Raw genomic sequence first — 57,671 nt, forward strand, 5'->3', positions numbered from 1 at the left:
TTCAATCACTTACAGTTCTTGAAATTGGCGACACATCCTTGTGTCGCGAGAAACTCTAGGTTAATCAGAGTTTCCTAAAGAAAACGTAGATTTAATTAAAGATATGTTGATCACCAATTTGTACACGAAATTGCTTTTGCTATGATTGATGAATTCTATGTTTATTGATCTTACTCTGAGTGGGCTTTATCCCATAAAAAACATTAGGTCGAGTTTAAAGTTAATTGAGTGCTTATTTATATAAAAAAAGCGAAATATAAAAACACTTTGAGTATCGTAAAATTAATTCATACCTAGCAATCTTAGTTTTTTGAATTATCGATTTTACACATCGATCTTTTCCATCAACAAAAAATCAAAAGTTTATCCAGAAACCTCTGATTACATCGCCTACGATATAATCAGAGGACAAAAATTGAAAATGTGAATTCCAATTTATTCACTATTTGAAGTACTTAGCTTTCTTGAAATTGGCAACACATCCCTGCTCCGCGGACAACTTCGGGTTAATTAGATTTAGCTATACAAAGTTGGTTAAGCGTTACAGATCAACGCGGATTTTTATTTCACAAAACGCGAAAAAACCCCAAATTCACCAGTGTCTATTTAAACCAGCACCTATCTACACAAACTCAAACGTGATTGTTTACTCAAATGTGGCTATTAACCTATGAGTGACTATGCTAGTAATTACATAAATTTGTGGTAATTTTCCTACTTTGACTTTTTCGGATTAGGATAATCGGAAATTTTGTGGTTCAATCTTAATCAATGACGATGCACACCCGTGCCTTTATGTTCCAAATTTCGAACTATAATGCATATCAAGACTAATAGTTGCAGTGTTCTCATGGGTGATTTTTCCAAACAACAGCTAGACTCTGAAAATCTTCTAACCGAGCTTTATCGTTTAGAGAAGGAAAATACTCACCTAAAAAACCAGGTTCACGGCTTACAGCTTGAGTTGTCACAGCTCAAAGCTCTGGTTAGAACCGACGCACTTACCGGCCTTTATAACCACCGTTATTTTCGCGAAGCACTGCATAGAGAAATTGAACGCACCGGCAGAACCAGCGCAGACTTTTGTTTGGTATTTATCGATCTAGATCACTTTAAAAGCGTCAACGATAACTGGGGTCATGAAGTTGGTAACCGAGCGCTTAAACACTTCGCTGACATCATTAGAACGGCTATTCGCCCAATGGATCTTCCCTGTCGATACGGTGGTGAAGAGTTTGCGTTACTACTGCCGGCAACGACGTTAAAAATCAGCGAACAAATCGCCGAGCGCATTCGAATTGCTCTTGAACAAACGCCACTGCCAGTAAACGATGGTTCATTGGTAATTACGGCCAGCTTTGGCGTCTCTTGCTACACGGCAGATTGTGGATTAACTCAAGATGAATTAATCGCAGAAGCTGATCAACAATTGTATCGCGCCAAAAATCAAGGACGTAACCAAGTTTGCATCACCGATATAAAAACAAAAGAGCACAGCCAAGTTTCCGCCGACGAGAAAGATCTGCTCAATGCTTTGTTTCAACAGAACTCTTCTGAAAATAAACGCAGGAAATAACGGTTTAAAGACTCAAGCAGTCGCTCGGTTGACACGCCACTTAAACATTAGCGTTTAAAAACTAAGTTTAAGAATCTTCAATCAATACATCCGTGATTTAATCAGAGTTCTCTGTTATACCTCTCGTACCCGAAACCAACCCGTAATACTTTTGCGTAATGTTTGACTGGGTAAAACTTCGTGAGGAAATTCTTCGCTGAAAAAAACCACCAATCGACCCAATTTAGGTTCAACGGTTGCCATAACATGGTCGTTAGGTTTTTCACTATTAATACTGGGATAAATTAATAATTCACCGCCATGCCCAGACTGCCAATCTTCATTTAAATATAAAATTGTGGATAAACGACGGTTCGATTTACCCACAAATGCATCTAAATGTTTTTGATAAAATCGTCCGGTTTTATAACAGGCAAAATGGCATTCGTAATCAAATAATCCTAAATAAAACGCTTCATTAATGGCGATACGTAGCTGTTCCATCCAATTAAAAAACGGAACAATGTCTTTATCTTCGTGGGACAACCAACGAATTTCATCCGAACGAATGGAATGATCAACCATAGACAATTGATTGCGGCCAATGCCAGCCTGTTTAAATTCGGATTCGTTAAGCTCATCGAAAGACAGCATTAATTGTTCGAGAATACCGTCATCAATAACATTATCGAACACACCCCAACCTTGATCTGCCAACGTATTAATAATGGTTTGTTGAGCTGAGATATTCATAATAAATGGAACAATTAATCTGTTTTAGAAAGGGTTTAAAAATATCCGCTGTCGATTTTACCAATCAATTTTTGAGCGCATATTTTTAACTTTCGAGCGTTGATTTTTCGATTCTAAGCGTCTTTTTTTCGACGCAAGAGTGGGTCGCGTTGATAGTCTTTTGGCAACAACTTTTGTGGCTTGGCGAATTAACGATTGCAACCGTAAACACGCCTCGTAACGATTTCGCTCCTGTGTGCGATGTTCTTGAGACTTAAGAACAACAACACCTTCTTTGGTAATTCTCTGATCGTTTAATGCCAACAATCGATCTTTATAAAAATCGGGCAACGACGACTGGGAAATATCAAAGCGCAAATGTATAGCGCTGGAGACTTTATTCACATTTTGGCCACCAGCACCTTGCGCACGAATCGCTTGAAACGACACCTCGTGCAACGGAATAGACACAGCGTTAGAGATAACAATTTTCTCTGAAAAGTCTTCCAAAAAAATTACCCCTAAAAGTGTTCAAAAATAACCGTGGCAACAAACCCATTAATGATGGTCGCGCTCGGCATTTGGCCTAAATTGATAAACATTACTGTCTGTTGATCTTTCCAATGAAATATCAACGGTTTCGGTGTGCTCGTAGGGTGATGACTTGAACCACTGGTGAATCACCAGTGCCAGAGCCGCTAAAAACGTGGCTACGTAAGGGAACAGTATCGGTAAACCCGCACGACGATCAATAAGCACGAGCATTAAGAAAAAGCCCACCAGAGCAATCCAGTGAGCGGGTTTCACACGCTTAATTCGCTCGCCAATACCCACACTGCGTGCTTCTGTGCGCATCAGTGCAACTTCGCAATGTGGACAGATAAAGTTTTTCGTTGGGTCTGTCCAATCTTCGCATTTGGCTTGTTTGTCCGAGAAAATGCTCGCACAGTTGGCGCATCGATACTGCATAGTGGTGAAACTTCTGAAGTTAATTTCGCCAATGCCTTTTACATTAGCGATTCAATATTAGGTTTTAGGTAATGTTACACCGACCTGACCTTGGTACTTACCACCACGATCACGGTACGAGGTCGCGCACACTTCGTCAGATTCAAAAAACAGCATCTGAGCAACACCTTCGTTGGCATATATTTTTGCCGGTAATGGCGTTGTGTTTGAAAACTCTAGGGTAACGTGCCCTTCCCACTCGGGTTCTAACGGTGTCACATTGACGATAATACCGCAGCGAGCGTAGGTCGACTTGCCAAGACAGACAGTCAAGACATTGCGCGGAATGCGGAAGTATTCAACCGTACGCGCAAGCGCGAAAGAGTTGGGCGGAATAATGCAAACGTCGCTGACAATATCAACAAAACTGTTTTCATCAAAGTTCTTAGGATCAACAATGGTTGAATGAACGTTGGTGAAAATTTTAAACTCATTTGCACAGCGTACATCGTAGCCATAACTGGACGTGCCGTAGGAAATTAACCTTCGGCCATCGGAGCTGGTGCGCACCTGACCGGGCTCGAATGGCTCAATCATGCCATGCTCTTGAGCCATGCGGCACATCCACTTGTCTGACTTGATACTCATAATTCTCTCATTATTTTATTCGGGTATTGGGTTGCGGCATTGAGTAGCAGTTTTGCACCGCAGAACCCGTCATGATAACGACTTACCTCACAGAAAAAAACACCGTGAGGCGCGACTTAACCTGATTAAATTTAAGGTTTTACCAACGCACAGACGATCAAGACGCTGCTGTGGCTCACATCAATCGTTATCGATCTCAATTATTGGAGCAGAAGCTTTTGCCTTGCCATTAAGCCAGATCTGAGCGGAGACTTTTCGAGCAATTTCTCGATAACGCAAACTAATGTCAGATTCTGCATCTGCAATTAACGAAGGCCTACCACTGTCGGCATCTTTGCGAATAGACAGGCTTAACGGCAAACTGCCCAACAGCTGAGTTGAGTACTGCTGGCTGATCAACGCGCCGCCGCCTTCACCAAAAATCGGTTCTTCGTGACCGCAGTTGGAACAGACATGGGTGGACATATTCTCAATTACGCCCAGTATGTCAACATGAACCTTCCGGAACATTTCGATGCCTTTTTTCGCATCGAGTAATGCCAAATCTTGCGGGGTGGTCACAATAACCGCGCCACTGAGTGGAATTTTTTGCGACAGCGTTAATTGAATGTCGCCGGTACCGGGCGGCATATCGACGATTAAATAATCAAGCTCACCCCATTGGGTTTGGCCGATAATCTGTTGAAACGCACCACTGGCCATTGGTCCACGCCAAACCATGGGCGTGTTTTCGGTCACGAGAAAACCCATCGACATGCAAGTAATGCCATGAGCGACAATGGGCATAATAGTCTGGTTTTGCGCCTCTGGTCGTTGTCCGCCAACACCTAACAATTGCGGTTGGCTTGGGCCATAGATGTCGGCATCTAAAATACCGACCTTGGCACCTTCGGCCTGTAACGCTAGTGCCAAGTTGACACTGGTGGTGGATTTACCGACACCACCCTTACCAGAACTCACCGCGATAACGTGTTTTACACCGTGTAAAAGCGGTAATTCAGCAACGTAGCGTCCGTCAGGAATAACGCAGTCGATATTCACATTAACGGACTCAACACCATCAATGGTTTGACAAGATTGCCAAATCTGCTGCGATAGTGCCTGCTGTAAACCCTCGCAAACGAATCCAAATGTCAAAGTGATATCCACATTACCCTTGGCAAATTTAAGATCACTGATTGCTCCAATCTCCAGTAACGACTTACCGGTAACTGGCTCGATAAGAGCGCCAACTCGTTGTGCAATTGACTCTAAATCTATTGGTAAATTACTCATAAACAATCTGTCATTATCCAAATTGAGTAAACATTACGCTTACTGTGAAAAAACCTTCCGTCTATTCATCTGTTCATCGAATTCTATGCCAAGACCAATGCGTCAATGGCATTGAAATTACGCTTGAGTTTGAAATCTACAAGACCTGCCATACCGAACCTAATGCCCAGACATTGGCGAAAATCAGCCGACAAGTGTGGTATATTACGCGCCCAATGAATCACAGATAACCGCGCGGTAAATAAGCTTAATGTTATAAGCCAGCTAACGTTGATTTAGCTAATCTTTATTCAAAGGTTGTAACATTTAGGGGCTGTAACGATTGTGTGCCAATGCATACAACTATTATTTTTCTCGCCCGGTAGTAATAAACGCATCCGTAATTAGAACAGAGCAACCATGTCTAATCGAAGAATTCTTGTCACCAGTGCACTTCCCTACGCCAATGGCCCATTGCATTTAGGCCACATTGTGGAAGCAATACAAACCGATATTTGGGTCCGATTCCAAAAGCTTCGCGGTAACGAAGCTTACTACGTTTGCGCAGATGACGCCCATGGCACTGCCATTATGCTAAAAGCCGAGCAGCTCGGCATCACAGCGGAAGAACAAATCGCAAACATCAAAGCCGATCACGAAAAGTGTTACCAAGGCTTTAATATTGGTTTTGATAATTTTCACAGCACCCATTCTGAAGAAAACAAAGTTTACTCTGGACTCATCTACGAGCGCCTAAAAGCCAACGGACATATTGCCAGTCGCAATGTAACCCAAGCATTTGATCCCGAGAAAAATTTATTTTTGGCCGATCGATACATCAAAGGCACCTGCCCTAAATGTAAGAGCGACGACCAATACGGCGACAACTGTGAAAAATGCGGCGCAACCTATAGCCCAAGTGATTTGATCAATCCAAAATCGGCAATCAGCGGCGCGACTCCTATTCAAAAAGATTCGGAACACTTTTTCTTTAAGTTACCCGAATTCGAATCCTTCTTAAAAGAATGGACACGCGCAGGACATTTACAAGACGAAGTCGCCAACAAGCTGGCCGAGTGGTTAGATTCCGGCTTAAAAGAATGGGACATCTCTCGTGATGCGCCTTATTTTGGCTTTGAGATTCCCGGTGAACCCGGCAAATATTTCTACGTTTGGCTCGATGCGCCCATCGGTTACATGGCGAGTTTCAAAAACCTCTGTGATCGCACCGACGGTTTAGAATTTGACGACTTTTGGAACGTAAAAAGTTCGGCAGAGTTGTATCACTTTATTGGCAAAGACATTGTGAATTTCCACGCGTTGTTTTGGCCTGCCATGTTGTCGTCTGCGCAATTTAGAACCCCAACCGGTGTTAACGTACACGGCTTTTTAATGGTCAATGGCGAGAAGATGTCTAAATCTCGCGGAACCTTTATTAATGCCGAAAGTTATCTTGAGCATTTAGACGCCGATTATTTGCGTTACTACTTTGCCAGTAAATTATCTAACAGTGTTGATGATATCGATTTAAATTTTGAAGATTTTATTCAAAAAGTAAATTCCGATTTGGTTGGCAAATTAGTAAATCTCGCCAGTCGCACCGCTAAATTTATTGAAAAATCCGGCGGTACACTTTCACAATCACCCGAAAACCCTGAGCTTTGGCAGCAATTCTTAAACGGTCAAGACAGTATCGCGTCTGCTTTTGAAAATCGTGAATACGCAAAAGCAACCCGCGAAATTATGGCTTTAGCCGATGCCGCCAACGAATATTTGGCCGCGAAGGCACCTTGGTCGTTAGCAAAAGAGGAAGGCAAAGAACAAGAAGTTGTCGCCATCTGTTCTCTGGGCATCAATATGTTCCGAGCCTTAATGACCTTTTTAAAACCAGTGGTTCCGAGCTTGGCGGAACGTGCAGAAACCTTCTTAAATGAAACACTTAATTGGAGCCAACCACTGGCCTTTGTGGGAGGAACTCAAATTAACGGTTTTAAAGCATTGCTCAAACGCGTTGAAAAAACGCAAATTGACGCCGTGATGGAAACTAACGCTAAGTTATTACCCACTCCTGTTGAGCAAAAAAATTCAGAACCAACAACGACTGTCGATGAGCAAGAACCTATTGCTGAAACCATTAATTTTGATGATTTCGCCAAAGTCGATTTACGTATTGCCCTAATTAAAAAAGCCGAACACGTTAAAGGCGCCAACAAGCTGCTTCAATTGACGTTAGATTTAGGCAACGAGACTCGCAACGTATTTTCAGGTATTAAAAGCGCTTACGCTCCTGAAGAACTAGAGGGCAAGCTCACCGTAATGGTCGCCAACCTAGCACCTCGCCAAATGAAATTCGGTGTATCGGAAGGCATGGTTTTAGCGGCAGGTCCCGGTGGTAAAGAAATCTATTTACTCGAACCACATTCCGGTGCCAAACCCGGCCAACGAGTTATGTAATATCAGGTTATTAGCAATGATTACGTCCGTTTCAGAAACATTAAAAGACGATATTAAACGCTCTGTTAAAGAAGCTTTGGAAGAAGATATCAAAAGCGGGGATATCACTGCGGCTTTAATCGATAGCGATACCCAAGCCACAGCAACGGTAATTACTCGCGAAAATTGTGTACTCTGCGGTAAAGCTTGGGTAGAAGAAGTCTTCCAACAATTAGACCCAAGCGTTGTAATAAGTTGGCGCGGCGATGACGGTGATTACTTCGAAGAAGACAGTGTTCTTTTTGAATTGTCTGGTTCTGCGCGCAGTTTACTTACCGGCGAAAGAAGCGCTCTTAATTTTTTACAGTTACTTTCGGGTGTAGCAACTAAAGCTCGTTATTATCGTGAACTGGTTGCCGGTACGCACATTAAAATCTTAGATACTCGCAAAACCATTCCCGGCCTTAGAACAGCCCAAAAATACGCGGTAGCAACCGGCGGCTGTTTTAATCATCGTATAGGTTTGTTCGATGCGTTCTTAATTAAAGAAAATCACATTGCCGCTTGCGGAGGTATTACTCAGGCGGTTTCAAAAGCCAAGCAAAACGAGCCAGAAAAACCTGTAGAAGTAGAAGTAGAAAATCTGGAAGAGCTAAAAGAGGCACTGATCGCACAGGCCGATATCGTTATGCTCGATAACTTTACACTGACCGATTTACGTCACGCTGTAGAGCTCAATAAAAACGAATACTCGGGCCTTGCCAAACTAGAAGCCTCTGGCGGCGTTAATGAAAAAACTCTGCGCCATATTGCCGAAACCGGCGTAGATTTTGTTTCTATTGGTACACTCACCAAAGACTGCCGCGCCATTGATTTATCAATGCGCATTGTTTGGTAGGTCTAGTTTTTAAGCCATTAAAATAAAAAGGAAGCTTAATGCTTCCTTTTTATTCGCTATTTATGAACACTTTATTGCCACGGCTCTATAGGAAAATAGAGAAAACTTTCATCAGACTTGTTGGGATACACTCTTACCCAAGCACCAAAACGATGTTTTACCGGTAACCAAACAAAATCCTCTTTGGGTAACTGAGTAAAATCAAAATCGGGATTATTGGCTCTTACAGTTTCAGACAAGAGAAGATCTTTACTAAAAGACCTTGCTATAAGTTCACCATCCGTGCATTCCCGATAATATTTGGGAAACATCTGAATATCTTTTCCATCTACCGCTGAAAATAATAAATCTGATCGTTCTTGTGGGTCTGATGGGAATTGAGAACAAATTTCGACAGGCCCAAACCAACTTTTTTTAGAAAACCGCTTGTCGTTCGCTGCCAACAAATCAGCACCGTCCATTTCAAGACTGCTAACCACCTCAATGCGATCTTTTACAAACACTAAAAATACCGGGCGCGACTGAGAAACCACAGACAGCCCGTAAATCAATGCCGAAAGTTGGATAACGCCAACAATTGCGTAGTCGCGAATTAATTCCGAACGCGGTTTACTCGGATTAAAAATAACCAATGACATTAACGGCCCAAGTGTGACCTCAACACTTAGCACCAAGATATACAGATCGATACCACCTAACATTTCGGACAAGCGACCGGGAAACCAAACCTGAAAAACCAAAATACCGGAACATAGTGCAACAATTAACGTTACTAATAAATGAAATCCAGAGGCTTTTAATTTAGAAATTAATAAAGATTTACTAACCAAGTTCATATAAAACTATACAAATTTGCGGTGTTAACGAAATGGAATTTATAAAAAAAGCCCCTCTTGAGGAGCTTTTTTTGAAGCTATAATTTATGTCAGCGTATAAATTAAGCGCGGCACTCACCTGGAGCGACATTTTGGGGTAAAGTGCCAGTTGCAGCACCAGCTAAAATCCCAGCTTTGCTTGCAGCATAACAAGTCCAAATAATTGCTCCATTCGGACGAGAGCCAGCTTGAAGAACAGCACCACCAGCGCTAGGCTGAAGAACAAGAGTAAAGTTGTCTGTGCCACCTGAAACTCGGTTGCTATATGTGATAGTGATTAAACCGTTTGCGGTGGTAATGTCAATTGAATTTACGTTCGGAGAAGATCCAGCAGTAGCGCCTTCATCACCAACTTCTTGAGTACAGTTCGCGCCCATGTTACATGGGGTAAGAGAACCTAAGCTACCCTGAGGATAACCAGAACCAAGACCACCCCTTGCTGGTGGAATTGTATTCGCAGCATTATCCATCACAATAACTTTAGCTTCAGCAGCCAACGCCAAACCTTCAGTTACACGTGAACGTGTGGTGTAGTCTTGGTAAGCAGGCAATGCAACCGCTGCCAAAATACCGATGATCGCAACAACGATCATCAATTCAATCAAGGTAAAACCTTTTTGCACTTGTTTCATTTCGAAATTCTCCGAGGAAGTTATGTGGGACCGGAAAGGCGAGAAGTCCTTTTCGCAGTTGCTTGGCTTAAAGCAACCCCTAGGCCAACATCGAGATCTGTACTAAAACAGGATTATTTGTGGTTGTAAATTCACATTACGGCAAGCCATTAATACTTTGCGCGTCATACAAGTAAGATCTTTACATCACCCAAGTGACTTTTTTTGTCAATATATGACTGGAATCCTCAAATTTATACGCAAGAATACCTTTTTAGGCTAGCCAAGTGAGGATCGGTAAGAATGTGACCTTATAAATATAAATTCATTGGCAACTGTCTTTGAATCTCTTTGGCGATAGTATCGGCATTAAAACACGGAAAATTTACGAGTATTCTTAATAATGCACATTAACTATCGTGTGTAACTGGTAAATAATCTAAACTTAAAAAAAATTCCAACGTACAAGTGGACAGTGGATGAACCAACAGATTCAGCAATTGAGTGGATTGGCCAAACGTCTAGTCAGTGATGGCATTCTCTCAGAAGAAGATGCTCGCAATGCCGTTAAAAATGCGAAAGCAGAGAAAATCCCTCTCGCTTGGTATATTGCTAATGCCCAGCTCGCCTCGGCAAAAGCCGTTGCGCAAATTTCTTCTGATGAGTTTGGCACACCAATCTTTGATATTGATGCAATTCGCCCCGACGCCATACCTCGGGGATTAATCGACAATAAGTTGGTTCAAAAGCACCATACACTACCGCTATTTAAGCGCGGTAATCGGCTTTTTATCGGCCTGTCGGACCCAACTAATTTAAGCGCCATCGATGAAATTAAGTTTAATACCGGCCTAAGCACTGAAGCTGTACTTATTGAAGGCGACAAACTGCAAAAAGCCATTGAGGCTTACCTCCAAGAAGATGAAAATATTAGTAGCATCTCAGGATTGGAAGATGAGTCGTTAGAAAATCTTGACGTTCAAGCCGTTGAAGATGGAAACGGTGAAGAAGACACCTCAGAGGTAGACGAGGCTCCAATTGTTCGATTTGTGAATAAAGTTCTACTTGATGCCATTAAAGGTGGAGCGTCCGATATTCACTTTGAGCCCTACGAAAAAACCTTTCGCGTAAGATACCGACGCGACGGTATTTTGATCGAAGTGGCTCGTCCGCCAGTCAATCTTGCTACGCGAATTTCAGCCCGTTTAAAAGTCATGTCACAAATGGACATCAGTGAACGGCGAGTTCCACAAGATGGCCGGATTAAAATGAAGATTTCGAAAACTCGTGCCATCGATTTTCGTGTGAACTCCTTGCCCACGCTTTTTGGTGAAAAAATCGTATTGCGTATTCTCGACCCGAGCAGTGCTAAATTGGGTATCGACGCGCTTGGTTACGAAGAATTCCAAAAGAAAATTTATCTCGATGCTCTTGCTCAGCCTCAGGGTATGATCTTAGTAACTGGCCCTACGGGTTCGGGGAAAACGGTATCGTTGTATACGGGTTTAAACATTCTTAATACCGAAGAGCGTAATATTTCTACCGCAGAAGATCCTGTAGAAATTAACCTAGAAGGCATTAACCAAGTTAACATGAATGCTCGCGTGGGATTAACCTTCGCGGAGGCACTGAGATCGTTCCTACGACAAGACCCCGATATTGTGATGGTGGGGGAAATTCGAGATCTAGAAACCGCTGAAATTGCGATTAAAGCTGCACAAACCGGACACTTGGTATTATCTACCTTGCACACCAACAGCGCCCCAGAAACCCTAACGCGTTTATTAAATATGGGCGTACCTGCGTTTAACGTTGCAACCTCAGTGAGTGTCATCATTGCACAACGTTTGGCAAGACGACTCTGCACCCACTGTAAAAGACCTGCGGATGACATTCCCGACGAAATACTGTCGGAAGAAGGTTTTGACGATATCGGCATGGAGAGGTCGGAGATAGAACTGTATCACCCTGTAGGATGCGCTCAGTGCAATAATGGTTATAAAGGCCGTGTTGGCGTATATGAAGTTGTTCGCATCACAGATTCGATTTCAAGAATTATAATGGAGGGCGGCAACTCCATTCAGATTGCCGACCAAGCAAGAAAAGAAGGCTTCAATAACTTAAGAATCTCTGCTCTTCGCAAAGCCGCTATAGGCTTAACCAGTCTCGAAGAAGCAAACCGAGTGACGAAGGATTAACGTATGGCAACGGCAACCAATGATTCCGTTTTCGTCTATAAAGGCGTCGACCGAAAAGGCAATAAAATCCAAGGAGAGGTGAAAGGTAGCAGCTCTGCGTTGGTAAAGGCTCAGTTACGAAAAAAAGGGATTACACCGGGCCAAGTTAAGAAAAAGGCTAAGCCATTATTTGGGGGCGGTAAAAAATCCGTCAAACCGCAAGACATTGCTATTTTCACGCGCCAAATGGCAACCATGATGAAAGCGGGTGTGCCTTTGGTACAGAGCTTCGATATTGTTGCAGACGGTCTTGAAAATCCGACGCTGAAATCTTTGGTGCTAGAAATTAAAGAAGATGTGGCTTCCGGTAATGGCTTTGCTGCAGCGTTATCAAAGCATCCCAAATATTTTGATGAATTATTTTGCAACCTCGTTGATTCAGGCGAACAATCCGGCGCCTTAGAAACCATGTTGGACAGGATTGCGACCTATAAAGAAAAAACAGAGGCCATGAAAGCCAAAATTAAAAAGGCGTTGACCTACCCTATTGCGGTTGTCGTTGTAGCCTTAGTTGTTACGGGTATTTTGCTGGTCAAGGTAGTACCTCAATTCGCGGAAACCTTCGCAAGCTTTGGCGCAGACCTACCCGCATTTACGTTGTTCGTGTTAAATCTGTCGGAAAGCGTTCAAAAATGGTGGCTTATTATCTTAATTGGTACCGCTATCGGGGTATTTGCGTTCAACCAAGCCGTCCAAAAATCTAGCGCTGTTCGACGCGTTGTTCATCAATACACCATCAAGCTTCCTATCGTCGGTAATATTGTTTTCGAGTCCATTATTGCGCGTTTTGCTCGAACCCTGTCTACAACATTTTCGGCGGGTGTTCCATTAATCGATGCATTAACTTCTGTAGCTGGCGCGACCGGTAATATGATTTATGAAGAGACCACGTTGCGCGTTAGGGACGAAGTTGCAACCGGTATTCAGCTCAACACATCCATGCGAGCTACCAATAAATTTCCATCCATGTTGTTACAGATGACGGCTATTGGTGAAGAGTCGGGTGCTCTTGATGATATGCTTGATAAGGTTGCATCTTTTTACGAAGAATCTGTTGATAACCAAGTCGATAACCTAACAACTCTACTCGAACCACTGATTATGGCTGTGTTGGGTATTCTGGTCGGTGGACTTATGATTGCGATGTACATGCCAATCTTCCAAATTGGTAATGCTATCTAAAATTAACAACGAACAAAATTCATGGAAGTATTATTTTCTCAACCGCTGGTGTTACTACCGGCGGTTGTTATTTTAGGGCTAACGGTTGGCAGTTTTTTAAACGTCGTTATTTATCGCCTGCCGATAATGCTTGAAAGACAATGGAAACGCGATTGCTGCGACTTCTTGGACGTCCAACCGGAGTCTGACACTGCCACTCAAACGCCTTTCAACCTAGCTGTTCCTCACTCCACCTGTCCCAACTGCGGTCACGCTATCAAACCCTGGGAAAACATACCTGTAATCAGTTATGTGTTTTTAAGAGGAAAATGCTCTAGCTGTAAAACACCGATCTCTGTTCGCTACCCTCTGGTCGAAACTGCAACCGGTGTTTTATCTGGATTAGTCGCCTGGCAGCTGGGCTTTGGAATTGAGCTTTTATTAGGGCTTATATTCACCTGGAGCTTGATTTGCTTAACGCTTATTGATGCTGACCACAAATTATTACCCGACAATATTACCCTGCCACTGCTTTGGCTTGGCCTTTTAGCCAATACTCAAAATCTATTCACCGATCTTCACAGTGCAGTTATTGGCGCCGCCGCCGGATACTTATCTTTATGGAGTGTTTTCTGGATTTTTAAAATCCTACGCGGTAAAGAAGGTATGGGCTACGGTGATTTTAAATTACTGGCGGCTTTAGGTGCTTGGTGTGGATGGCAACAACTAACACTGATTATTATTATATCTGCCGGACTGGGTGCAATTATTGGCACGCTGATCCTTCAACTTAGCGGCAAAAATAAAAGTGAGCCTATTCCATTTGGACCTTATTTAGCTGGCGCAGGCTGGGTCGCTTTTTTCTGGGGCGATGAACTCACCCAACTGTATCTGAGTTACTTGTAGATATTGCCGTGGCTGAGCAAAAATCCAGAAAATTTGTCGTTGGTGTAACTGGTGGAATTGGCAGCGGTAAATCCGCAGCCTGCTCTAGGTTTGAGCAATTAGGAATTGTATGTGTTGACGCCGATATTGTCGCAAGACAAGTGGTTGAACCGAATTCTCCGGCACTATCCCAAATACAACAACACTTTGGCGACGACATTATTTTATTCGACGGAACGTTAAATAGAGCCAGACTTAGGGCCATCATTTTCGAGTACCCTGACGAAAAAGTTTGGCTAGAGTCACTTTTACATCCCTTAATTAAAACGGAAACTCAGGCTCAGATTGATCGCGCTAACAGCCAGTATGTGATCTACACATCGCCATTATTATTTGAAACGCAACAACACAATATCGTTGATCGAGTTTTGGTTATTGATGTACCCGAAGAGGTTCAACTTGAAAGAACTCAATCTCGCGATAATATAAGCTTAGCTTTAGCAAGATCTATATTGGCGAACCAAGCAAGCAGAGCACAACGACTGAGCATTGCCGACGATGTTATTATAAATGAGCAAGGATTAGATTATCTGTACCATCAAGTGGATGACTTGCATCAACGCTATCTTAAACTGAGCGAATAAATTTTTATCGGTGTTAATGCTGTCCACACTATCAACGAATCTACGTTTTTTTAAAGAATCATCATGACCAAACAGAATTCCAATAAACCTATCAAATTACCCTGCTCAACCTGTAAAAAAGAAATTGAGTGGAGTGATAAATTCCCACATCGACCCTTTTGCAGTGAGCGGTGCAAGTTAATTGATCTGGGAGAATGGGCATCAGAAAATCAGCGGATTCCTGGCAGCTCTGTTTATGATGACCTCCTGTCTGACGATTTGATAGCAGATTTCACGAACCGTAAAAATGTTCATTAAGTTCTTGGAACCTCTGATTAACTTATCCATGATTTAATCAGAGGACAGAAATTGAAAATGCGATTTCCAATTTCTTCACAATTTCAATCACTTACAGTTCTTGAAATTGGCGACACATCCTTGTGTCACGAGAAACTCTAGGTTAATCAGAGGTTCCTCTTATTTAAGTAACGAGTGTTAAGTAACAGGTATTTAAGCAATAGGGCATGACGCTTGTTTTAAGCTCGCTTAAAGTGACGCTTGTTAATCTCACTTAAAATAGGCTCGTTAGCTTTTGGAAATTGCAACGAAGATAATTCTTCGACGGCTACCCAACGAAGCGGCTGACCTTCTTTGCCTTCAGGTATGCCGCTAAACGCCAAAACCCAATACACATCAAGATGTACACATTTGTCGCTGTAATCATGATTTATCTGTATTAAAGGCTGGCATTGTGTTGGAACAATACCAAGTTCTTCAGAAAGCTCGCGGATCAACGCCGACTCCGTAGATTCACCCTCTTCGATTTTTCCGCCTGGAAATTCCCACAAACCACCCTGATGCTGATGGTCTGCACGCTTTGCAACTAGGATTTGAGAACCGTTGGTAATAACACCAACGGCTACGTTTACTCGTTTCATAAAAACAGAGGGTATAGTTATGAGCGATATTCAGCGTTAATTTTTACGTAATCGTAACTTAAATCGGAAGTCCACACCGTTTCGTTACTGTCACCACGCTTTAAATCAACCGTAATATCAATGCGATCTTGAGAAAATACACTTTGACCCAGTGCTTCGGAATAACTTGGCGCTCTTTGGCCAGCTTCGACAATCAAGACAGAGCCAATATGCACATCAATTTTAGAAACGTCCAAGCCCTGAACACCTGCGTAACCGATAGCCACAACAATACGGCCCCAGTTAGGATCACTAGCAAATAATGCGGTTTTTACCAAAGGTGAATGTGCAATTGAGTAAGCTACACGCAAAGCTTCTTTGTTAGATTCAGCATGCTCTACCTTTACCGCAACCAGCTTGGTAGCGCCCTCACCATCGGCAACAATCGCCTGCGCCAACATCAGCATCACAGAGTTTAAGGCCTCGACAAATGCTGAGTAAGCTTCGGAGTTTTCTGTTTTTATCTCGGGGGCATCACTTTGTGATGTTGCAACCAATATGCACGAATCGTTGGTAGAAGTATCACCATCAACCGTAATGCGGTTAAAACTTTGATCAACCGCATCTACCAATAATTGTTGAAGTAATTGCTTTTCAACTTTTGCATCGGTCGCAACATAAGCCAACATGGTTGCCATGTTCGGCTTGATCATGCCAGAACCTTTACTGATGCCAGTAATGGTAATAGTTTCACCGCCTACGTCGATGGTGACACTCGCACCTTTTGGACGTGTATCGGTTGTCATAATACCTCGTGCTGCACGCGTCCAATTGGCTTCCTTCAGGTCGTCGGCTGCGGCTTGAATAGTCGAGGTAATTCGCTCAACCGGTAAATGCTCACCAACCACGCCAGTAGAAAACGGTAAAACTTGTTTTTCTTGTATCGATAGGACCTCTGCCACCTTTTGATCGATGGCTCGTGCGTCGGTTAAGCCCCTATCGCCAGTGCAGGCGTTGGCATTACCAGAATTAATGACTAGAGCTCGTATGTTTTCGCTCAAATTTTCTTTACAAACAATCACCGGTGCAGCACAAAATGCGTTTTTGGTAAAAACGCCTGCTACCGTGGACTCCTCTGGGAAAGTCATTAAGACTAAGTCGTCCTTTTCAATTACAGCAGGTTTGCGCCCCTTTACATCGGCAAAAGCACAACCCATTTTAAAACCTGCAACGGTATGCATTTCAGGAAATTCGAATCCATCAACGGCCATAATTTCTTACCTATTTATCTAACACTTCGGCTGAATAATTTCGATGGTCACAAACAAAAATAGGGAAGCTATCAAGCTTCCCTACTGAGTTTGCTGTGATCAATAGCTAGTAATTTTAGCTTAATCGACCATGACATTGTTTGTATTTTTTGCCGGAACCACAAGGACAAGGATCATTACGGCCAACTTTGGGTTCCATTCTTCGCATCGTCTCTATTCCTGAAGCATCATCACCTGAGGATTCTTCGGCTAAAGCGTTAGCTTCAGCATGCTCCATGGACATCGCCATATTTTCTTGCATTTCTCGCTGGCGACGCTCCATCTCCTCAACTTGCTCACGAGAGATAGGCTCAATTCTAAAAAGCATCTTAGTGACTTCAAGCTTCACATTATCCAACAAAGATTGGAACAGCTCGAAAGACTCACGCTTGTATTCTTGTTTTGGATTACGTTGAGCGTAGGCTCTTAAGTTGATGCCTTGACGAAGATGGTCCATATTCGCCAAATGCTCTTTCCAAAGAGTATCTAGTACTTGCAACATAACTCGTCGTTCAATATCCACCACAATCTCGCCAAAGAGCTCAGCTTTTTCTTTCCAGGCTTGTTCTGCGGTTGCTTGAATACGCTCTAGCAAAGACTCTTCATGCAAAGACTTATCTTCGTCAAGCCATTGCTGAACAGGTAACTTAATGCCGAGCTCTACTTCGAGATTGCGCTCCAACTCGGGAATATCCCACTGCTCTTCAACGCTTTGCGGCGGCACGGACGTACGGAATAAATCGGCAACTACATCATCACGAATCGCATTAACAGTGTCAGAGATAGAGTCTGCTGACAGGATTTCATCACGTTGACGATAAATAACCTGACGCTGATCGTTAGCAACATCATCGTATTCCAGAAGGGCTTTACGAATATCAAAGTTTCGACCTTCCACTTTACGCTGAGCTTTTTCAATGGCGTTGTTAACCATTTTTGCTTCAATGGCTTCGCCTTTTTCCATCCCCATCGCTTTCATAATGCTGCGTACACGATCGGACGCAAAAATACGCATTAGGTTATCTTCAAGAGATAGATAAAAACGGGTTACGCCGGGATCACCTTGACGACCAGAGCGACCACGCAACTGATTGTCGATACGACGCGATTCGTGACGCTCTGTACCAATAATATGAAGGCCACCAGAATCTAAAACCTGTTGGTGACGCTCTCTCCAATCTGCCCGAATCGCATCAATCTGCTCCTGGGTTGGATTCTCTAAATGAGCAACTTCTGCTTCCCAGTTACCACCAAGCATAATATCGGTACCGCGGCCGGCCATGTTAGTAGCGATGGTAACGGCTCCCGGACGACCCGCCTGCGCGATAATCTCCGCTTCTTTTTCGTGGAATTTCGCGTTTAAAACCTGATGTTGAATGCCTGCCTTTTTCAAACGAGCCGACATAATTTCAGAGGTTTCAATAGATGCTGTACCCACTAAAACAGGTGCTTTCTTCTCGATACAACTTTTAATATCTTCAACAATTGCGTCGTACTTTTCTTCCAACGATAAAAAGACTAAGTCGTTCAAATCTTGACGAGCAATAGGTTTATTGGTTGGAATTACAACCACATCCAAGCCGTAAATTTGGTGAAACTCAACCGCTTCCGTATCCGCCGTACCGGTCATGCCCGACAATTTGTTGTATAAACGGAAATAATTTTGGAAGGTTGTCGAAGCAAGAGTTTGGCTCTCTGCCTGAATTTGCAGACCCTCTTTCGCTTCTAGTGCTTGATGCAATCCTTCCGATAAGCGACGCCCAGGCATGGTTCGACCTGTGTGCTCATCGATTAGCATCACCTGACCATTTTGAACGATGTAATGAACGTTTTTCTGGAAAATAGAATGTGCACGTAACGCAGCGTGTACATGATGCAACAGGCCAAGATTGGTCGGTGAATAAAGACTATCGCCTTCTTGAAGCAAACCATTGCTAACCAAAAGGTTTTCAACTTCCTGATGACCAACTTCAGTCAGTTCAACACTGCGACTTTTTTCATCAACAAAGTAATGACCAATGTTTGCGAGCGCTTGTGCGTCCATTTCTTCAGTGATTTCTTCCTCTTGACGTGTGAGCAGAGGAATCAAAAGATTAATAGCGCGATACATTGCCGAACTGTCTTGAGCGGCGCCGGAGATGATTAGTGGTGTTCGCGCTTCATCGATCAAAATAGAGTCAACTTCGTCAACAATTGCGAAGTTAAGAGGACGCTGAGCCTTATCGGAAAGCGTCAATGCCATATTGTCGCGCAAATAATCGAAACCAAACTCATTGTTAGTTCCGTAGGTAATATCAGCCGCGTAGGCTAATTTTTTCTCGGTTGGGTCTTGCATTGAATAGATTGTGCCGACTTCCATACCTAACGCGTTGTAAAGAGGAGTCATCCATTCCGCGTCGCGGCGAGCAAGGTAATCATTCACGGTAACGACGTGAACACCTTTGCCAGACAATGCATTCAAATACACCGGCAGAGTAGCCATCAGGGTTTTACCTTCACCGGTACGCATTTCTGCAATACGCCCTTCGTGCAAGGTAATTCCACCAATCATCTGAACATCAAAGTGACGCATCTCTAGGGTTCGCTTACCCGCTTCTCGCACTAAAGCGAAAGCTTCAGGAAGCAAGCTATCGAGAGTAGTACCGTTTTGAAAACGCTGCTTAAATTCTGCCGTTTTTTCTTTGATCTGCTCATCTGAGAGCTTTATATATTCGTCTTCAAACGCATTAATGTTTGTGACTATGCGCCTCATGCGCTTAATTTCACGATCGTTTTTCGTGCCAAATACGGCTTTAAAGACATTACCTATCATTACAGTTTCCGTAAAAAATCCATTAGGGCGACATGGGCCAGCAAAGGGCGCCAGTAAACAGGAAGGTGCTTACGTTAGCAAGCGAAAGGGAGGGTTACTTCCGATGAGTTCGGTGAATATAAGAAGAAGGGTCAACAGCGCGGCCATTTTTGTACACTTCAAAATGCACATGAGGACCTGTTGATCTACCACTGCTTCCCATTAAGGCAACTGTCTGTCCTTTTTTGACGACGTCGCCAACTTTTACGAGATTTTCGCTATTGTGTGCATATCGGGTAGAAAAACCCGAGCCGTGATTAATTTCGACCAATTGACCATAGCCGCTACGCTCGCTTGACCAGGTCACAACACCAGAGGCGACCGCCACAACCTCAGAATTTAACTGACCGGCGAAATCAACACCACTGTGCCAAGAAATGCCGCCATTGAAGGGATCTGTTCGTCTGCCAAAGCGGGAAGACATCCAACCTTTTTTAATAGGTCGGCCAGCAATAAAGACATCGTTTTGAATTTTTCGATTTGCGATAAGAGCTTCCAATGTTTCTAACTGTTGCTCTCGATCTTCAATTTGTTTGGCTAGGTCGTCGATAACATCGACAAAACTGGGGGGAACAAATGTGCTGTTACCTTCATCACCCGGAAGTTCGGGACCACCCAATGCGGGTTGCTGACTAAAATCAAACTCACCGGCATCAAGACTCGCAACCGTAGTCAGTCGCTCACCAAGAGCATCTAAGCGAACCAGTCGAGCTTGGAGTTCAGCCATTCGTAAAGTAAGCGCCGCTATGTTTTCACTGGCTTCACGCTTACTTTCTTCAATGGATTCTTTTTGTTGATCGAGGGAGGCTTTCCAAGCGGCGGTAGTTTCATGATCTAAAATGTCGGAGCCGTTAGTAGACGAGACTAGGTTGCCTAGATAGGCGCCAACACCTAAAGGCATACCGAGCAAGCAAATCGATAAAACCGCGCGAGTCCAACCACTCACTGTATAGGTTTTCGTGGCTTTGTTTTTTCCGACAACAATAATTTTCATAACTTACAAAGCTGAAAAACCCTAATCAAGAAACCAATTACCTATTCAACCGAAGGTATATGCAATAAAACTAACGTTAACTTCAGAAATTTCTGTGTGTTAACGATACTTATAACGGTTGATACTGAAACAGCCATACATTTATGGCCTGAGATAATGCCAAAAGGTGTTGTCAGTGACAACTACTCCGATGGTATTAAATCGGTATTATAGAAATTCGTGAAAACTAATACGTGAATAAATTTCCAGCAAAATTTATCTATGACATGAAATTATGGTCAATACAGATTCAAATCTCTAAAGAAATCTCAAGAGTTTAAGAGATATCGTGTAGCAATGTTTTTATTTGTGACAAGGTTATCATTCTCAACGCCTAATATATGGCTGAACCTGAGAAAAGCATTGAGGTATGCAACTGAAAATCCTAGAGAGCGTACTCTGGTGGAGAAGTTATCTGAAGTGAATAGCTAAACGTGTTCCATTAAATGGGGTAGTGATGATCAACCTACCCCAATTTCAAAAAAATCCGTTAAGAAGCAGCCATGATAGGCTTAATGTACGAAATTGGAGCGCTTTGCTCTTCTTCGAACGTAACAACTTCCCAAGCGTTTTCCTGCTTTAACAATTCGCGCAGTAACTTATTGTTTAAAGCATGACCCGATTTATGAGCTCGGAATTCACCAATTAAACTGTTACCCAACAAATACAAGTCACCAATGGCGTCTAATATTTTATGTTTTACGAATTCATCTTCGTAACGCAAACCGTCTTCGTTAAGAATTCGGTACTGATCAACAACGATGGCGTTATCTACACTACCGCCTTTGGCCAAACCTTTAGAGCGAAGGTATTCAAAGTCTCGAGTAAAGCCAAAGGTTCTAGCCCGGCTAACTTCTTTAACGAATGAGGTACTAGAGAAGTCAACCTCTGCTCGCGCAACGCGATCTTTAAAGACTGGATGATCGAAGTCGATACTAAAAGATACCTTGAAGCCATCAAATGGAAAAAACTCCGCAACCTTGTCGCCTTCAGATATCGAGACTTTGCGCTTGATACGAATGAATTTTTTCGCCGCAGGCTGTTCTTGTATACCAGCCGACTGGATTAAAAATACAAACGGGCCAGCGCTACCGTCCATAATAGGAACTTCTGACGAACTTACTTCCACAATTGCGTTGTCTACACCTAAGCCTGCCATCGCAGACAATAAATGCTCAACTGTAGAAACACGAACATCACCTTTCATCAGGGTGGTAGAGAGGGTCGTGTCGCCTACGTTCTCTGCATTTGCCAATATATCAACATTTGGCTCTATGTCTGTTCTACGGAAAATAATACCCGTATCAACAGGAGCAGGCTTAAGTGTTAAATAGACTTTTTCACCGGTGTGTAAACCAACACCTGTTGCGCGAATTGCGTTTTTTAAAGTTCGCTGTTTGATCATCGAGAAGACGAAACTCCAATAGCGTACCAAAACCATGATTGTAATTTTGGTACTAAGTAAAAATTGACGGCAATGTTACCAGAGTTGTTATAGTGACAACAAACACCTGAATGCCAGCCCAACAGACCGAATATAAATTGCTTAGTTCGGGTAAGTTGGGCAGAAATACGCCTTCCCTGTCAAATCAAGCGAGTTTTAATCTGCTTGGCGACGTAAAAATGCTGGAATATCAAGATATTCGAGATCTTTGTCATCCATTGGTTTTGGTTTCTGAACCGCTGCACCCATTGCTGACTGACCGTTGCCCGCAGAAACACGAGTTGACTGTTGCTTACGCATAACAGTAGGACGATCTAAGCTGTTGTAATCGGGTTTCGCTAAAGTATTTGCAATAGAGTTATCAATAACTTTGCTTACTTGCGCAGGTTTCGCGGCAGCGACCTCAGAAATATTCGTCAAACCAGTTGCCACAACAGTAACGCGAAGCTCACCAGACATATCTGGATCGATCACAGTTCCAACAACCACAGTTGCATCACCAGATGCAAACTCTTCAATGGTGTCACCCACTTCGGAGAATTCACCCAAGGATAAATCCATACCTGCGGTGATGTTAACCAAGATACCGCGGGCGCCTTCAAGATTAATGTCATCCAATAAAGGACTACGGATGGCAGCTTCGGCGGCTTCACGAGCACGGTTTTCACCTTTCGCAAAACCGGTACCCATCATTGCCATACCCATTTCAGACATTACAGTGCGAACGTCTGCAAAATCGACGTTGATCATTCCAGGACGAATAATCAAATCTGCGATACCTTGCACAGCACCTAATAAAACATCGTTAGCTGCTTTGAAAGCGTCTAACAAAGACGTTGAACTACCCAACACAGACAATAATTTTTCATTTGGAATGGTAATCAGCGAATCCACTCGTTCTTCAAGCTCGGCAATACCTAGCTCGGCTATTTTCATGCGCTTTTTACCTTCAAATGGGAAAGGCTTGGTCACAACCGCAACCGTTAAAATTCCCATTTCGCGAGCAATTTCTGCTACCACTGGAGCACCACCGGTACCAGTACCACCGCCCATGCCAGCGGTGATGAATACCATGTCGGCACCATTTAACACTTCAGCAATTCGATCACGATCTTCCATTGCAGCTTGGCGACCCACATCTGGATTCGCACCAGCGCCAAGACCTTTGGTCATACCCTGACCTAACTGTAAGACTGTTTTAGTGTCAACATTTTTAAGTGCTTGAGCGTCGGTGTTTGCACAAATAAATTCTACGCCTTCAATATCGCTTTGAATCATGTGCTTGACGGCATTACCGCCACCGCCACCAACTCCAATCACTTTAATCACTGCATTCTGAGGAATGCTGTCAACCAGCTCAAACATAACGTCCCCTCTCTAATTTTAATTAAATTTTTTTGCTTTGCCCTGATGAACTTTTTCAAAAACAAATTCGGTACTTACATATTTGAATCAAACCACTTTTTAATTCTGCCCCATAAATTATTGGAATTTTTTTCCGCAACGCGCTCTCCGCCACTGGCTTGAGCTTTTAATCCGTACAATAAAAGTCCAACACCGGTGGAATAAATTGGGTTATCAACAATATCCGTTAAACCGCGAATATTTTGTGGTGCACCTAAACGTACAGGCATATGGAAAATTTCTTCGGCTAATTCCACAGCACCTTCCATTTTGGCAGTACCTCCGGTCAAAACGATTCCCGCCGCTACTAAATCTTCATAACCACTGCGTCGCAGCTCCGCTTGCACCAAGGTAAATAATTCATCGTAGCGAGGCTCAACAACCTCGGCTAAAGCCTGACGAGATAAATCACGAGGTTTGCGATCGCCAACACTTGGTACCTTTATGCTTTCATCATCGCCTGTGAGTTTAGCGAGCGCGCAAGCGTATTTAATTTTAATTTCTTCAGCGTGAGGTGTTGGAGTGCGTAACGCCATCGCAATATCGTTAGTTACCTGATCACCAGCAATAGGGATAACACCGGTATGACGAATTGCACCTTCACTAAATACTGCGATATCTGTAGTGCCGCCACCAATATCAACCAAACACACACCAAGCTCTTTTTCGTCTTCAGTTAATACCGAATAGCTGGATGCAAGCTGCTCTAAAATAATATCTTCGACTTCTAATCCGCAGCGACGAATACATTTTTCTATATTCTGTGCCGCGTTTACTGCACAGGTTACTAAGTGTACTTTTGCTTCGAGTCGAACTCCCGACATACCTAAAGGTTCTTTAACACCTTCTTGATCGTCGATTAAATATTCCTGCGGCAGTATGTGCAGGATTTTTTGATCCGCTGGAATTGCCACAGCCTGAGCTGCATCGATAACACGTTCCAAATCTTGGTCTAAAACTTCACGATCTTTAATGGCAACAATGCCGTGTGAATTCAAGCTATTAATGTGACTGCCAGCAATACCTGCGTATACGGAATGTATTTGGCAACCCGCCATTAATTCAGCTTCTTCAATAGCACGCTGAATTGATTGCACTGTAGACTCAATATTAACTACAACGCCTTTTTTCAATCCGTTAGATCTGTGAGAGCCGATACCTATAATTTCTAGGTCACCATCAGGCGATACTTCACCCACGATTGCCACCACTTTCGAGGTGCCAATATCGAGACCAACAATCATTCGGTTGTCGTGGGCTTGCGCCATCTTTAATAAACCTTTGTGTAAATAATTTTTCTAAACAAGAAACTACTAGCGTTCGAGAGAATTATCTCGCTTTTCATTCCAACTAACCGCGATACCGTTGGTATAACGTAAATCGATGGTGTTTATATTTTCTACTTTATCGTTTAAATCAGCTTGGTAGACAGTAATTAGTCTTTCAAGTCGAGATTCCAGATTTTTTTTCCCTAATTTAATTTTAAGACCATTGCTTAAAATCATTTGCCAACTGTGGTCAATGGTTAACTCAAGCTGAGTTGGATGCAAACCTTCATTGGACAATATTTTACTGAAGCTCATAAACGCCTCAGCGACTTTTATTTCCGAGTCTGTAGGTCCACTTAAACGAGGTAAATTACTCAACGCGGAGTTATCACCAATAATAATTTTTTCACCTGCTGGGTTTAAAAAACCAGTGTCTCCCCAGCGCGCGATTGCGGTTTCTTCAACAACAGCAACACGAAGCTTATCCGGCCATTGCCTAGACAGTGTTACCTGCGCAATCCAAGGGTCTTGCTCTAGTTGTTTTTTAAGGGCATTCAAGTCCAAGCTTAAAAAACTTTCATCAACCAATGGCGCAACTAAACGCTCTAAATCCGCGACGGATACCTGTTTTAATTCACCATCGATTAAAACCGCTGTCACCGATCTATCTGTAATTTCCGTGACCTTTTCGCGTATAAAAACACCAATAAATATCGCACCAACTATAAGCATAGAAAACACGCAAAAGCGAATGATCCATGCTAACAATACAGCTCCACTAAAAGAGCTTTCGCCATTACTTGTAGAACGACGTTTCTTTCGCGTTGCTCCAGTTTTATTTTTTACACGAGAGCTTTCACGCTTAAAATGTGTTTGTGACGTTCTATCCAGAACTGCAGTCGTCACTCGTTTTTACCTCAATGTTTCTTCGAGAATAGCAAGACACAATTGTCCAAAATCTTTTCCTGAAGCGCGAGCAGCCATTGGCACTAAACTGTGGCTGGTCATACCGGGAACTGTATTGACTTCTAACAAATAAAAATTACCTTTGTCATCGGCCATAAAATCAACTCGGCCCCAACCTTTACCGTCAATACTTTCAAAAGCTTTAACGCTCAGCTGTGATAACTCAGACTGTTTCTCATCAGACAAACCGCATGGAATTAAATATCGCGTATCTTCCGAAATGTACTTTGCGTCGTAGTCGTAAAATACATTGTCTGTCTCAAGTTTAATTGCCGGCAAACTCTGACCCGATAAGATAGCAACCGTATATTCCGCACCAACGATTAATTGCTCAGCAAATACTTTAGAATCGAATTTGCTTGCCAACTCATAGGCGTTTTTTAATTCTTCCGCCGAATGTACCAATGACATTCCGATGCTAGAGCCTTCGTGAGCCGGTTTAACCATGGCTGCGCCGTTTAACGCCTCCATGGTTACCTGCCAATCGCTATTCTCATTTAATTCGACAAAAATAGGAGTTGGTAACGCTAGCGATCGCCAAATGTGTTTGCATTTCAATTTATCCATCGCAAGAGCAGACGCTTGTACACCGCTACCGGTGTAGGGAATATTTAAAAACTCCAGCAAACCTTGAATGGTTCCGTCTTCGCCACCTTTACCATGTAGTGCAATAAAAGCTCGATCCATCGCCGCAACCATAATATTTTCTACGGCTTTTTCTTGCACATCGATCGCGACAACATCTAATCCTAAACCTTGTAATGCTTTATAAACGGCCTGTCCGCTTTCAAGAGAAACTTCTCTTTCAGCAGACATACCGCCGTACAAAACACCAACGCGACCAAATTTATTTTGCAGTTCAACAGACATAAATTTCAAACGCCTACTTCAGCTTGCGCTTCACTAATTCTTTAGCCAGTGTTCCAACATTTCCTGCACCCTGAGTAATTACAATATCTCCGGGTTGAACAATTTCTCTGATAACTTCTGGAACACCTTCAATACTTTTTACAAAAATAGGGTCTACCTGACCGCGAAGTCGAATACTGCGGCTTAAATGTCGTCCATCGGCTCCGGTAATAGCTTCTTCTCCGGCGCTGTACACTTCTAACAAAATCAACACATCTACCGTAGAAAGAACTTCTACAAAATCCTCGAATAAATCGCGCGTACGGGTGTAACGATGTGGCTGATAAATCATTACTAATCGACGCTCTGGCCAACCTGAACGAACGGCATCAATAGTCGCCTGTACTTCACGAGGGTGATGACCATAATCGTCCACCAACATCGCACTCCCTTCGTTGATCTCTAGCTCGCCGAAAACTTGGAAGCGACGACCAACACCGGAAAATCCCGATAATCCTTTTTGAATAGCTTCATCACTAATGCCTTCATCTACAGCAACCGCAATTGCAGCTAAAGCATTCAACACATTGTGTTTGCCAGGCATATTCAAAAATATTTCTAACGGTTCGTTACGATCAGGAATTTCTACCTTAAACCGCGTTGTCATCGCTTCTTGCTGAATATCGATAGCTCGAAAATCACAGTTTGCATTTAAGCCATAGGTCAATACTGGTCTTGCAACATCTGGAATTATTTCGCTGACAACGTCATCGTCACCGCACAAAACCGCTAAACCGTAAAACGGTAAATTGTGTAAAAACTCCACAAAGGTCTTTTTTAGACGAGAAAAATCACCTTCGTAAGTATCCATGTGATCGGCGTCGATATTGGTTACAACCGCAACCATCGGTTGCAAGTGTAAAAATGACGCGTCACTTTCGTCTGCCTCTGCAATTAAGTAGCGGCTCTGACCTAATTGGGCGTTAGTACCTGCGCTATTTAATAATCCACCAATAACGAATGTGGGGTCGCGTTCTGCGGCAGCGAATATAGACGCGACAAAACTGGTAGTGGTTGTTTTTCCATGAGTTCCCGCCACAGCAATACCATGGCGATAGCGCATTAATTCGCCCAACATTTCAGCACGTCTAACCACAGGAATGCGGTATTCTCGGGCGCTGATTAATTCTGGGTTGGATGAATCAATCGCCGTGGAATTAACAACAACGTCGGCACCAACCACATTAGCACCGTGATGCCCGATAAATATTTTTGCGCCCAAATCGGATAATCGCTGAGTTACATCAGACGCTTTTAAATCAGAGCCCGTTATCTGATAACCTTGATTCAATAGTACTTCGGCAATACCACACATGCCCGCACCACCGATACCAATAAAATGAATACGTCGAATACGGCGCATTTCTGGTACCTGATTAATTAAGGTGGAGTTTCCTGCCGGCATTATCGAGCTTCCTCTAAACTTGCAACCGCTAAAGTTTCGGCTGCATCAACCTGTGCGAGTTGTCGCGCACGGTTAGCCATTTCTAATAATTGTTTAAAGTCGCTAAATGCAGACTTAATTTCTTGCGCAAATCGTTCTGGGTTTAAATCTTTTTGCTGACACAATTTTCCAGCGCCCGCATCTACCAACCATTTTGCATTCTGAGTTTGATGATCATCTATCGCATGAGGAAATGGCACCATCAAAGCAGCACAACCAGCAGCGGCTAATTCCGAAACAGTTAATGCGCCCGAACGACAAATAATAAAATGTGCCCAAGCATAGGCCTGCGGCATATCGTCAATATAAGGTTGTACCTGAATACTTTCGCCCAACGAAAGATTGACTTTTTCGTAGGCTTTTACCGTCTCGTCGAAATTTTTACCACCGCACTGATGCAAAACTCGAATCTTTTTACAGAAGCTTGGGTCTTGTTCAGTCAAAATCGCCAAAGCTTGGGCGGTTTGTTCATTTAACGCTGTCGCGCCTAAACTGCCACCAAGAATTAACAAGTGAAATTCTTCCGGCGGGTAAGCTCCCCAGCGATGTTTTGGATCATCAACCTGGCAAATCTCAGCACGTACTGGATTGCCAACAACACTTGCTTTTGCGAATACTCCCGGAAAAGCGGTAAATACTTTATTGGCAATTCGCGACAACAACTTATTGGTTGTTCCGGCGACAGCATTTTGTTCGTGAATAATTAATGGAATCCCGGATAACTTTGCCGCCACACCACCTGGGCCTGCGGCAAATCCTCCAAAACCTAAAACAATATTCGCGTGTCGCTTTGCCAAAATTTTCTTTGCTTGTAAAACGGCTTGTAAAATTAACAAAGGCGCTTTGAGTAAACTCTTCAAACCCTTGCCACGTACGCCTTCTATTTTTATGTAATCGATCTCAATACCAGCTTTAGGAACTAAAGACGATTCCAATCCGCGCTCAGTACCTAACCAAGTTACCGAACAACCTCTGGCAATTAATTCTCTCGCAACGGCTAACGCAGGATAAATATGCCCGCCCGTGCCACCGGCCATAATTACGGCGTGATTGTTATTACTATTCATCACGCTTGAACCTCAGCAAGAGTTTTCGGCGGTTGCTTTAATTCTTTTTGCACACGAAGCAACAAGCCAATTTGCATCATACTCGCTACCAAACTACTGCCGCCGTAGCTAATAAAAGGAAGTGTCAATCCTTTGGTGGGCAAAAAACCAGCGGCTACGCCAATATTAATAAATGCTTGGCAAGCGATCATCACGCCAACACCGTAAGCAATAAAACAAGCAAAATCGGCGTCTTGATTGATGGCTTCTTTCGCCAACATAAAGGCTTTAGCCACCAGTGCAGCAAAAACTAAAATAACCAAAATAGCGCCAACAAAACCAAATTCTTCGGCGATTATGGAAAAGATAAAATCCGTGTGGGCTTCAGGCAAAAAAAACAATTTCTGGATACTATTGCCAAGCCCCAAACCAAACCACTCACCGCGACCAAAACCAATTAAAGATTGCGACAACTGGTAACCACTCGAAAACTGATCGGCCCAAGGATCCAAAAATGTTTTGATTCGCTCTAATCGCCACGGTGTTTGCCAAACCAATAAAGCAAACGCACCCAAGGCAATAAACGACATCAAAAAGCATTGCCACAGGCGAATTCCTGCAATAAACATCATCGCCATAATGGCCATTACCAAAACAGCTGTAGTACCCAAGTCGGGCTCGGCCAAAATTAATGCTGAAATTACTGCTAATACGGCGAGCGGTTTAAATATCGCTGCCCAATTTGCTTTGATACTTTCTTGCCACTTAGAAAAATAGCTAGCGAAAAAAATCAAACAACAAAACTTAGCCAGTTCAGATGCTTGAATATTGATCGAACCAAGTCTTAACCATCGTCGTCCGTGATTAATCTCGACGCCGATCAACAACACCAACACTAGCAACGCAATTCCGACAATCAGCATAAGCCAGCCAAAATCTCGCCATAGCTTTAAAGGAATGAGAGCAACCACCAAACAGGCAAAAGCCCCTAATCCAGTGAAAATAATGTGACGCCGTGAGAAATACCAAGGGTCGCCATAATTTTCGTTGGCAAAACTTATGGATGCGGATGCAACCATAATAATTCCAATACTGACGAGAATTGCAGTCAAAATCAGTAGTTGTTTATCAGCAAATAAACCTTGTAGAGGATTCTCTATTTGGAGTTTATTTTTACCAACTGACAAGGCATTAATCATCGAGGGCCTCCACCGCAGTGGCAAACACTTGGCCTCGATGGTGATAGCCTGAGAACATGTCAAAGCTGGCGCAAGCCGGTGACAACAAAACACAATCACCTGTCTTTGCTATTTTTGATGCATAAATCACTGCGCTTTCTAGCGAATCTTGTTTGGTAACCGATTGCGAAAAATCTTGATCGGATGAATAACCCAAACGCAGGGCCGCCGAAATTTTGTCAGCGTCTTCGCCAATTAAAATAAATGCCTTCACTTGAGGAATAACAATTGGCAGCAACTCTTTAAAATCAGCGCCTTTACCTTGGCCACCAAGAATGACAATCAACTTAGATTCATTTGAAAGTTCGGGCAGTAACCCTTTTACGGCAGCCAGAGTCGCGCCAACATTAGTCGCTTTCGAATCATTAATGTATTTAACACCGGCAACTTCTTTTACGACTTGGCAACGATGATCAAGACCCGTAAAGCTTTTCAAAGCTTCCATGGATTGTTCATTTAACACACCCATAGTTTTTACGAGCGCCATAGCTGCGAGGGCATTTGCAGCATTATGTAAACCAGCAATTTTAAGTGCTTTGGTATTTAACCAAAAATGTGAGCCCTCACTTAAAAATCTCTCACCTTGTGACTCAGAAATTCCAAACTGATTAAAATCAGGCTTATTTAAGCCAAAACTGTACTGCTTAACGCCCTCTGTTATGGGGCCTTGGGTTAAAACATCTTCACGATTAACAACGCGATTTTTAGCACCAAAATAAATTCTCATTTTGGCTGCGTGATAACCCATAAAATTATCGTAGCGATCTAGATGATCACGACTCACATTTAAAACCGCTGCCGCATGAGCGTTTAAAATTTTTGTGGTTTCAAGCTGAAAACTCGACAACTCTAAAATGTAGAAGTCAGGTTTTTCTTTACTTAATAAATCTAGAGCGGGAATACCGATGTTGCCGCCAACATGAACTTTTAGTCCACCAGCGGTTGCCATTTCACCAACCAGTGTAGTAACAGTGGTTTTTCCATTGGAACCCGTAATTGCAACTATCGGAGCATTTGCATGACGCGCAAATAAGTCGATATCACCAATAATATCGACTCCGTGTTGACGAGCATCATCAAACATCGGATCAGCAATAGAAATTCCTGGACTGACAATAAGCTGGGCAAAATCAATAAAGTCTTTTGATTTTATGTTCCCAAGTACCGGCTTGTGATCAACAAACTCAGCCAAAAACTCGTTAATTCCAGGTGGAGTTTCGCGCGTATCAAAAATTACAAATCGTTCACCACGACTTTTCAAAAAGCGAGCAACAGACAACCCCGTTGAGCCAAGCCCAACGATCGCTGTTAATTTATTGGTCGCAATCATAGTCATGATAATTATTTGTATACCGTCTTAACGTAGTTTTAATGTCGCCAAACCAAATAACACCAGCATTACTGTAATAATCCAAAATCGGACAATAACGCGCGGTTCAGGCCAGCCTTTTAACTCAAAATGATGATGCAGCGGCGCCATTCTAAAGATACGACGACCGGTTAATTTGTAAGAACCAACTTGCAAAATAACCGACACGGTCTCCATTACAAAAACACCGCCCATAATAAAAAAGACTATTTCGTGGCGGACAATTACCGCCACGGTGCCAAGTGCCGCACCTAAAGCCAGAGCGCCCACGTCACCCATAAATACTTGTGCCGGATAGGTGTTAAACCATAAAAAACCGAGTCCCGCGCCAACTAAAGCCGCGCAAAACACAACCAGCTCACCAGAACCGGGAACACTTGCGATGTGCAAATAATTTGCGAACTCGGCGTGGCCAACTAAGTACGCAAAAATACCCAAAGCAGAACCGACCATCACCGTCGGCATAATCGCCAAGCCGTCTAAGCCATCGGTAAGGTTCACCGCATTACTCGAACCGACAATGACAAAATAAGTAAGTACAACGTAGAAAACGCCTAGATCAAGCGCTACATTCTTAAAAAAAGGCACGAATAATTGAGTTTCTGCTGGTACCTGCGCTGTTACGTATAAAAATACCGCTGCGCCAATACCTGCGACCGATTGCCAAAAATATTTCCAACGCGCAGGTAAGCCTCTAGAATTTTTTTCAACAACTTTTCGATAATCATCTACCCAACCAACTGCACCAAAAATGGCAGTCACAACTAAAATCACCCAAATAAATCGGTTGTCTAAATCGGCCCAAAGTAATGTGCTAATGAAAATAGCCGCAAGAATTAAGGTTCCTCCCATGGTGGGAGTTCCTGATTTACTTAAATGACTTTGCGGGCCATCATTTCGAACTGCTTGACCTATTTGTAACAAATTTAATTTGCGAATCATCCACGGGCCTAACAGCAGCGAAATCGCTAATGCCGTTAAAACGCCTAAAATCGCACGTAGGGTTATGTATTGGAAAACCGAAAAGCCTCTGGCAAAACTTTGCAAGTATTCAAATAGCCACACTAGCATCAGTTGATACTCCCACCAGCAATGATTTTTACAACGTCTTCCATTTTGGTACTGCGTGAACCCTTAACTAAAACCGTATAATTTTCTTTCAAAATACCCATCAAATAATCGATCAACATCTGTTTGCTTTCGAAATGCTGGGCATTTTCACCAAATTCTTGCGCTGCAAAACGACTTAAAATACCGCAAGTCAAAAGCGAACTTACGCCTAACTGCTTTGCGTATGCACCCACCTCTTGATGCCAAGTTACGGCATTTTCACCGAGCTCACCCATATCACCGAGTACTAAAATTTTCGCTCCCGCGTAACTTGCGAGCACCTTAATAGCTGACTTAACACTGCCCGGATTAGCGTTGTAGGTGTCATCAATAACAACTGAACCACCGAGTCCTGCCTTTAGCATCAATCGACCATTAACAGCGGTGAACTCGGTGAGACCAGCAACAATATTTTCTAAACTGGCACCAGCAGCCAGCGCGCATGCTGAAGCAGCGACTGCATTGGTAATATTCGAATCACCCAATACACCGAGCTCAACAGCAACTTGACCAACAGGCGTGTTTAACTTAAATCGTGCACAGCCATTTTTTTTGAATTCGATATTACTTGCGTAAAAATCCGCCGCTGCATTATTTTGGCTAAACAAATAACGAGGTTGATCACCTAGATTTGCTAGCCAAAAGTCAGCGTAGTCGTCATCAAAATTTACAATGGCTAGACCGCCAGCTTTTAAATTAGAAAATATCTCGCCTTTGGCTTTAGCAATTCCATCCACAGAACCAAAACCTTCTACATGCGATGGCAAAACATTATTTACCAACGCCACGTCCGGCTTTGCTATCGATGATAAGTAATCAATTTCACCGGGATGGTTTGCGCCCATTTCAATAACTGCGTACTCATGATCTGATTCCAAACGCAGCAATGTGATCGGCACACCGATTTCGTTATTAAAATTTCCTGCTGTTGCTAGGGTATTACCTGCTTTTGATAAAATACTGCTAAGCATCCCTTTTACTGTGGTTTTTCCACAACTGCCGGTGATAGCCACCAAAGGTTTTGCCCACTTTTCTCTTGCCAAACTGGCCATATTGCCAAAGGCTAAAGTGGTATTTTCAACCAAACAATAAGGCAAAGTCGTATCGACCATTCGATCGACCAATAATGCTTGCGCACCGGACTTTTCTACCTGTGATAGAAAATTGTGGCCGTCAAAATTTTTGCCAACAAGCGCAACAAAAAAATCGCCTTCATTAACAGATCGCGAATCTGTAGAAACTGTTGTTACCGTAATGTCGTCTCCAACAAGTTTTCCACCGGTTGCGGCTGCAATTTCACTCAACAGTAATTTCATAATGCCATTGCCCTCTGCGATAAAATTTCACGAGCAACAGCACTGTCTAAATGATTTAAACGTTCTGTCCCGACAATTTGATAATCTTCGTGTCCTTTTCCGGCAATTAACACGGTGTCTTGAACTTGCGCTATTTCGATGGCCTTTCTAATTGCCGATTTGCGATCTAATTCGACGATAACGTTTTCTGGATACTGAAAACCTTCAAAAATATCGCCAACAATTTGTTGTGGAGACTCTGTTCTTGGGTTGTCATTGGTAACGATAATTTGATCGCTATATTGTTCGGCGATAGCAGCCATTTCTTTTCGTTTGCCACGATCGCGATCACCGCCACAACCAAAAATACAAATTAATTCGCCATTACAATGCACTCGCGTAGCGGCTAATGCTTTCGCTAAGCCATCGGGTGTATGCGCATAATCAACAATTACCGTTGGTAAACGTAAGTCGTTATCAACCACTTCCATTCTACCGGCGACGGGCCGAAGTTCAGGAATTACGCTCAGAACCTGTTCGAAGCTAACATCTTCAGCCAACAAGGTAGCTATAACACCCAATAAATTACTTAAATTAAACTCGCCAATTAATGCAGACGAAAAAGCAGATTGTCCTGTTGGTGTTACTAAAACGCCCTCAACACCTGAAGAGTGATAACGAGCATTTTTTACATAAACGTCGGCTTTGGGGTTCTCTACAGAATAGGTCAACCTGGTGGCACTACCTTGGTAGTGCGCAGCTAGCGTTTCACCAACAGAATCATCAATATTGAAAATTGCGTTCTGAAGTTCCGGTCTTAAAAATAGCTTTTGTTTAGCGGCAATATAATTTTCCATTGAGCCGTGATAATCCAAGTGATCACGACTTAAATTGGTGAATAGTGCTGAAGTAAAATTCAAACTATCTACTCGATACTGATCCAAACTGTGAGAAGAAACCTCCAAAGAAAGGAAGCTTATGTTCTTACTCATTTGCGCTATGTATCGTTGGGCACTAATAGCATCCGGTGTTGTAAAACCCGTTGATGTTAATGTGTTACCAAAAATACCCGCACCTAAGGTTCCAATAACGCCGCAAGGCTGCTTCAACAAATTCCTAGCATTTGCGTAAAGTTGCGAGCAGGTAGTTTTTCCATTTGTGCCGGTTACACCAAATATTGATAAACTCTTCGCCGGAAATTCAAAAAATTTCGCAGCAATAAATGAGATTTTTTGCAATAAGTTGGGAATTTCGATCACCGAAACATCGCCAACATCTTTGATACGTTCCTTGGTATCGGCCTCAGATAATACCGCCACAGCTCCGGAGTGAATTGCCTGCTCGATATAATTTCTGCCATCAAATTGATGACCTGCTAGGGCAACAAAAACATCTCCGACACTAATTTTTCGACTGTCAGAAACCAAGTCTTTAGGGCAAATTTTCGCGGTAGCTTCTGGCAAAACCAAATTGGAAATATCAGCCAACAATTCGCTAAGATTCAGAGGGCTAGTCATGAAGAAAAGCCTCCTTTATCAGAACGATTTTCCGAGCGCGCGTGCAGTTGCGCAGATTTACTTGGAGGCACATCTAAAATTCGCAGCGCAGCTTCGGTAATTTTTCCAAACACAGGCGCAGCTACTTCACCACCAAAATATTTACCCGATTTTGGCTCGGAAATAACCGTAATAACTACAACTCTAGGATCATCTAGTGGTGCAAAACCCGCAAATAATGCTCGATAGCGATCGTCGTCATAACCATTTTTGCCAATTAAATGCGCCGTTCCTGACTTACCGGCAGTTAAATAATTTTCGAGCTCTGCGCGTGAACCTGTACCACCTTTTTTTGTTACCGTGGCTAACATAGCTTTCATATCGCGAGCGATTTTTTCAGAAATTACCCGCTCTCCCACAGGCTCTTCTTGAACCTTTAAGAGTGAGACCGGCTTTTTAATTCCATCATTGGCAATCACGTTATAGGCTTGGGCCAACTGCAAAACACTCGCGGTAAATCCGTAACCAAATCCATAGTTAGCAATGGTAACTTTCGGCCACCGATCATACTGAGGCAACTGGCCAAGCGTTTCTCCGGGAAAACCTGTGCCGGGGGATTGACCAAGCCCCACCCGGTAGTACATATCTCGAATAGGTTGAGGCCCTGTCTTAAGCGCAATTTTTGTAGTACCAACCTGACTGGACTTAGTAATAATTTTCGTTAAATCCATAATTCCGTAATTCACTGGGTCCAAAAAGGTCTTGCCACCAACGTGCAAATAACCAGGATTGGTATCAATTACAGAATTAATATTAACAACACCCTTTTCCATCGCAGCCATTATGCTAAAAGGCTTCATGGTTGAACCCGGCTCAAAGGGATCAACAAGTGCGCGATTTCGAATCTCGTCACTTTCTACTTCGCTACGATCATTCGGATTGAATGAAGGCTGATTAACGAGGGCTAATACTTCTCCGGTTTTGCTGTCTAGAACAATTGCCGATCCAGAGCGTGCATTATTCTCAATGACCGCGGCTTTTAATTCTTTGTACGCGAAATACTGCAAGCGTAAATCGATACTTAATTGCAACTCTTTGCCAGCACTTGCGGGTTTAATCAAACCAACTTCGCGAATAACTTGTTGTTTTAAGTCTTTTTCAACGTGCCGCCAGCCAGACTCGCCAGATAAGTGATTGTCGTAAGCAAGCTCTAAACCCTCTAAACCATGGTCGTCAAAATCGGTGAATCCAACGAGGTGAGCACTGATTTCTGCGGAGGGATAAAATCGCAAAAATTCCTGCTGCGAGTACACACCAGGAATTTTTAGATCTAATATTTTTTGCGCCTCATCAGGCGGTAACCTGGGCCTGAGCGACATATAAAGTTTGTCTTTATATCGCTCAAGTTTGGATTTCAATTCGCTGTAACTGTAATCACTGGCCGTAGCTAAATCCGCCCAAGTTTCTGGGTGCTGATAAAGAATTTTTGGATTGACTTCTATAGAGAGCAACGGCGTGCTCACAGCCAAAGGTTCGCCATTGCGATCGGTTATGGCACCTCGGTATCCAAGAACAGGTTCTGAACGCAAGGTTCTCGCAGCGCCTTGAGACTGCAAAAACTCGAAACCACGTTCTTCTCCGGGAAGAATTTGTAAGCGAATAAGATGACTGGCCAATGCCGCAACTAAACCAAGCAATACTACCGCCGTGACGTAAAAACGCCACTTTGGCACTAGGACTGGTGCCGCTTGAGCCCTAATTTTTTGAGTTGCTTGCTTAGCCACAGTTATCCGTTTATAAAATATAGGTTTTTTCAGTTATCGATAATTATCGAGCCACGATCACAATTTCTTTTGCATTAGGTGCCGACATTTTGAGCTCGTCCGATGCAATTTTTTCAACTCTCGCGTATGCAGCCCAGGTGCTCTTTTCTAAGAGATATCGCCCCCACTGCAACTGCAACTCCGACGATTTGGACTGTTCTTGCGCCAAGATATTGGTATTCATGCGCGTTATGTGGGTTGAATAAATCACCCCAAACGCCGAAGCCAATACAGCCAACCAAAGTAAACACACCAACGTAACCATCCAAGCACCGGGCTTAACAGTGTCTAACTTTGGATTAGGTTTAATCGGTGTATCCATCTCAAATTCCGTTACCGAAACACTTTTATCGAGTTACTGATTACTTCCGTCGAGTAAATTTCACTCACCTGACCTGCTGTATGACAGGTTTAAAAGAAAGCGGATTTACTTTAATTTTTCTGCAACTCTCATAATCGCGCTGCGTGAGCGAATGTTTTCATTCAACTCTTGCTCACTGGCTTTTTGCGCTTTACTAATTGATCTCAAGCGCTTGTTTAGTTGCTCATCTCTAATGGGTAAGCCTCTAGGTAATTGCTCGCCTTTCTCTTGTTTGCGAATAAACTGTTTAACAATCCGGTCTTCTAGAGAATGGAAGCTGATCACCACCAAACGGCCACCAACCGCTAATACTTCCAAGGCTTCATTTAACGCGGCCTCTAGATCACCCAATTCGTTATTGACATGAATACGAATCGCCTGAAACACACGAGTTGCTGGATTCTTACCCTTTTCCCAAGCCGGATTCGCCGCAGCAACTACCTCGGCAAGATCTGCGGTTCGAGTAAATGGTGTTTCTAATCTGCGCTGGGCAATCGCTCGGGCAATTCGCTTAGCAAAACGCTCTTCACCGTAGGTTTTAAACACCCAGACCATATCTTGCTCAGAAGCAGAGTTAACCCAGTCACTGGCACTCATTCCTGAGGTGGTGTTCATTCGCATATCCAGAGGGCCATCGTGAGTAAAGCTAAAACCTCGTTCAGCCTGGTCTAGTTGCGGCGAAGACACACCCAAATCGAGTAAAACACCCTGCACTTCACCAACTTTTGAACGCTCTGCAAGCAACGGTTGCATTTCGGCAAAAGAGGCATGTGCTATTTCAAACCGTTTATCTTCAGAAAACTTTCGAGCGTCGGTTATTGCTTGCGGATCTTTATCAATGGCAAGTAAGTGACCTTGCGAATTGAGTCTTGATAGAATTTGTTCGGAGTGGCCACCTCTACCGTAGGTGCCATCGACGTAATAACCATCATCGGTAATAACCAATGCCTCTACGGCTTCTTTAAGAAGCACCGAATAGTGTTCTTGAGACATATAAGATTTACCTAGAAACTCAACGACATCATTTCTTCGGGCATAGCGTCGTCACTTTCAGAGTCCAATCGCTCAAAGAATTGCTCTTCACCCCACAACTCAAGATTCTTACCTTGACCAATCAACATAACTTTTTTTTCCAAGCCCGCGTAATCTCGTAATGTCGGTGGAATCAAGATCCGACCACCTTCATCCAACTCGAACTCACTGGCATAACCAATCATCAATAACTTAGCCTTACGAGCCGTCTTATTGAATGTTGGTAGAGCTTCGATCTTCGGTAAGATTTCATCCCATTGAGGTTTTGGGTACATCAGCAAACATCGATCTTGGGTATGCGCTGTTAGCACAATGTTACCGGCACAAACGTCATTCAATAACTCACGCGTGCGGGTAGGAATAGCCACCCGGCCTTTCGCGTCCATATTGATGAGTTGGTTGCCGAGGAACATTTACCACCGAGAGAGTCGCTAACTCCACAAAAATACACTATTCACCACTTTTTCCCACTAATGCACACTATAAGTGGCATCTACTTAAAGTCAAGTTGGGTAGAATTGTTTAGCGCGTTGATTGCATTGGAAAAATTCAAATTTGAGGAGTAAACGACATAACAGGAAAATTTTAAATAAATTAGGGGTCCATTAGCTTGTTCTATTTTTCTTTAAAAACAATAAGTTAGAACCATCATTAAAATTTGGGATTAAGAAGAAAAAAATTATTAAAGAATTTTTGCGATAATTTCGCAAAAATGTAAACAAGAGTAAAAGTGAATACACACTTTCACTAATATGCTGATAAAAAAAGCAACAAATTTAATTTGATTAAAAATCAATCTAAAAGTTTGTATGTACTAACTTACAGTTGAATCGCAGCCAGCAAAGGAAGCGCTCTCGATCATTCAGTGCGGAGATTAAAAGAGCGTAATTTAACCAAATTTTGGTATTAGAACGCCGATTAAAAACGCTCATTTTGGTGTTTTTATATCGACAGTTAGAAAAAATCAGAGCCTTTTTTATAACAAAAACAAATCAGTTTTTAAAAAATCGTCTAGGAAAGGAATCAAAACCGATCAAAAATACGCCAAGAAAGGCTCCGAGAACAACGCGCAAGATAGAGATTATATAAGGAGGGTAAATACTAAGATAAAAACTAAGGTTTTATACAGTGTGGAAGATAGCGCGATAGATCCTGGGTAATGATTTGGGTATCTTCGCGAACCGAAATTCCCGCAGCCTGATCATTTATCAACCACGAACCAATCAGTGTGTAATTGCCGTCAAATTGAGGGAGGGGTTCGTAAGCCTGAAAAATATAGCCTTCGTCCCCGTAAGGGCCATCTGATTGAAAGGTAACCTTCCCATCATTAACGATGCTCACGTTAGCACCTTCGCGAGCAAAAATCGGCTTCTTAACAAAATGCCTCAGTCCCGCATCGATCGCCGCTTGCTCCGAAAAAAAACAAGGCAGTAGATTCGGGTGACGGGGAAACATCTCCCACAATAATGGAAGTAGTGCTTTGTTAGATACGAGCGCCTTCCAGGCTGGTTCTAGCCAACGAACACCTGCCTCATCAAGATGCTCGGCAAAATCTTCCCTGAGCATAAACTCCCAAGGATACAATTTAAACAACACATCAATGACTTGATCAGAAGAGTCCGTAAAAACCGACCGTTGCTCAGACTCTAGATAGCCCAAGCCAATATCCTCTACATAAACAAACTCGCTATCTAAACCAGCTTCTCTAGCACAGTCCTCTAGGTATTGAACGGTTCCGCGATCTTCATCGGTGTCTTTACAGCAGGAAAAATGAAACAGATTCTGTTGATAGTGCTGCGATAAAAATCGGAAACGATCGATTAGCTTTTCCTGAATAGAATTGAATTGATCGCTTTGATTGGACAACTCAGCAGAACGAATCTTATCCTCTAGCCATAACCATTGCCAAAAGCCTGATTCGTATAAGCTTGTCGGTGTATCGGCGTTGTTTTCGAAGAGTTTGGCCGGTGAGCTGCCGTTGTATGCGAGATCGAGCCGAGAATATAAGCTCGGTTCTTTTTGCTTCCAGGAATTTCGAACCAAATCCCACTGATCGCGTGGAATTTGAAATAAAGCCATAAGCTCTTCGCTGTCAACGACTCGATCGACAACCTGCAAACACATCTGGTGAATCTCCTCGGTGGGAGATTCGATATCGCGCTCAATCTGCTCTAGGGAGAACTCGTAATACGCCGTCTCGTCCCAGTAGGCTTGGCCATACATGGTGTGGAATTTAAATCCAAACTCTAATGCCAAGCCTTGCCAGTCATTTCGCTCCCGCGTCTTAATTCGACGCACAATTAACCGCCCCAACCGCCTTTAGATGAACCCCAACCACTTTTCGACGAGCTACTACTCCAATTCGACTTGGCGGCAACAGTCGATCCAAAACCACCGCGAGCGATTGTCTTAGTAACCTTAGGTTTTGGTTTAAACGCAGAATCATCTACCCGGATTGATCCGTACCGACTCGGGCCATACACGTAGCCATCAACAGAAGACCATTGGCCGTAAAATGGAGAGTGCCTTGAGTAAGAGGTATAAAGTGGCGCGGTTTGATAGCGTCTACGATCGGTAATGTCGTCGATAACATTCGCTAAAATAAAGCCTGCCATGGCTGGAACAAACCAACTCTGCCCACTTGGCGCTTGGTAAGGAACACAGTTTCGCTCACCAAACTCGTAGGTGCAGGACTCAAGCGTGGAGTATTTGGGGCCGGATTCACTGGCTTTACCAAGAGCTTCGTTATACGCGGCTTGGCAGGTTTCAGCTTGTTCGGGATTTTGACTGATGCAGTCGGAGGCATCGCTGTATACAACCCCTTTTTCACCGCCATCTGAACAGGCAACTAAGGTCGCTGCCGCAACAGACACAACAATTGGTTTTAAGTGCGTAGTAAGTATTGAGCCAATAGTAGATTGGTCGAGCTTGCGCATTCGCTGCAAATTAATTGAACGAGTTCTCTTCATGATTCACGCTCCAATTAATAGGTCATGCAGGCCGCGTTTAATAAACCTACGGCGATAGATGTACCGCCTAGCATAATACCCGCTGAGATTTCATTATCATTAATACGTTGAACGAGTTTGGGCATAAACACAAAGCGTACAATTACAAAAGCTATTAACTGCGCAATTAATGCAACAACCGCCCAAATAGTGTAATCAATGATCGATACAGAATTACTTGCGGCACTGGCTAACGCTAAACAAAACCCAATAATTGCTCCTGAGAAACCCACAGCGGCGGCAATGTTTTTTTCTTCTTTAACAAGCTTCCATTCGTCGTGAGGGGTAAACCAAGCGTAAATTGCTTTAAATAAGAAGAGAAATACCAAAGAGATCGCAAAATAAAGGGCAAAATTACCCAGACCGAGTAGAGAGTTTTGCAAAGCTTCCATACACTTATCCCGAATTCATTCTAAAAATAATTTTTAATCATCAATCAAACTAAATTTTGAGGTGACTCTAATTTATTGAGAATAATTAACCCAGAGCACCCGGCGATGTAAAAATACGCCACCAATTCTGGCAATGATACGTCATTGAGATGGTATTGAAATTATATTTTCATTTCTTACCACTGAATGAATCAAAAGAGAATCAACCAGTAATTTTTTGAAACAGCCTTAGAAACCCCGCCCAATATAAAACGGGACTATTCAATAAACACTGTGTTTTAAGATGCATTTTAAAATAATTATTCTGTAAAAAATGGTGCGCTACCCAATAATATCAATATCCGAAACCATTAAATCAAAGCCAGTGCTTTTTACTACGCAGCGATCGTAATTGTTATCAATGATTTTTTCTTCGGCAGAAATCATTGCATATTCAACCAACCCATCTTCAATAACGCGCTCGTACAGCATAACAAACTGATCAGTTTCAGAGGTTTTGTCCTTTTCCATGTAGGTTGTTTCTGTCATGGCCACCGGCGGAGATTCTGACCCGGTACTAGTCCACAAGCGAGAAAATTGCTCACCTTCTAAACTGAAAGATTCTTGGCTAACGCCCGATTTCAATAACTGATCCCAATCGCGTTGACTCCCGATACCCTGAGTATCGTAAAAATACCAAAGTTGAACATTGGTAATATTTTCTTCGGACTCGCCACCGGAAAGGACAACCTGTAAAAATCCATCATCGTCGGTGTAAAAACGCAAAATAACAGAATCGTCATCCATCACGGCGCGGCCAACTGCTTGAATAAACTGAGTTCTGGCAACACCTTCTACGGTTAACTTTGGTTCTATTAAACGCATTCTTAGTTCATCTAAATTAAATGCGCCGCCCAATCGTAAACCCATAATTTCAGGAACCGAGCTTTGGGCGGGCTTTTCTTTAGATTTTCCAAACAGTTTACTGAACATTTATACCGCTCCAATCAATAAATTGAATACGCTCATCTGCGATGTAATAAATCACATACCCAGGTTTGACTTGTTCATTGAGTTTTGGGTTTAAAGAAATTTGCCAGTTAGACGGATCGGCAATAGCAATGAGCGTTGCATCAAAAGATCGTTTTAAATACAAAAATAAGTCTTCAACACTTAATTCTCGTTCAAAATTAAAGCGTAACGAATATTGAGTCATGCCTTTATCGACATTCAATAATTCATGATGCAAAAAGCTAGAACCGGGATCAACCGCAGCTTTGGCCATCATTTCGACGGCAACAGAGGGGAGGCACTCCACATTAGGACAGTGCTTATTGAGCAACAACCCTAAAGACTCTTCTGAAAAATACGCGATGGAATGTGCGGTGGGATTTTTGCTGTGGCAATACAGTGCCGTGGTAAGAGTAATATCATCGTCTGGATTATCGATAATTATGGTAGCAGCCTTATCGATGGAGGCTCTCTCCATATCCGAATCACTGGTAAAGCTTTCAGCTCGAACAAATCCAATATCGTTTGGTAGTGGATTTTCAATATCGACTCGTACACAAAGAACAATATTCTTAGGTTTGTCTTGGTGTTCCATTTCACGCAGCAACAATCGCAGCAACTGCAACGTGCGAGCTCCATTCCAGCCAATTACGACAATATGATCTTGATAATGCAAAGTTTTTAATCCTTTTACGCCACGATGCCACTGAAAAGAAATAAACGCCGCAATACGTCCAACCGCCAAACCAAAGAGACTAAGTCCAACGGGAATAACAAACAGCGATACTGCATAACGCCCGGCAACAGTTGTTGGTGAAAAATCACCGTAACCTACGGTCGATGCAGTAACCATCATCCAGTAAAAAAAAACACTAAGCTCGGTGATAGCTGCCTCACCGCTTAGTCGTAATAGTACCCAGCTTATAAAAAAATAAGCCGCGATGACCAACACAAAAGTTTGCCAGCGCAGCTCTAGAAAATGCCGGATTAACAATTTTCGTAAATAGTTAAACACGTGCATTTGTTATTTTGCCAAAATCCTCGCGAGTTCATCGCTAGCAGACTTGTTGCCACCATTAATGCCGGCTTCGCGTAAACGTTTTTCGAGTGCATCGCCCGATTCTGCTTCCGCAAGCTCGCCGGCAGCTTCAAGCTGAGCTTGACGCTCTTTTTGACGATCTTGAATTCGACTCAGCGATTCTGCTGCGGTTTTCATCTTGCTGTTTGCGCCCATATGGCGTGAAGACACAGCCGTTTGTGCTTTTTGAACAGACTCAGTGGCTTTTACCATATCCACTTGTTGTTCCATTTTACGAAGATTATTCTTCGCTTTTTCAATATTAGCTCTAAGTGCTTTTTCAGACTGATTGAATTGATCAACAAATTGTTGCTCGTTCTCAAGCTGGCCACTTAAATCAACCACACGTTGTGCGCAATCTAACGCTAATTGCTGGTCACCTTTTTCGTTGGCTGTAATGGCATGAGATTCATACTCAGACACAGATTGTTTTAGGCTTGCGACCTTTTGCTCAGCCAATTTACGTTTGGCCATAATTTGAGTCAGTGCAGTATCTGATCGGCGCAGCTCTTCTTTTGCCTCACGAATTTCTTGATCTAGAATACGCAATGCTTGACTATCAGCAACAGTCTCAGCAACTTCGTTCACACCGCCTTTCACTGCGGTCACTAATTTTCTCCAAACACTCATATGAACACCTCATTTTTCTCACGACAGCTAATGTCGTGGAATCAAAATTTATTGCAAATAATTTTCGTAAGCGTCTAAAAAACCTTCAATATTATCGAAAAGTGTTTCCACTTCGATTTTGATGCTTTCTTTATCGGATTGAGAAGAAAGCGCTCCGAAGGCGACGTAATATTCCTGCCCATCTATGGTCGAAATTGCTATCGTTGTCAGAGGGAAAACTTGATGCGTTTTTAGGATTTCATCATTCAGTCCAGCCACATCTTTGACCTGACTTTTAGCAAATAAAATAGATTCAACCACTATTTGCTCACCACTTACGGCGAGGAAGGCATCAATGCCATCAGCATTGGTAATGCACAGAACTCCGTTCTCTGTGTGCACTGCCCAATGATCGTTCTCCTTTAACATTTCCTCTACTTGTGTGAGATTACAACCCATACCAAGCTCTCTCCTAAGTTAATTAATTTATTTTGGCACGGTTTTACTAGCTAGCGTGCACATCATATAACATTTAAAATGTCTGTAAAATGTTTTTTTGTAAAAAATGGTTTACACATGAATACTATTAGCAACGATGCAAAACCCAATGTTCAATGGCGCGAGTTGGTTAGCCGACTCATAAAAGCCGAAATGAGCAAGAAAAAGCTCAAATACGATGACCTAAGTGAACTGCTCGCTAAACACGGTACCGTGCAAACAGCGGCCAATCTTCGAAATAAGATTAATCGAGGAATTTTGGGCGCCGACCTATTATTACAACTGCTTTTTGTCATGAATGTTGAGCAGGTCTCTCAAAGTTTACTCGCCGAGCTGCTAAACGCCATTCAAAAAGAACATCTTTAATCAGCGAATATCGCATTAAATTAACAAATAGTAGTTCAAATAAATGCTAACTATTGTGCGAGTTTTGTTATTAATATTTATTTAAATCCAAGAGACAACTTCGATTTAGATTTGTAGAAATAAGTTCTATTCGAAGATAAAAGCTTATTATTAGAAAATACTTAAGCGGTTCTTAACGCTCAAAGATATCAATGTGCGAAAAGTGCTCAATAGAGAAAAGAAATTTGGCGAGAAATAAAATTGAAGTCGGCCTGTAAGCCGGGTTCTGTCGTGGACAGTCATTCATCTGGGATGCTCGTCACCGAACACCTCTAGCAACCTACCCGCCTTCAGTACGGGTCGCACCATAGAAGGCCTATTTGGTCTTGCTCCGAGCGGGGTTTACCGTGCCACAAGCTGTTACCAGTTGCGCGGTGCGCTCTTACCGCACCCTTTCACCCTTACCGGTTATCAAAGATAACTTAGGCGGTCTACTCTCTGTTGCACTGGCCGTAGGTTTTCACCCCCCAGGCGTTACCTGGCGCTCTACCCTTTGGAGCCCGGACTTTCCTCCCCAGTAAACTGGAGCGACTGTCCAGCCGACTTCGCGCGTAGGTTACTTTTTTATAGATCGCGAAGCAAGCCGAATGCATACCAAGCTTATTATAAGATTGGACTAATCTTTTTGAGACAAGCCCCAGTCATAGAGCTTATTTTTTTTGATACCACTGTATTCACTCACAATCGAAGCTGCTTGTTTAAGTGGTAATGATTGAATGAGTAATAGGAGCAGTTTTTGCGCATCAGGATCAATTTCGGTAGCGTCAAATACGGCTCCAGAAACCATCACCACAATTTCGCCTCGTTGCTGATTTGAATCACTGCTCACAGTGGTAATAACTTCATCCAACGAGCCGGAAAGAAATGTCTCAAAGGTCTTAGACAGCTCTCTGGCTACAACGACTTGCCGCTCACCACCAAACACCGTTGCCATGTCTTGTAAGCTTGAAAGAATTCTGTGTGGAGCTTCGTAAAAAACCAAGGTCGCGGTCACTTTGCTCAGATCAGACAATATTTTTGAGCGCGCCACAGTTTTAGCGGGTAGAAAGCCTTCAAAGTGAAAACGATCTGTAGCGAGGCCAGATGCCGAAAGTGCAGCAATTAATGCACAAGCTCCCGGAATGGGCGTTACCGATAGACCTTCTTGGCGAGCACGTTGCACCAATCGATATCCAGGGTCAGATATCAATGGCGTTCCAGCATCAGAAATAAGCGCAATATTTAACCCAGATTTGAGTTTATCAATGAGCTTTTCGGTAGAATTGTTGTCACTGAAGTCGTGATAGGCAGTCATCGTTGTACTGATTTGGAAGTGTTCTAGCAACTTAATACTGTGACGTGTATCTTCTGCGGCAATTAAATCGACTCGACTCAAAACGTCTAGAGCTCTCGGAGCCATATCTGCGAGGTTACCGATTGGGGTGGCGACAATGTACAATTGCCCCCAATTTGTATTAGAAGTCATAAATTTCCTGAAATCAGGGCAAGATAATTCATGCGTTCAAAGCCATCATCATTCAACAACGAAGCTAAAACAGAAGAATTTATTGCAGGTTCGTTCAATAATTTGCGAGCAAGTATACGGGTCCCGACTCAGACACTCAAAATATCTCTGTTAGCGGTGAGCTTATGCGGAGTACTTGTTGGTTGTGGCGGTAACGAAAAACCACAAAATCAAAGCTTGAACCCGTCACAAAACACCAGCGAATCCATTCAATCGCTGCTCGATAAAGCTCAGTTTGCCGAGCAACAAGGTGCCCAAGATCAAGCTCAAGCCTTTAAACTTGCTGCTGCTAAGGCTCTTTACAATCAACTCAACATTGATGCGTCTTTCCGTCTTTATGATGAGATTCGTCCTGAGTTTTTAGATGAGAATAATTTTGTTGATTACTCAATCAGTTATGGCGAACTGGCCCTCAACAAGGGCGAATACTTTATTGCAAATCGCCTGTTCAACAGCAACAGACTCAATCTTTTAATAACAACACTTGAGCCAGATCTGGAATTAAAGCTGCGCCAACACCGAGCGCTACTTTACGCATTGCTGGATGAATCAATAAAAGCCATTCATGAACACTTGGCAATTACTCCGCTATTAACAACGCCGGAACAAGAACAGGAAAACAGCGAGAAACTGTGGGCGGTGCTGACCGCATTACCGGAATCATCTTTGGTTGAGCTAAGTACAAGTGAATCATCAAGTTTGTTAAAAGGCTGGTATGCCTTAGCGGCTATCTCGAAAAATAACGACTTATCTCTTGATCAACAATTACAGCAGGTTAATGGTTGGAGGCTGCAATGGCGAGATCACCCAGCCAACCGAAGTCTTCCTCAAGACCTACAACTCTTACAGCAATTGGTGGTAACTCAACCCAAACAAGTCGCTTTACTTTTGCCGTTATCCGGACGTTACGCCAGTGCCGCCAGTGCAATTCGAGATGGTTTTTTGGCGACTTATTTTGATTCATTGAACAAATCTGATTCGGCTATTCAAATTAAGATTTATGACACTGAAGGCGCGAATATCAACACCGTTTATGATCAGGCGGTAGCCGAGGGCGCAGGGGCGATTATTGGCCCGCTGCAAAAAGAAAGTCTTGAAGAGTTGAATTTACGACCTGTTTTACCGGTTCCAACATTGGCCCTTAACTATCTCAATGACCAACAACTACTTACCGAAAATCTATTCCAATTCGGCTTATCGGCTGAAGACGAAGGTTATCAGATTGCAGAACGAGCCTGGCTAGACGGAAAGCGTCGAGTCATGATTCTTGCCTCTAATCGCGATTGGGGACAACGTGCCGCGGAAGCTTTCAAGGCTCATTGGCTAGAGTTAGGCGGTGAAGTCGCTGCCGATACTCAGTTTGCGGAACAACAGCAGTTCTCAAACATCATCGAAACGTCTCTATTGGTCGATCGCAGCAAGCAACGAATGAAAGACTTGAGACGAGTTATTGGTAAAAATATCGAATTCGAACCTCGCTCGCGCGATGATATCGATATGATCTTCATGGTTGCCAACAATCGTGACGCCAAACAGCTAAAACCCACACTGGCATTCCACTACGCAGGTGATGTACCCGTCTACGCTACAAGTCATCTTTACAACGGTTTTGACAGCGCAGGGGCAAATGGTGACCTAAACGGAATACGCTTTATCTCTTTACCCTGGTACTTCGGTTACGATCCTGAATTAAAAGACCAGTTAGAACGGAATCTAAAAACACCCGAGTCGCTACAGAGCTTGCATGCTTTGGGTGTTGATGCGTTTAGGTTGTATCCGAGATTAAAACAGCTCGAAACCATTGACAGCACCAAGCTCTACGGAGCAACCGGCAGCTTGCAATTGGACAACATGGGAAAAATGAAACGGGTACAAACTTGGGCGACGATTATCAACGGCCAAGCAAAAGTGCTACCCAGCGTCGCCAATGGTCTTGTCTTAGGTTCGCGTTAGTCAATCTTTGGAGAGTTTGATGAATTTTGATTTTTTTACACGAAAAAATCAAAACACCAAGAAAAAGGCGAATGCAGTCGATCCTGATGCAATTAATGTAACCGATGGTAAAAGCGCCGAACAATTTGCAGAAGCCTATTTAATCCAAAATGGATTAAAATACCTGGCGCGAAATTACGCGTGTCGCGGCGGAGAAATCGATTTAATTTTAGAGAAATCTAATTGTTTGCTCTTTGTTGAGGTGAAATTTCGCAGCCGTAGTGACTACGGATATGCTCAAGAGATGGTATCACTCAGCAAACAAAAGAAAATTATAAGAGCCGCCCAATATTTTTTAATTGAACACCCAAAATACAAAAATTACGACTGTCGATTTGATGTTATCGCGCTGCAAAAAACAGCGGCAAAAATTGAAGTAAATTGGATTAAAAACGCCTTTTTACTGGAATAAAAATTAAACATCACGACTGCTTTTTAAAAAAAGTAGTTATGTGTAACTAATCGCCAGCAATACACCTTAGAGATTACAGGATTTTTTTTCGTTTTATGGTAGATCAAGAACTCAATCAAGACTTGGAAGAAAGGGTTATTACGCTCTTTCATCGCAGTCTTGAAGCCAAAATGGAGTCCGGAGAAATACTCGCACCGGCTTTAGTCGATGCCAGCCATCTCGTTGTCGATGCGCTGTTAAACGAAAGAAAAATACTGATTGCTGGTAACGGAATTTCTGCGGCTAATGGTCAAGTGCTCTCCGCCTGTTTAATGAATCGCTTCGAGCGAGAGCGTCCGGGTTTTGCTGCCTACACACTCGCAACTAACCCGGTGGCGATAACCGCATTTGCCAGCGATAAAAGTTTTAACGATATATTCGCCAAGCAAGTACTTGCACTGGGTCAAGATGGCGATGTTCTGGTGCTTTTTACCACCAGCGGTAATCCCAGTAACTTAATTCAAGCTGTCGCTGCTGCTCATGACCGTAATATGTCTGTAGTGGCCTTTACCGGTCGAGATGGAGGTAACATTCCTTCGCTACTTTATGACAACGATATGGAAATTCGCGTGCCTGTTGATTCGCGAGCAAGAATTCACGAAGTGCACTTACTGTGTACTTTCTGTCTCTGTGACCTAATTGATAACCAACTGTTTGGACCATTAGAAACATGACGTTAGCTTTTCAAAACCTTCTCAGACTTACATGGTTTTTTGTTTTATTGTCGTTAATCACTGGCTGTACAGCACTTGTTGATGCAACCACAAAAGAGCCCATCGATCCCGATCCAACCAAACGAACCTTGGGAACCTATATTGATGATGAGCAACTAGAAACCATTGCTCGAGTAAACCTTAGAAAAACCAGTGACAAACTTAAAGCTTCCAACATTCAGATTACTGTATACAACGGCGTGGCATTGCTGACCGGACAAGTACCTGATCAAGCTATTCGCGCCCAAGCTGCCAGAGTAGTTTCTAGTATTAATCGTATTCGCCAAGTTCATAATGAGCTAGAAATTCGTAGCAATGCAACTTTCTGGATGAATAGAAACGATCAATGGATAGGAACAAAAGTTAAGGCCAAGCTGATCCAAGACAAAGACATCGACAGCTCAAGAGTAAAATATCGAGTTGAAAATGGTTCGGTATTTTTAATGGGATTATTAAGCCACGCCCAAGCAGAGAAAGTTACCACTGCCGTTGCCGGTATCAGCGGTGTAATAAAGGTTGTTCGGGTTTTCGAGTACGTCGAATAATTGGAACTAACATAAAGTAGCAATAACAAAAAGGCAGTTATTAAACTGCCTTTTTGTTAGCTCGAAAACCGCCATAAAAAAATGGTGGTTGAATAACGAATTAGCGCTCTAGAGCAATTGCAATACCTTCGCCGCCACCAATACATAGAGCTGCGATACCGGTTTTCTTGTCGTAGGCCTCCATAGCGCCAAGCAAAGTAACCATAACGCGCGCACCAGATGCACCAAGCGGATGACCTAGAGCACAAGCACCACCATGAACGTTGACCTTAGCATGATCTAAATCGAACTCACGCATTGCCGCCATGGTAACCACTGCAAAAGCTTCGTTAACTTCGTATAAATCGACATCGCTAGCAGCCCACTGGGTTTCATCAAGTACTTTACGAATAGCGCCAACAGGTGCAGTTGTAAACCACTCTGGCTCGTGAGCATGTTCAGCTTGAGCTTTGACACGGGCAAGAATTTTCAAACCACGACGATTGGCTTCTTCTTCGCTCATTAAAACCAAGGCGGCTGCGCCATCAGAAATTGAGCTAGCATTAGCGGCTGTAACTGTGCCGTCTTTCTTAAACACAGGTTTTAACGTTGGAATTTTTTCGGGACGAGCCTTGCTAGGTTGTTCATCCGTATCAACGACAACTTCGCCCTTGCGAGTCTGAATGGTAACAGCTGCGATTTCACGCTTGAACTTACCTTCGGTAATTGCTTTGTTTGCTCTTGCCAAAGATTCAATCGCGTAAGCATCTTGCTCTTCACGAGAAAACTCGTACTTACCAGCGCAGTTTTCTGCGTAAGCACCCATCAACGCACCACTGTAAGCATCTTGTAAACCATCGGTGTACATATGGTCGAGAAGCTCGCCGTGACCTAATCGATAACCTTGTCGCGCTTTGGTCAACATATGCGGGGCACGAGTCATACTCTCCATACCACCAGCAACAACGACTTTTGCTCGTCCTACTTGGATGATATCGCAAGCCATTTGTACGGTTTTCATACCTGAGCCGCAGAGCTTGTTAATGGTAGAAACTGGCACTGAGTTGGGAATTCCAGCACCCAATGATGCTTGACGCGCTGGAGCTTGCCCTAGCCCAGCAGGTAAAACACAACCCATATAAACTTGATCAACATCACTGCCTTCAATACCAGCATCGGCTAGAGCACCTTTAATCGCAGTGGAACCTAACTCAGTTGCTGATACTTCACTCAAATCACCTTGCAAGCCGCCCATTGGGGTACGTGCAAAGCCAACAATTACCACTGATGTACTCATATCATCCTCCGAAAAACTAACTTGTTGTTGTTATTGTCTAGTTAAAACGTGTCATTTTGGGTTATCTGAAAAAATTCCGAAATGCCTTGAGTATTAAATACCAAAGCAAAACTGTAGATTTGATTTAAACAATATACAGATCATTTATTAAACGAGAAATTTAGAATGCTTCTGAATAGATCGTTTTACACTCTAATCACTTGAAAAATCAGCGCCTAAATGCCAGTTTTTCAAGTCGGTTAATTGTTAAAAGCTTAAATAAAACATTCAACCAAATGAATCAGTTTCTAAGCCACATTAGAAATAAACAATCTATTTTTAATTAATATTAGACATTAATAACAATAATGAAGCGAAATCGAATCAGTTATTTTGTCAGCAGAGAATTTATTTCGTTTCATCAAACCTTAAGAATTGGCGAGGATTAAGCTGGAAAATAAAATTTCAGATTTGAAAACCAGCCAATTCAATGAAAAGAGCGGATTTATTGACTATTGAAAATGAGGCTTTCATCTTGAAGAGATCACCGCGCAAATCCTTTTACGCGGAGTGTAGAGCTTAAATGGAGGTTAAATAAACTGTGCTTTAGGAGGTGATACCCAAATTATATTCCATCTATATAAACAGGATGCACGGCAACAGTCCACAAAATCACCGACCCCACGCGCACCATCACAGCTAGAACCAGTGCTATTGTGACCACTGAAGTTGCGTACATAAATGCGCGTTCTTTAGAGATATTCATTAAAATCGGAATACCTTCGTAAATTAGATAAATCGCATAAGCTCCAGCGATTCCTACAACCGCAGCATTTAGGTAAATATCAGGATATAAATGCACAACACTCGCTAAAAATACTGGAGTGCTAACATAAACAGCCAATGCTGTACCTTCGTAATGACGCTGTTCGTCACCATCACGGACACCATAGGTTTTAGACATCCAATTGATGAACTCACCCAGCATGTAAACACCAATAATGAGTGCAAAATACGTGATTAAACACAGGCTCGCAGCACTCATAGGTGTGAGCTTAGTGACGCCGCCTGCACCGAACGACCAACCGACTTGTGTAACGCCGATATACGCAGATACGGCAGGAATTAACGCTAAAAAAGGAACGTGACTGATAAAGACCTGCAAGAAGGAATGTTTTTCTTTTCTAATTTCCTGCCATTCTTTGTCAGGGTGAATCATTATTCCAAGTGTATGCTCCAAGATGGCCATAAGCCCCTCCAATTGTCGAAAGCATTTTATGGTTTACAACTAACTCAGTATTAGCGAGGAATGACTCTCCCTCCAATAAGTTCTTCTCATTAAAATTTTCGTTTTAAGTCAGACCAAGTCTAATTTTTGACTATTCAGACAAAAAAATAAAAATATGAAGAGCTTATTCGACAGAATAGAAATAAGTGCTGATCTTCGTAATCTCGAAAAACCGAACAAAATTCGCTACGCTCGAACAAATGTTCGCAACATCTTTGCCTAAACTGATTTAGATTCGAACGAATAACACATAACGAGACCAAGTTAACACTTTAGTCAAGAATTACGTTTTTTCTGGAAAATATAATGATTTTAACGACAGGAGTAGCCAACTCACTAATAACACGTGAGCTGGCCCAAATAACATGAATAGCTTTATTTTATGACACGCAGAGTCGGGCGTGATGATTCTTGCCCTGATTTGGAACTCTCGTTTTTAGGTGCCGGTGCAACCTGAATTTTCGGTTTGGACGGTTTAGGTGGCTCTGGGGGAGATTCTGGCTCAAACATCATCCCACGACCATTTTCTCGCGCATAAATACCTAATACCGAAAAACTCGGCACATGGATATCCATGGGCACACCACCAAATTTTGCATTAAAAACAATGGCTTCAATACCTAAATTTAGGGACAACACTGCGTTAGGAGAAATGTTTAAGGTAATTTGGCCATCTTTATTTACATATTGCTGAGGAACACTAACTTCAGGTGCGTAAGCATCGACAACGATATACGGAGTACATTTGTTATCAACTATCCAATCATAAATGGCCTTGATCAGATATGGTTTGTTGGAGGTCATCGACATATCTATACCCGGTGCGAATGCTTTTGACGTGCTAGCTCTTAAACCGCTATTTTGCGAACTTTAGCAATAAGCACTCTCAAGCCAATAAAAGACATGAGAATGCTCACATGCCAACGCAATTATTGGCGCATTTCTTTTTCTGCTTCGGTTAGACTCTCTTTAAAGGAGTCACGAGCAAAAAGACGATCCATATAATCGAATAAAGGTTTAGCTTGACGTGTTTTTGGTAATTTAATATCCAATACATCTAAACGCCACAAAATTGGCGCAAGACAACAGTCTACGATGCTGAACTCTTCACTCATGAAGAATGGCATTTCTTCAAAAATTGGCGCGACGGTTAATAAGCTATCTTTTAGTTCTTTACGAGCCTTATTCACAGACTCTTTGCTCTTACCTAAAACAATAGCATCAACTAATGGCGACCAATCTTTTTCAATACGGTGCATCCACAAACGACTTTGGGCACGCGCAACCGGATAAACAGGCAAAAGTGGTGGATGAGGAAAACGCTCATCAAGATATTCCATCATCACTTTGGTTTCGTAAAGCGCGAGCTCACGATCAACCAACGTTGGCAAGGTTCCGTAAGGATTCAGATCAGCAAGTTCTTCAGGTAGGTTATTTGGGTCTGTATCGATAACATCAACAGACACTCCTTTCTCTGCCAGAACGATACGAACACGATGACTGTAATGATCACGGCCATCGGAAAAATATGTCATGGATGAGCGTTTCGCAACAACTCCCATTGATTGCACCTCGAGTATTTACTATAAACTGGGACGACAAGTGGAATAACTGAGGGTTTGATGCATTTATATAAAATCAGGAAAGGTTGTGGAAATTCTCTGTAGAAAAACGTCTTTTCTGCAATGTGTGCATCTGAAAAGCCGCAACACCTACGCTAACCTTAAATCTGATCAAAACCTCTTAGCCAAGCCGACCATTATACCTGAAAATAAAACTTACGGCGGGAATAGATAAGAAATTTTCAACCTTGAGAGGCAAAATTATCAGCATTAGTGCCTTTACTTTTAAATGCTTATCAACCATACACAGCTAATATAAAAATTTAACGCCAATCGAATTCTCTAGAAACTGCAATTGCACTGCGATTCTGGTGAGCAGTTAAATAAATCACTAAAAAAAACGCGACCCTAAGGCCGCGTTTTCAGAATCATCGTTGTAACACATTCATTAATGAATGTTACGCCAGTATTCACGATTCAATAAAGTCACGAAGATGTATAAAACAACTAAGAACAATAATACGTAAACACCGATACGTTGACGATCAAGAGCATAAGGTTCTGCTATGTATTCCATGAAGTTAACCAAGTCATACATGGCTTGATCAAACTCTTCGGTAGTCATAGAACCTTTGACAGCCCCAACTTTTAAACTGCCACATTCTTCATCTTGAAGAGCTTCACCCAACGCATTACGCATAACATGACCATGCTCATCAAGGGCAGGTCCTGGTGCACACTCAGCTAGACCTTGTAACTCCATTAAAACATGAGGCATAGCGACCTTTTCGAACACCTTGTTGTTCACGCCCGTTGGACGAGTCTCATCTTTATAGAAGTTACGTAAATAGGTGTACAACCACTCTGGGCTGCGTGAGCGAGCAACCAATGTTAGGTCTGGAGGCGTTGCACCAAACCAAGCCTTAGCTTCTGCGGCAGGCATAGCAATTGTCATGAGATCGCCAATCTTGTCTTTACCCAAAACAAGGTTACTCATCATATCTTCATGAGGAATTTCCAAATCATCGGCAACACGTTCCCAGCGCGAGTATTGCGCTGAGTGACAACCCATACAGTAGTTAACAAACCACTTTGCACCACGTTGTAACGATTCTTTGTCGTGTAAATCTGGCTCCATATGATCACAAGTAACATGACCACATTCACCACCTGTCGCAGCAACTGATTTGATCGGAACAATTGCTAAGATTGCAAACAGTAATACACCACCCCAAACAATGTGCGCAGGTAAACCTTTTGCTTGTACACGAGTTGGCTCTGGAGTGTAACCGTCACGGTTAGTTAACCATGGAGTAAGAAGTGTAAGAATCGCTAAGTAAAAGCCCAACACTCGAACCATAACTGGAATATCAGCATCCATTTGTCCGAGAGACATATAAATCATCAATCCAGCTAAGATCACAGCCACAACTAAATTCACCGGAGTCATCTGGTTTTTAGTTGGGTTGGTAAACACTGGCATTTGAATGAAGTAAATGAAGTAGAACAGAGTCGCTATCTGAGCTAATAAAGTACGACCATCGGTCGGCGCTTGCACACCCAAGTATCCCAATACCACGAACATCGCAGCGAAGTTCATTAACTGAATACGAGGCAACCAACCTTTAAAGCGCATTGATTTAACAGGGCTCTTATCCAGCCAAGGCAATACAAACAAGATTGCAATCGAAGCACCCATGGCAACCAAGCCTAAGAATTTTGAGCTAAGCGGGCCAATATCAATGGTTACTGCACGAAGTACCGCATAGAAAGGCGTAAAGTACCAAACCGGTGCGATATGTGGTGGAGTTTTTAAGTTATTTGCTTGTTCGAAGTTTGCGTGTTCTAGGAAGAAACCACCCATTTCAGGCATAAAGAACAATACAAAACAGAACACAAACAAGAATACGGTAATACCAACCAAATCGTGTACAGAGTAATAAGGATGGAATGGAACACCGTCTAAAGGAATGCCGTTAGCATCTTTATTTTTCTTAATCTCAACGCCGTCTGGGTTGTTAGATCCAACTTCGTGAAGTGCCAAAATGTGCAGCACAACCAACGCTAAAATAACAATTGGAAGGGCAATAACGTGTAATGAGAAGAATCGGTTTAGCGTGATACCAGAAATTAGGAAGTCACCGCGAATCCACTGAACAAGATCATCACCAACAACAGGAATCGCACCGAATAGCGAAACAATTA

Annotated in this window: 53 protein-coding genes and 1 other RNA gene (1 of these 54 running past the window's edge); 13 read left to right on the forward strand and 41 right to left on the reverse strand. The window is 42.8% G+C overall.

Features of this window, described 5'->3' with window-relative positions:
• Positions 1-850: 850 nt before the first annotated feature.
• On the forward strand, positions 851-1,576 hold the full coding sequence (locus tag ACYQ2C_RS06485) for a diguanylate cyclase (RefSeq protein WP_460101145.1): 726 nt from the start codon (positions 851-853) through the stop codon (positions 1,574-1,576).
• Between the two features lie 114 nt (positions 1,577-1,690).
• Here the strand turns inward: ACYQ2C_RS06485 and ACYQ2C_RS06490 are convergent, their stop codons facing one another.
• The 5 genes from ACYQ2C_RS06490 to apbC all read right to left on the reverse strand — a co-directional run bounded on the left by ACYQ2C_RS06490 (position 1,691) and on the right by apbC (position 5,158).
• Complete coding sequence (locus ACYQ2C_RS06490; protein WP_460101142.1) at positions 1,691-2,308, reverse strand: 2OG-Fe(II) oxygenase; 618 nt, start codon at positions 2,306-2,308, stop codon at positions 1,691-1,693.
• A 57-nt stretch (positions 2,309-2,365) separates the two neighbouring features.
• On the reverse strand, positions 2,366-2,797 hold the full coding sequence (gene arfB / locus ACYQ2C_RS06495; RefSeq protein ID WP_460048509.1) for an alternative ribosome rescue aminoacyl-tRNA hydrolase ArfB: 432 nt from the start codon (positions 2,795-2,797) through the stop codon (positions 2,366-2,368).
• Positions 2,798-2,845: 48 nt separating this feature from the next.
• Positions 2,846-3,256 carry a hypothetical protein gene (locus ACYQ2C_RS06500; RefSeq protein ID WP_460101140.1) on the reverse strand — a complete coding sequence of 137 codons (411 nt, stop codon included), beginning with the start codon at positions 3,254-3,256 and terminating at the stop codon, positions 2,846-2,848.
• A 57-nt stretch (positions 3,257-3,313) separates the two neighbouring features.
• Positions 3,314-3,883, reverse strand: coding sequence for a dCTP deaminase (gene dcd / locus ACYQ2C_RS06505; RefSeq protein WP_460101137.1), 570 nt, complete (start codon positions 3,881-3,883; stop codon positions 3,314-3,316).
• A gap of 180 nt (positions 3,884-4,063) precedes the next feature.
• Positions 4,064-5,158, reverse strand: a complete 1,095-nt coding sequence (gene apbC / locus ACYQ2C_RS06510) for an iron-sulfur cluster carrier protein ApbC (RefSeq protein ID WP_460101135.1) — start codon at positions 5,156-5,158, stop codon at positions 4,064-4,066.
• A 399-nt stretch (positions 5,159-5,557) separates the two neighbouring features.
• On the opposite strand from apbC, the gene metG reads away from it, so the two are divergent.
• Both metG and nadC read left to right on the forward strand, forming a co-directional pair.
• Positions 5,558-7,591, forward strand: a complete 2,034-nt coding sequence (gene metG, locus ACYQ2C_RS06515) for a methionine--tRNA ligase (RefSeq protein WP_460101132.1) — start codon at positions 5,558-5,560, stop codon at positions 7,589-7,591.
• A gap of 16 nt (positions 7,592-7,607) precedes the next feature.
• Positions 7,608-8,468 carry a carboxylating nicotinate-nucleotide diphosphorylase gene (nadC, locus tag ACYQ2C_RS06520; protein ID WP_460101129.1) on the forward strand — a complete coding sequence of 287 codons (861 nt, stop codon included), beginning with the start codon at positions 7,608-7,610 and terminating at the stop codon, positions 8,466-8,468.
• Between the two features lie 71 nt (positions 8,469-8,539).
• Here the strand turns inward: nadC and ACYQ2C_RS06525 are convergent, their stop codons facing one another.
• Both ACYQ2C_RS06525 and ACYQ2C_RS06530 read right to left on the reverse strand, forming a co-directional pair.
• Positions 8,540-9,304 (reverse strand): hypothetical protein, encoded by a 765-nt coding sequence (locus ACYQ2C_RS06525; RefSeq protein WP_460101126.1) that lies wholly within the window; start codon positions 9,302-9,304, stop codon positions 8,540-8,542.
• A gap of 101 nt (positions 9,305-9,405) precedes the next feature.
• Positions 9,406-9,975 carry a pilin gene (locus tag ACYQ2C_RS06530; protein ID WP_460101124.1) on the reverse strand — a complete coding sequence of 190 codons (570 nt, stop codon included), beginning with the start codon at positions 9,973-9,975 and terminating at the stop codon, positions 9,406-9,408.
• 458 nt (positions 9,976-10,433) lie between these two features.
• Here ACYQ2C_RS06530 and pilB point away from each other — a divergent pair, with 458 nt between their 5' ends.
• The 5 genes from pilB (at position 10,434) to yacG (ending at position 15,178) form a co-directional block, all read left to right on the forward strand.
• Positions 10,434-12,152: a type IV-A pilus assembly ATPase PilB gene (gene pilB, locus ACYQ2C_RS06535; protein WP_460101121.1), complete on the forward strand. Its 1,719-nt coding sequence runs from the start codon at positions 10,434-10,436 to the stop codon at positions 12,150-12,152.
• Between the two features lie 3 nt (positions 12,153-12,155).
• Complete coding sequence (locus ACYQ2C_RS06540) at positions 12,156-13,373, forward strand: type II secretion system F family protein (protein ID WP_460101118.1); 1,218 nt, start codon at positions 12,156-12,158, stop codon at positions 13,371-13,373.
• A gap of 21 nt (positions 13,374-13,394) precedes the next feature.
• Positions 13,395-14,258: a prepilin peptidase gene (locus ACYQ2C_RS06545; RefSeq protein ID WP_460048520.1), complete on the forward strand. Its 864-nt coding sequence runs from the start codon at positions 13,395-13,397 to the stop codon at positions 14,256-14,258.
• A gap of 8 nt (positions 14,259-14,266) precedes the next feature.
• Positions 14,267-14,881: a dephospho-CoA kinase gene (gene coaE, locus ACYQ2C_RS06550; protein WP_460101115.1), complete on the forward strand. Its 615-nt coding sequence runs from the start codon at positions 14,267-14,269 to the stop codon at positions 14,879-14,881.
• A gap of 63 nt (positions 14,882-14,944) precedes the next feature.
• Positions 14,945-15,178, forward strand: coding sequence for a DNA gyrase inhibitor YacG (gene yacG / locus ACYQ2C_RS06555; RefSeq protein ID WP_460101112.1), 234 nt, complete (start codon positions 14,945-14,947; stop codon positions 15,176-15,178).
• A gap of 218 nt (positions 15,179-15,396) precedes the next feature.
• On the opposite strand, the gene mutT is transcribed toward yacG, so the two are convergent.
• The 27 genes from mutT to ACYQ2C_RS06690 form a co-directional block, all read right to left on the reverse strand.
• Positions 15,397-15,798, reverse strand: coding sequence for an 8-oxo-dGTP diphosphatase MutT (gene mutT / locus ACYQ2C_RS06560; RefSeq protein ID WP_460101109.1), 402 nt, complete (start codon positions 15,796-15,798; stop codon positions 15,397-15,399).
• Between the two features lie 17 nt (positions 15,799-15,815).
• Positions 15,816-17,048, reverse strand: a complete 1,233-nt coding sequence (argJ, locus tag ACYQ2C_RS06565; RefSeq protein ID WP_460101106.1) for a bifunctional glutamate N-acetyltransferase/amino-acid acetyltransferase ArgJ — start codon at positions 17,046-17,048, stop codon at positions 15,816-15,818.
• A 115-nt stretch (positions 17,049-17,163) separates the two neighbouring features.
• Entirely contained in the window at positions 17,164-19,899 is a 2,736-nt protein-coding gene (secA, locus tag ACYQ2C_RS06570) for a preprotein translocase subunit SecA (protein ID WP_460048527.1), read from the reverse strand.
• 94 nt (positions 19,900-19,993) lie between these two features.
• Entirely contained in the window at positions 19,994-20,932 is a 939-nt protein-coding gene (locus ACYQ2C_RS06575; RefSeq protein ID WP_460048528.1) for a M23 family metallopeptidase, read from the reverse strand.
• A 529-nt stretch (positions 20,933-21,461) separates the two neighbouring features.
• Positions 21,462-22,376 (reverse strand): UDP-3-O-acyl-N-acetylglucosamine deacetylase, encoded by a 915-nt coding sequence (lpxC, locus tag ACYQ2C_RS06580; RefSeq protein ID WP_460101102.1) that lies wholly within the window; start codon positions 22,374-22,376, stop codon positions 21,462-21,464.
• A 195-nt stretch (positions 22,377-22,571) separates the two neighbouring features.
• Positions 22,572-23,780 (reverse strand): cell division protein FtsZ, encoded by a 1,209-nt coding sequence (gene ftsZ, locus ACYQ2C_RS06585; protein ID WP_460051197.1) that lies wholly within the window; start codon positions 23,778-23,780, stop codon positions 22,572-22,574.
• A gap of 74 nt (positions 23,781-23,854) precedes the next feature.
• Positions 23,855-25,087: a cell division protein FtsA gene (gene ftsA, locus ACYQ2C_RS06590; protein WP_460051199.1), complete on the reverse strand. Its 1,233-nt coding sequence runs from the start codon at positions 25,085-25,087 to the stop codon at positions 23,855-23,857.
• Between the two features lie 45 nt (positions 25,088-25,132).
• A complete protein-coding gene (locus ACYQ2C_RS06595) occupies positions 25,133-25,993 on the reverse strand; it encodes a cell division protein FtsQ/DivIB (protein WP_460101098.1) in 861 nt (286 codons plus the stop codon).
• Positions 25,994-25,999: 6 nt separating this feature from the next.
• The gene (locus tag ACYQ2C_RS06600; protein ID WP_460051203.1) at positions 26,000-26,923 is read right to left on the reverse strand and encodes a D-alanine--D-alanine ligase; all 924 of its coding nucleotides are present in this window, start codon (positions 26,921-26,923) and stop codon (positions 26,000-26,002) included.
• Between the two features lie 13 nt (positions 26,924-26,936).
• Positions 26,937-28,367: a UDP-N-acetylmuramate--L-alanine ligase gene (gene murC, locus ACYQ2C_RS06605; protein WP_460051205.1), complete on the reverse strand. Its 1,431-nt coding sequence runs from the start codon at positions 28,365-28,367 to the stop codon at positions 26,937-26,939.
• Positions 28,367-29,473 (reverse strand): undecaprenyldiphospho-muramoylpentapeptide beta-N-acetylglucosaminyltransferase, encoded by a 1,107-nt coding sequence (murG, locus tag ACYQ2C_RS06610; protein ID WP_460051207.1) that lies wholly within the window; start codon positions 29,471-29,473, stop codon positions 28,367-28,369. Before murG ends, murC begins: the two co-directional genes overlap by 1 nt.
• On the reverse strand, positions 29,473-30,651 hold the full coding sequence (ftsW, locus tag ACYQ2C_RS06615; RefSeq protein WP_460051209.1) for a putative lipid II flippase FtsW: 1,179 nt from the start codon (positions 30,649-30,651) through the stop codon (positions 29,473-29,475). Before ftsW ends, murG begins: the two co-directional genes overlap by 1 nt.
• Complete coding sequence (gene murD / locus ACYQ2C_RS06620) at positions 30,644-32,026, reverse strand: UDP-N-acetylmuramoyl-L-alanine--D-glutamate ligase (RefSeq protein WP_460051211.1); 1,383 nt, start codon at positions 32,024-32,026, stop codon at positions 30,644-30,646. The genes ftsW and murD overlap by 8 nt, the downstream gene beginning before the upstream one ends.
• 21 nt (positions 32,027-32,047) lie before the next feature.
• Entirely contained in the window at positions 32,048-33,130 is a 1,083-nt protein-coding gene (gene mraY, locus ACYQ2C_RS06625; protein ID WP_460051213.1) for a phospho-N-acetylmuramoyl-pentapeptide-transferase, read from the reverse strand.
• Positions 33,130-34,485, reverse strand: coding sequence for a UDP-N-acetylmuramoyl-tripeptide--D-alanyl-D-alanine ligase (locus ACYQ2C_RS06630; protein WP_460101092.1), 1,356 nt, complete (start codon positions 34,483-34,485; stop codon positions 33,130-33,132). The genes mraY and ACYQ2C_RS06630 overlap by 1 nt, the downstream gene beginning before the upstream one ends.
• A complete protein-coding gene (locus ACYQ2C_RS06635; RefSeq protein WP_460101089.1) occupies positions 34,482-35,981 on the reverse strand; it encodes a UDP-N-acetylmuramoyl-L-alanyl-D-glutamate--2,6-diaminopimelate ligase in 1,500 nt (499 codons plus the stop codon). The genes ACYQ2C_RS06630 and ACYQ2C_RS06635 overlap by 4 nt, the downstream gene beginning before the upstream one ends.
• Positions 35,978-37,744: a peptidoglycan D,D-transpeptidase FtsI family protein gene (locus ACYQ2C_RS06640; RefSeq protein WP_460101086.1), complete on the reverse strand. Its 1,767-nt coding sequence runs from the start codon at positions 37,742-37,744 to the stop codon at positions 35,978-35,980. Before ACYQ2C_RS06640 ends, ACYQ2C_RS06635 begins: the two co-directional genes overlap by 4 nt.
• Positions 37,745-37,787: 43 nt before the next feature.
• Positions 37,788-38,105 (reverse strand): cell division protein FtsL, encoded by a 318-nt coding sequence (ftsL, locus tag ACYQ2C_RS06645; RefSeq protein ID WP_460051221.1) that lies wholly within the window; start codon positions 38,103-38,105, stop codon positions 37,788-37,790.
• Positions 38,106-38,210: 105 nt separating this feature from the next.
• Positions 38,211-39,137 (reverse strand): 16S rRNA (cytosine(1402)-N(4))-methyltransferase RsmH, encoded by a 927-nt coding sequence (gene rsmH / locus ACYQ2C_RS06650; RefSeq protein ID WP_460101082.1) that lies wholly within the window; start codon positions 39,135-39,137, stop codon positions 38,211-38,213.
• Positions 39,138-39,148: 11 nt separating this feature from the next.
• The gene (gene mraZ, locus ACYQ2C_RS06655) at positions 39,149-39,589 is read right to left on the reverse strand and encodes a division/cell wall cluster transcriptional repressor MraZ (protein ID WP_460051225.1); all 441 of its coding nucleotides are present in this window, start codon (positions 39,587-39,589) and stop codon (positions 39,149-39,151) included.
• Between the two features lie 700 nt (positions 39,590-40,289).
• Complete coding sequence (locus ACYQ2C_RS06660; RefSeq protein WP_460051227.1) at positions 40,290-41,474, reverse strand: glutathionylspermidine synthase family protein; 1,185 nt, start codon at positions 41,472-41,474, stop codon at positions 40,290-40,292.
• 2 nt (positions 41,475-41,476) lie between these two features.
• The gene (locus ACYQ2C_RS06665; protein ID WP_460051229.1) at positions 41,477-42,145 is read right to left on the reverse strand and encodes a DUF1190 domain-containing protein; all 669 of its coding nucleotides are present in this window, start codon (positions 42,143-42,145) and stop codon (positions 41,477-41,479) included.
• A 14-nt stretch (positions 42,146-42,159) separates the two neighbouring features.
• Complete coding sequence (locus tag ACYQ2C_RS06670; protein WP_460051231.1) at positions 42,160-42,576, reverse strand: DUF350 domain-containing protein; 417 nt, start codon at positions 42,574-42,576, stop codon at positions 42,160-42,162.
• 321 nt (positions 42,577-42,897) lie between these two features.
• On the reverse strand, positions 42,898-43,548 hold the full coding sequence (locus ACYQ2C_RS06675; RefSeq protein WP_460101077.1) for a YjfK family protein: 651 nt from the start codon (positions 43,546-43,548) through the stop codon (positions 42,898-42,900).
• Positions 43,538-44,587, reverse strand: coding sequence for a potassium channel family protein (locus tag ACYQ2C_RS06680; protein WP_460101075.1), 1,050 nt, complete (start codon positions 44,585-44,587; stop codon positions 43,538-43,540). The genes ACYQ2C_RS06675 and ACYQ2C_RS06680 overlap by 11 nt, the downstream gene beginning before the upstream one ends.
• 3 nt (positions 44,588-44,590) lie before the next feature.
• Complete coding sequence (locus ACYQ2C_RS06685) at positions 44,591-45,274, reverse strand: PspA/IM30 family protein (protein ID WP_460051237.1); 684 nt, start codon at positions 45,272-45,274, stop codon at positions 44,591-44,593.
• Between the two features lie 48 nt (positions 45,275-45,322).
• On the reverse strand, positions 45,323-45,712 hold the full coding sequence (locus ACYQ2C_RS06690; protein ID WP_460051239.1) for a DUF2170 family protein: 390 nt from the start codon (positions 45,710-45,712) through the stop codon (positions 45,323-45,325).
• 117 nt (positions 45,713-45,829) lie between these two features.
• Here ACYQ2C_RS06690 and ACYQ2C_RS06695 point away from each other — a divergent pair, with 117 nt between their 5' ends.
• Positions 45,830-46,117 carry a DUF6471 domain-containing protein gene (locus tag ACYQ2C_RS06695; RefSeq protein ID WP_460051241.1) on the forward strand — a complete coding sequence of 96 codons (288 nt, stop codon included), beginning with the start codon at positions 45,830-45,832 and terminating at the stop codon, positions 46,115-46,117.
• Between the two features lie 238 nt (positions 46,118-46,355).
• Here the strand turns inward: ACYQ2C_RS06695 and rnpB are convergent.
• Together rnpB and rsmI are read right to left on the reverse strand one after the other, a co-directional pair.
• Positions 46,356-46,703: RNase P RNA component class A (gene rnpB, locus ACYQ2C_RS06700), an RNA gene on the reverse strand.
• Between the two features lie 69 nt (positions 46,704-46,772).
• Positions 46,773-47,621: a 16S rRNA (cytidine(1402)-2'-O)-methyltransferase gene (rsmI, locus tag ACYQ2C_RS06705; protein WP_460101071.1), complete on the reverse strand. Its 849-nt coding sequence runs from the start codon at positions 47,619-47,621 to the stop codon at positions 46,773-46,775.
• A gap of 30 nt (positions 47,622-47,651) precedes the next feature.
• Here rsmI and ACYQ2C_RS06710 point away from each other — a divergent pair, with 30 nt between their 5' ends.
• The 4 genes from ACYQ2C_RS06710 (at position 47,652) to ACYQ2C_RS06725 (ending at position 51,361) form a co-directional block, all read left to right on the forward strand.
• Positions 47,652-49,613 carry a penicillin-binding protein activator gene (locus ACYQ2C_RS06710; protein ID WP_460101068.1) on the forward strand — a complete coding sequence of 654 codons (1,962 nt, stop codon included), beginning with the start codon at positions 47,652-47,654 and terminating at the stop codon, positions 49,611-49,613.
• 19 nt (positions 49,614-49,632) lie between these two features.
• Complete coding sequence (locus tag ACYQ2C_RS06715; RefSeq protein WP_460051247.1) at positions 49,633-50,064, forward strand: YraN family protein; 432 nt, start codon at positions 49,633-49,635, stop codon at positions 50,062-50,064.
• Positions 50,065-50,159: 95 nt separating this feature from the next.
• The gene (locus ACYQ2C_RS06720; RefSeq protein ID WP_460051249.1) at positions 50,160-50,777 is read left to right on the forward strand and encodes an SIS domain-containing protein; all 618 of its coding nucleotides are present in this window, start codon (positions 50,160-50,162) and stop codon (positions 50,775-50,777) included.
• Positions 50,774-51,361 (forward strand): BON domain-containing protein, encoded by a 588-nt coding sequence (locus ACYQ2C_RS06725; protein WP_460051251.1) that lies wholly within the window; start codon positions 50,774-50,776, stop codon positions 51,359-51,361. Before ACYQ2C_RS06720 ends, ACYQ2C_RS06725 begins: the two co-directional genes overlap by 4 nt.
• Positions 51,362-51,461: 100 nt before the next feature.
• Here ACYQ2C_RS06725 and ACYQ2C_RS06730 read toward each other — a convergent pair whose 3' ends face one another.
• From ACYQ2C_RS06730 to ACYQ2C_RS06750, 5 genes are all read right to left on the reverse strand, one after another.
• A complete protein-coding gene (locus ACYQ2C_RS06730) occupies positions 51,462-52,637 on the reverse strand; it encodes a thiolase family protein (protein WP_460051253.1) in 1,176 nt (391 codons plus the stop codon).
• 604 nt (positions 52,638-53,241) lie between these two features.
• A complete protein-coding gene (locus ACYQ2C_RS06735) occupies positions 53,242-53,865 on the reverse strand; it encodes a Yip1 family protein (RefSeq protein WP_460051255.1) in 624 nt (207 codons plus the stop codon).
• A gap of 414 nt (positions 53,866-54,279) precedes the next feature.
• Positions 54,280-54,714 (reverse strand): ClpXP protease specificity-enhancing factor, encoded by a 435-nt coding sequence (locus tag ACYQ2C_RS06740; RefSeq protein ID WP_460051257.1) that lies wholly within the window; start codon positions 54,712-54,714, stop codon positions 54,280-54,282.
• A gap of 119 nt (positions 54,715-54,833) precedes the next feature.
• Complete coding sequence (sspA, locus tag ACYQ2C_RS06745; RefSeq protein WP_460051259.1) at positions 54,834-55,466, reverse strand: stringent starvation protein SspA; 633 nt, start codon at positions 55,464-55,466, stop codon at positions 54,834-54,836.
• A 448-nt stretch (positions 55,467-55,914) separates the two neighbouring features.
• A protein-coding gene (locus tag ACYQ2C_RS06750) for a ubiquinol-cytochrome c reductase (RefSeq protein ID WP_460101064.1) crosses the window boundary here: on the reverse strand, positions 55,915-57,671 show its 3' portion. The gene runs 460 nt beyond the window's last position; the window shows 1,757 of its 2,217 coding nt (coding positions 461-2,217); its start codon lies off the right edge, out of view — the gene reads right to left on this strand; it ends in the stop codon at positions 55,915-55,917.

Source organism: Sessilibacter sp. MAH3, assembly GCF_054658275.1.

Bases quoted from the DNA above. Each gene is read 5' to 3' on its own strand.
- ftsL (WP_460051221.1), bottom strand. From the start codon at position 38,105: ATGGATACACCGATTAAACCTAATCCAAAGTTAGACACTGTTAAGCCC.
- ACYQ2C_RS06665 (WP_460051229.1), bottom strand. From the start codon at position 42,145: ATGAAGAGAACTCGTTCAATTAATTTGCAGCGAATGCGCAAGCTCGAC.
- ACYQ2C_RS06575 (WP_460048528.1), bottom strand. From the start codon at position 20,932: ATGAAAATTATTGTTGTCGGAAAAAACAAAGCCACGAAAACCTATACA.
- mraY (WP_460051213.1), bottom strand. From the start codon at position 33,130: ATGCTAGTGTGGCTATTTGAATACTTGCAAAGTTTTGCCAGAGGCTTT.
- ftsW (WP_460051209.1), bottom strand. From the start codon at position 30,651: ATGATTAATGCCTTGTCAGTTGGTAAAAATAAACTCCAAATAGAGAAT.
- ACYQ2C_RS06740 (WP_460051257.1), bottom strand. From the start codon at position 54,714: ATGTCGATGACCTCCAACAAACCATATCTGATCAAGGCCATTTATGAT.
- yacG (WP_460101112.1), top strand. From the start codon at position 14,945: ATGACCAAACAGAATTCCAATAAACCTATCAAATTACCCTGCTCAACC.
- ACYQ2C_RS06485 (WP_460101145.1), top strand. From the start codon at position 851: ATGGGTGATTTTTCCAAACAACAGCTAGACTCTGAAAATCTTCTAACC.
- ACYQ2C_RS06530 (WP_460101124.1), bottom strand. From the start codon at position 9,975: ATGAAACAAGTGCAAAAAGGTTTTACCTTGATTGAATTGATGATCGTT.
- apbC (WP_460101135.1), bottom strand. From the start codon at position 5,158: ATGAGTAATTTACCAATAGATTTAGAGTCAATTGCACAACGAGTTGGC.
- ACYQ2C_RS06540 (WP_460101118.1), top strand. From the start codon at position 12,156: ATGGCAACGGCAACCAATGATTCCGTTTTCGTCTATAAAGGCGTCGAC.
- ACYQ2C_RS06525 (WP_460101126.1), bottom strand. From the start codon at position 9,304: ATGAACTTGGTTAGTAAATCTTTATTAATTTCTAAATTAAAAGCCTCT.
- pilB (WP_460101121.1), top strand. From the start codon at position 10,434: ATGAACCAACAGATTCAGCAATTGAGTGGATTGGCCAAACGTCTAGTC.
- ACYQ2C_RS06720 (WP_460051249.1), top strand. From the start codon at position 50,160: ATGGTAGATCAAGAACTCAATCAAGACTTGGAAGAAAGGGTTATTACG.
- metG (WP_460101132.1), top strand. From the start codon at position 5,558: ATGTCTAATCGAAGAATTCTTGTCACCAGTGCACTTCCCTACGCCAAT.
- murD (WP_460051211.1), bottom strand. From the start codon at position 32,026: ATGACTATGATTGCGACCAATAAATTAACAGCGATCGTTGGGCTTGGC.
- ACYQ2C_RS06600 (WP_460051203.1), bottom strand. From the start codon at position 26,923: ATGTCTGTTGAACTGCAAAATAAATTTGGTCGCGTTGGTGTTTTGTAC.
- ACYQ2C_RS06715 (WP_460051247.1), top strand. From the start codon at position 49,633: ATGAATTTTGATTTTTTTACACGAAAAAATCAAAACACCAAGAAAAAG.
- ACYQ2C_RS06695 (WP_460051241.1), top strand. From the start codon at position 45,830: ATGAATACTATTAGCAACGATGCAAAACCCAATGTTCAATGGCGCGAG.
- ftsZ (WP_460051197.1), bottom strand. From the start codon at position 23,780: ATGTTTGAGCTGGTTGACAGCATTCCTCAGAATGCAGTGATTAAAGTG.
- ACYQ2C_RS06630 (WP_460101092.1), bottom strand. From the start codon at position 34,485: ATGAAATTACTGTTGAGTGAAATTGCAGCCGCAACCGGTGGAAAACTT.
- ACYQ2C_RS06670 (WP_460051231.1), bottom strand. From the start codon at position 42,576: ATGGAAGCTTTGCAAAACTCTCTACTCGGTCTGGGTAATTTTGCCCTT.
- lpxC (WP_460101102.1), bottom strand. From the start codon at position 22,376: ATGATCAAACAGCGAACTTTAAAAAACGCAATTCGCGCAACAGGTGTT.
- ACYQ2C_RS06680 (WP_460101075.1), bottom strand. From the start codon at position 44,587: ATGCACGTGTTTAACTATTTACGAAAATTGTTAATCCGGCATTTTCTA.
- sspA (WP_460051259.1), bottom strand. From the start codon at position 55,466: ATGGGAGTTGTTGCGAAACGCTCATCCATGACATATTTTTCCGATGGC.
- ACYQ2C_RS06725 (WP_460051251.1), top strand. From the start codon at position 50,774: ATGACGTTAGCTTTTCAAAACCTTCTCAGACTTACATGGTTTTTTGTT.
- ACYQ2C_RS06545 (WP_460048520.1), top strand. From the start codon at position 13,395: ATGGAAGTATTATTTTCTCAACCGCTGGTGTTACTACCGGCGGTTGTT.
- murC (WP_460051205.1), bottom strand. From the start codon at position 28,367: ATGCCGGCAGGAAACTCCACCTTAATTAATCAGGTACCAGAAATGCGC.
- rsmI (WP_460101071.1), bottom strand. From the start codon at position 47,621: ATGACTTCTAATACAAATTGGGGGCAATTGTACATTGTCGCCACCCCA.
- secA (WP_460048527.1), bottom strand. From the start codon at position 19,899: ATGATAGGTAATGTCTTTAAAGCCGTATTTGGCACGAAAAACGATCGT.
- ACYQ2C_RS06490 (WP_460101142.1), bottom strand. From the start codon at position 2,308: ATGAATATCTCAGCTCAACAAACCATTATTAATACGTTGGCAGATCAA.
- ACYQ2C_RS06735 (WP_460051255.1), bottom strand. From the start codon at position 53,865: ATGGCCATCTTGGAGCATACACTTGGAATAATGATTCACCCTGACAAA.
- ftsA (WP_460051199.1), bottom strand. From the start codon at position 25,087: ATGGCGCAAGCCCACGACAACCGAATGATTGTTGGTCTCGATATTGGC.
- ACYQ2C_RS06710 (WP_460101068.1), top strand. From the start codon at position 47,652: ATGCGTTCAAAGCCATCATCATTCAACAACGAAGCTAAAACAGAAGAA.
- ACYQ2C_RS06685 (WP_460051237.1), bottom strand. From the start codon at position 45,274: ATGAGTGTTTGGAGAAAATTAGTGACCGCAGTGAAAGGCGGTGTGAAC.
- ACYQ2C_RS06690 (WP_460051239.1), bottom strand. From the start codon at position 45,712: ATGGGTTGTAATCTCACACAAGTAGAGGAAATGTTAAAGGAGAACGAT.
- dcd (WP_460101137.1), bottom strand. From the start codon at position 3,883: ATGAGTATCAAGTCAGACAAGTGGATGTGCCGCATGGCTCAAGAGCAT.
- argJ (WP_460101106.1), bottom strand. From the start codon at position 17,048: ATGGCCGTTGATGGATTCGAATTTCCTGAAATGCATACCGTTGCAGGT.
- ACYQ2C_RS06635 (WP_460101089.1), bottom strand. From the start codon at position 35,981: ATGACTAGCCCTCTGAATCTTAGCGAATTGTTGGCTGATATTTCCAAT.
- ACYQ2C_RS06730 (WP_460051253.1), bottom strand. From the start codon at position 52,637: ATGAGTACATCAGTGGTAATTGTTGGCTTTGCACGTACCCCAATGGGC.
- mutT (WP_460101109.1), bottom strand. From the start codon at position 15,798: ATGAAACGAGTAAACGTAGCCGTTGGTGTTATTACCAACGGTTCTCAA.
- mraZ (WP_460051225.1), bottom strand. From the start codon at position 39,589: ATGTTCCTCGGCAACCAACTCATCAATATGGACGCGAAAGGCCGGGTG.
- nadC (WP_460101129.1), top strand. From the start codon at position 7,608: ATGATTACGTCCGTTTCAGAAACATTAAAAGACGATATTAAACGCTCT.
- rsmH (WP_460101082.1), bottom strand. From the start codon at position 39,137: ATGTCTCAAGAACACTATTCGGTGCTTCTTAAAGAAGCCGTAGAGGCA.
- murG (WP_460051207.1), bottom strand. From the start codon at position 29,473: ATGAATAGTAATAACAATCACGCCGTAATTATGGCCGGTGGCACGGGC.
- ACYQ2C_RS06675 (WP_460101077.1), bottom strand. From the start codon at position 43,548: ATGTTCAGTAAACTGTTTGGAAAATCTAAAGAAAAGCCCGCCCAAAGC.
- ACYQ2C_RS06500 (WP_460101140.1), bottom strand. From the start codon at position 3,256: ATGCAGTATCGATGCGCCAACTGTGCGAGCATTTTCTCGGACAAACAA.